Source organism: Erythrobacter sp., from assembly GCF_040217515.1.
In the GTDB taxonomy this organism is placed as follows: Bacteria; Pseudomonadota; Alphaproteobacteria; order Sphingomonadales; family Sphingomonadaceae; genus Erythrobacter.
The window spans coordinates 113,965-170,437 of sequence record NZ_JAVJPT010000012.1; the positions used below are offsets into that span (position 1 = coordinate 113,965).

Annotated in this window: 55 protein-coding genes and 1 tRNA gene (1 of these 56 cut by a window edge); 40 read left to right on the top strand and 16 right to left on the bottom strand. The window is 64.0% G+C overall.

All coding sequences use genetic code 11. From position 1 onward, the window contains the following. The 3 genes from prfB to RIB52_RS13695 all read left to right on the top strand — a co-directional run. Positions 1 to 616 carry the 3' portion of a peptide chain release factor 2 gene (prfB, locus tag RIB52_RS13685; protein WP_350176467.1) on the top strand. 512 nt of this gene lie to the left of the window's left edge, so the window shows 616 of its 1,128 coding nt (coding positions 513–1,128); its start codon lies off the left edge, out of view; the stop codon is at positions 614 to 616. Continuing rightward, on the top strand, positions 616 to 1,344 hold the full coding sequence (locus RIB52_RS13690; RefSeq protein ID WP_350176469.1) for a class I SAM-dependent methyltransferase: 729 nt from the start codon (positions 616 to 618) through the stop codon (positions 1,342 to 1,344). Before prfB ends, RIB52_RS13690 begins: the two co-directional genes overlap by 1 nt. Positions 1,345 to 1,463: 119 nt before the next feature. Next, the gene (locus tag RIB52_RS13695; RefSeq protein ID WP_350176471.1) at positions 1,464 to 2,867 is read left to right on the top strand and encodes an NAD(P)H-dependent flavin oxidoreductase; all 1,404 of its coding nucleotides are present in this window, start codon (positions 1,464 to 1,466) and stop codon (positions 2,865 to 2,867) included. Between the two features lie 4 nt (positions 2,868 to 2,871). Here RIB52_RS13695 and RIB52_RS13700 read toward each other — a convergent pair whose 3' ends face one another. Then, a complete protein-coding gene (locus RIB52_RS13700) occupies positions 2,872 to 3,882 on the bottom strand; it encodes a 2-hydroxyacid dehydrogenase (protein WP_350176473.1) in 1,011 nt (336 codons plus the stop codon). 107 nt (positions 3,883 to 3,989) lie between these two features. On the opposite strand from RIB52_RS13700, the gene RIB52_RS13705 reads away from it, so the two are divergent. Further along, positions 3,990 to 4,484 (top strand): SH3 domain-containing protein, encoded by a 495-nt coding sequence (locus RIB52_RS13705; protein WP_350176475.1) that lies wholly within the window; start codon positions 3,990 to 3,992, stop codon positions 4,482 to 4,484. Between the two features lie 194 nt (positions 4,485 to 4,678). Here the strand turns inward: RIB52_RS13705 and RIB52_RS13710 are convergent, their stop codons facing one another. Continuing rightward, positions 4,679 to 5,875 carry a thiolase family protein gene (locus RIB52_RS13710; protein ID WP_350176477.1) on the bottom strand — a complete coding sequence of 399 codons (1,197 nt, stop codon included), beginning with the start codon at positions 5,873 to 5,875 and terminating at the stop codon, positions 4,679 to 4,681. Positions 5,876 to 6,061: 186 nt separating this feature from the next. On the opposite strand from RIB52_RS13710, the gene RIB52_RS13715 reads away from it, so the two are divergent. From RIB52_RS13715 to RIB52_RS13830, 24 genes are all read left to right on the top strand, one after another. Further along, positions 6,062 to 7,492, top strand: a complete 1,431-nt coding sequence (locus RIB52_RS13715; RefSeq protein ID WP_350176479.1) for a coniferyl aldehyde dehydrogenase — start codon at positions 6,062 to 6,064, stop codon at positions 7,490 to 7,492. A gap of 155 nt (positions 7,493 to 7,647) precedes the next feature. Next, complete coding sequence (locus RIB52_RS13720) at positions 7,648 to 8,022, top strand: NADH-quinone oxidoreductase subunit A (protein ID WP_350176579.1); 375 nt, start codon at positions 7,648 to 7,650, stop codon at positions 8,020 to 8,022. Beyond that, positions 8,019 to 8,624 (top strand): NuoB/complex I 20 kDa subunit family protein, encoded by a 606-nt coding sequence (locus tag RIB52_RS13725; protein ID WP_350176481.1) that lies wholly within the window; start codon positions 8,019 to 8,021, stop codon positions 8,622 to 8,624. The genes RIB52_RS13720 and RIB52_RS13725 overlap by 4 nt, the downstream gene beginning before the upstream one ends. A gap of 10 nt (positions 8,625 to 8,634) precedes the next feature. After that, entirely contained in the window at positions 8,635 to 9,507 is an 873-nt protein-coding gene (locus RIB52_RS13730) for an NADH-quinone oxidoreductase subunit C (RefSeq protein ID WP_350176483.1), read from the top strand. Next, positions 9,504 to 10,715 (top strand): NADH-quinone oxidoreductase subunit D, encoded by a 1,212-nt coding sequence (locus tag RIB52_RS13735; protein WP_350176485.1) that lies wholly within the window; start codon positions 9,504 to 9,506, stop codon positions 10,713 to 10,715. Before RIB52_RS13730 ends, RIB52_RS13735 begins: the two co-directional genes overlap by 4 nt. Before the next feature lie 117 nt (positions 10,716 to 10,832). Continuing rightward, complete coding sequence (nuoE, locus tag RIB52_RS13740) at positions 10,833 to 11,501, top strand: NADH-quinone oxidoreductase subunit NuoE (RefSeq protein WP_350176487.1); 669 nt, start codon at positions 10,833 to 10,835, stop codon at positions 11,499 to 11,501. Then, entirely contained in the window at positions 11,501 to 11,689 is a 189-nt protein-coding gene (locus tag RIB52_RS13745; protein ID WP_350176489.1) for a hypothetical protein, read from the top strand. Before nuoE ends, RIB52_RS13745 begins: the two co-directional genes overlap by 1 nt. After that, complete coding sequence (locus tag RIB52_RS13750; protein ID WP_350176491.1) at positions 11,689 to 11,856, top strand: hypothetical protein; 168 nt, start codon at positions 11,689 to 11,691, stop codon at positions 11,854 to 11,856. Before RIB52_RS13745 ends, RIB52_RS13750 begins: the two co-directional genes overlap by 1 nt. Further along, positions 11,853 to 12,062 (top strand): hypothetical protein, encoded by a 210-nt coding sequence (locus RIB52_RS13755; RefSeq protein WP_350176493.1) that lies wholly within the window; start codon positions 11,853 to 11,855, stop codon positions 12,060 to 12,062. Before RIB52_RS13750 ends, RIB52_RS13755 begins: the two co-directional genes overlap by 4 nt. Before the next feature lie 23 nt (positions 12,063 to 12,085). Then, positions 12,086 to 13,378: an NADH-quinone oxidoreductase subunit NuoF gene (nuoF, locus tag RIB52_RS13760; protein ID WP_350176495.1), complete on the top strand. Its 1,293-nt coding sequence runs from the start codon at positions 12,086 to 12,088 to the stop codon at positions 13,376 to 13,378. Continuing rightward, positions 13,375 to 13,686, top strand: a complete 312-nt coding sequence (locus tag RIB52_RS13765) for a hypothetical protein (protein ID WP_350176497.1) — start codon at positions 13,375 to 13,377, stop codon at positions 13,684 to 13,686. The genes nuoF and RIB52_RS13765 overlap by 4 nt, the downstream gene beginning before the upstream one ends. Continuing rightward, positions 13,686 to 15,719 carry an NADH-quinone oxidoreductase subunit NuoG gene (gene nuoG / locus RIB52_RS13770; protein ID WP_350176499.1) on the top strand — a complete coding sequence of 678 codons (2,034 nt, stop codon included), beginning with the start codon at positions 13,686 to 13,688 and terminating at the stop codon, positions 15,717 to 15,719. The genes RIB52_RS13765 and nuoG overlap by 1 nt, the downstream gene beginning before the upstream one ends. Beyond that, on the top strand, positions 15,716 to 15,907 hold the full coding sequence (locus tag RIB52_RS13775) for a hypothetical protein (RefSeq protein WP_350176501.1): 192 nt from the start codon (positions 15,716 to 15,718) through the stop codon (positions 15,905 to 15,907). Before nuoG ends, RIB52_RS13775 begins: the two co-directional genes overlap by 4 nt. After that, positions 15,904 to 17,046, top strand: coding sequence for an NADH-quinone oxidoreductase subunit NuoH (gene nuoH / locus RIB52_RS13780; RefSeq protein WP_350176503.1), 1,143 nt, complete (start codon positions 15,904 to 15,906; stop codon positions 17,044 to 17,046). Before RIB52_RS13775 ends, nuoH begins: the two co-directional genes overlap by 4 nt. Then, positions 17,043 to 17,531: an NADH-quinone oxidoreductase subunit NuoI gene (nuoI, locus tag RIB52_RS13785; protein ID WP_350176505.1), complete on the top strand. Its 489-nt coding sequence runs from the start codon at positions 17,043 to 17,045 to the stop codon at positions 17,529 to 17,531. Before nuoH ends, nuoI begins: the two co-directional genes overlap by 4 nt. 145 nt (positions 17,532 to 17,676) lie before the next feature. After that, entirely contained in the window at positions 17,677 to 18,300 is a 624-nt protein-coding gene (locus tag RIB52_RS13790; RefSeq protein WP_350176507.1) for an NADH-quinone oxidoreductase subunit J, read from the top strand. After that, a complete protein-coding gene (nuoK, locus tag RIB52_RS13795) occupies positions 18,297 to 18,614 on the top strand; it encodes an NADH-quinone oxidoreductase subunit NuoK (RefSeq protein ID WP_350176509.1) in 318 nt (105 codons plus the stop codon). The genes RIB52_RS13790 and nuoK overlap by 4 nt, the downstream gene beginning before the upstream one ends. 6 nt (positions 18,615 to 18,620) lie before the next feature. After that, positions 18,621 to 20,699 (top strand): NADH-quinone oxidoreductase subunit L, encoded by a 2,079-nt coding sequence (gene nuoL, locus RIB52_RS13800; protein WP_350176511.1) that lies wholly within the window; start codon positions 18,621 to 18,623, stop codon positions 20,697 to 20,699. A 14-nt stretch (positions 20,700 to 20,713) separates the two neighbouring features. Continuing rightward, on the top strand, positions 20,714 to 22,264 hold the full coding sequence (locus tag RIB52_RS13805; RefSeq protein ID WP_350176513.1) for an NADH-quinone oxidoreductase subunit M: 1,551 nt from the start codon (positions 20,714 to 20,716) through the stop codon (positions 22,262 to 22,264). Next, the gene (gene nuoN / locus RIB52_RS13810) at positions 22,264 to 23,742 is read left to right on the top strand and encodes an NADH-quinone oxidoreductase subunit NuoN (RefSeq protein WP_350176515.1); all 1,479 of its coding nucleotides are present in this window, start codon (positions 22,264 to 22,266) and stop codon (positions 23,740 to 23,742) included. Before RIB52_RS13805 ends, nuoN begins: the two co-directional genes overlap by 1 nt. Then, a complete protein-coding gene (locus RIB52_RS13815) occupies positions 23,739 to 24,479 on the top strand; it encodes a biotin--[acetyl-CoA-carboxylase] ligase (protein ID WP_350176517.1) in 741 nt (246 codons plus the stop codon). The genes nuoN and RIB52_RS13815 overlap by 4 nt, the downstream gene beginning before the upstream one ends. A gap of 4 nt (positions 24,480 to 24,483) precedes the next feature. Continuing rightward, positions 24,484 to 25,275: a type III pantothenate kinase gene (locus RIB52_RS13820; protein WP_350176581.1), complete on the top strand. Its 792-nt coding sequence runs from the start codon at positions 24,484 to 24,486 to the stop codon at positions 25,273 to 25,275. A 14-nt stretch (positions 25,276 to 25,289) separates the two neighbouring features. Then, positions 25,290 to 26,939 (top strand): ribonuclease J, encoded by a 1,650-nt coding sequence (locus RIB52_RS13825; protein WP_350176519.1) that lies wholly within the window; start codon positions 25,290 to 25,292, stop codon positions 26,937 to 26,939. A gap of 4 nt (positions 26,940 to 26,943) precedes the next feature. Further along, complete coding sequence (locus tag RIB52_RS13830) at positions 26,944 to 27,228, top strand: DUF1467 family protein (RefSeq protein WP_350176521.1); 285 nt, start codon at positions 26,944 to 26,946, stop codon at positions 27,226 to 27,228. Here the strand turns inward: RIB52_RS13830 and RIB52_RS13835 are convergent. Continuing rightward, positions 27,225 to 29,795: a coiled-coil domain-containing protein gene (locus tag RIB52_RS13835; protein WP_502879549.1), complete on the bottom strand. Its 2,571-nt coding sequence runs from the start codon at positions 29,793 to 29,795 to the stop codon at positions 27,225 to 27,227. The genes RIB52_RS13830 and RIB52_RS13835 overlap by 4 nt on opposite strands. Positions 29,796 to 29,864: 69 nt before the next feature. Here RIB52_RS13835 and RIB52_RS13840 point away from each other — a divergent pair, with 69 nt between their 5' ends. From RIB52_RS13840 to RIB52_RS13855, 4 genes are all read left to right on the top strand, one after another. After that, the gene (locus RIB52_RS13840; RefSeq protein WP_350176525.1) at positions 29,865 to 30,176 is read left to right on the top strand and encodes an Hpt domain-containing protein; all 312 of its coding nucleotides are present in this window, start codon (positions 29,865 to 29,867) and stop codon (positions 30,174 to 30,176) included. A 95-nt stretch (positions 30,177 to 30,271) separates the two neighbouring features. After that, positions 30,272 to 31,507 (top strand): hypothetical protein, encoded by a 1,236-nt coding sequence (locus RIB52_RS13845; RefSeq protein WP_350176527.1) that lies wholly within the window; start codon positions 30,272 to 30,274, stop codon positions 31,505 to 31,507. Between the two features lie 10 nt (positions 31,508 to 31,517). After that, positions 31,518 to 32,501, top strand: coding sequence for a hypothetical protein (locus RIB52_RS13850; protein WP_350176529.1), 984 nt, complete (start codon positions 31,518 to 31,520; stop codon positions 32,499 to 32,501). Next, on the top strand, positions 32,498 to 33,907 hold the full coding sequence (locus RIB52_RS13855) for a sensor histidine kinase (protein WP_350176531.1): 1,410 nt from the start codon (positions 32,498 to 32,500) through the stop codon (positions 33,905 to 33,907). The genes RIB52_RS13850 and RIB52_RS13855 overlap by 4 nt, the downstream gene beginning before the upstream one ends. Before the next feature lie 229 nt (positions 33,908 to 34,136). On the opposite strand, the gene RIB52_RS13860 is transcribed toward RIB52_RS13855, so the two are convergent. Then, the gene (locus RIB52_RS13860; protein WP_350176533.1) at positions 34,137 to 35,423 is read right to left on the bottom strand and encodes a citrate synthase; all 1,287 of its coding nucleotides are present in this window, start codon (positions 35,421 to 35,423) and stop codon (positions 34,137 to 34,139) included. Positions 35,424 to 35,478: 55 nt separating this feature from the next. Beyond that, a complete protein-coding gene (gene gltX, locus RIB52_RS13865; RefSeq protein ID WP_350176535.1) occupies positions 35,479 to 36,894 on the bottom strand; it encodes a glutamate--tRNA ligase in 1,416 nt (471 codons plus the stop codon). A 190-nt stretch (positions 36,895 to 37,084) separates the two neighbouring features. Here gltX and RIB52_RS13870 point away from each other — a divergent pair, with 190 nt between their 5' ends. Then, positions 37,085 to 39,253, top strand: coding sequence for a ComEC/Rec2 family competence protein (locus tag RIB52_RS13870; protein WP_350176537.1), 2,169 nt, complete (start codon positions 37,085 to 37,087; stop codon positions 39,251 to 39,253). Between the two features lie 286 nt (positions 39,254 to 39,539). Here the strand turns inward: RIB52_RS13870 and lexA are convergent, their stop codons facing one another. The 10 genes from lexA to RIB52_RS13920 all read right to left on the bottom strand — a co-directional run bounded on the left by lexA (position 39,540) and on the right by RIB52_RS13920 (position 50,096). Further along, the gene (lexA, locus tag RIB52_RS13875) at positions 39,540 to 40,238 is read right to left on the bottom strand and encodes a transcriptional repressor LexA (protein WP_350176539.1); all 699 of its coding nucleotides are present in this window, start codon (positions 40,236 to 40,238) and stop codon (positions 39,540 to 39,542) included. A 185-nt stretch (positions 40,239 to 40,423) separates the two neighbouring features. Next, positions 40,424 to 41,620 (bottom strand): molybdopterin molybdotransferase MoeA, encoded by a 1,197-nt coding sequence (locus RIB52_RS13880; protein ID WP_350176541.1) that lies wholly within the window; start codon positions 41,618 to 41,620, stop codon positions 40,424 to 40,426. Further along, positions 41,617 to 42,099 (bottom strand): cyclic pyranopterin monophosphate synthase MoaC, encoded by a 483-nt coding sequence (moaC, locus tag RIB52_RS13885; protein WP_350176543.1) that lies wholly within the window; start codon positions 42,097 to 42,099, stop codon positions 41,617 to 41,619. Before moaC ends, RIB52_RS13880 begins: the two co-directional genes overlap by 4 nt. 81 nt (positions 42,100 to 42,180) lie before the next feature. Further along, entirely contained in the window at positions 42,181 to 42,969 is a 789-nt protein-coding gene (trpC, locus tag RIB52_RS13890; RefSeq protein ID WP_350176545.1) for an indole-3-glycerol phosphate synthase TrpC, read from the bottom strand. A 103-nt stretch (positions 42,970 to 43,072) separates the two neighbouring features. Beyond that, a complete protein-coding gene (trpD, locus tag RIB52_RS13895; RefSeq protein WP_350176547.1) occupies positions 43,073 to 44,065 on the bottom strand; it encodes an anthranilate phosphoribosyltransferase in 993 nt (330 codons plus the stop codon). Further along, a complete protein-coding gene (locus RIB52_RS13900) occupies positions 44,062 to 44,685 on the bottom strand; it encodes an anthranilate synthase component II (RefSeq protein WP_350176549.1) in 624 nt (207 codons plus the stop codon). Before RIB52_RS13900 ends, trpD begins: the two co-directional genes overlap by 4 nt. After that, positions 44,682 to 45,647 carry a prolyl aminopeptidase gene (gene pip, locus RIB52_RS13905; RefSeq protein WP_350176551.1) on the bottom strand — a complete coding sequence of 322 codons (966 nt, stop codon included), beginning with the start codon at positions 45,645 to 45,647 and terminating at the stop codon, positions 44,682 to 44,684. The genes RIB52_RS13900 and pip overlap by 4 nt, the downstream gene beginning before the upstream one ends. Beyond that, a complete protein-coding gene (locus RIB52_RS13910) occupies positions 45,644 to 46,492 on the bottom strand; it encodes a phosphodiester glycosidase family protein (protein WP_350176553.1) in 849 nt (282 codons plus the stop codon). Before RIB52_RS13910 ends, pip begins: the two co-directional genes overlap by 4 nt. Further along, on the bottom strand, positions 46,489 to 48,027 hold the full coding sequence (trpE, locus tag RIB52_RS13915) for an anthranilate synthase component I (protein WP_502879550.1): 1,539 nt from the start codon (positions 48,025 to 48,027) through the stop codon (positions 46,489 to 46,491). Before trpE ends, RIB52_RS13910 begins: the two co-directional genes overlap by 4 nt. 29 nt (positions 48,028 to 48,056) lie before the next feature. Continuing rightward, entirely contained in the window at positions 48,057 to 50,096 is a 2,040-nt protein-coding gene (locus tag RIB52_RS13920; RefSeq protein WP_350176555.1) for a peptidylprolyl isomerase, read from the bottom strand. A 108-nt stretch (positions 50,097 to 50,204) separates the two neighbouring features. Between RIB52_RS13920 and tpiA the strand changes: the two genes are divergently transcribed. The 3 genes from tpiA to pyrG all read left to right on the top strand — a co-directional run bounded on the left by tpiA (position 50,205) and on the right by pyrG (position 53,255). Next, the gene (gene tpiA, locus RIB52_RS13925; protein WP_350176557.1) at positions 50,205 to 50,990 is read left to right on the top strand and encodes a triose-phosphate isomerase; all 786 of its coding nucleotides are present in this window, start codon (positions 50,205 to 50,207) and stop codon (positions 50,988 to 50,990) included. A 126-nt stretch (positions 50,991 to 51,116) separates the two neighbouring features. Continuing rightward, positions 51,117 to 51,512 carry a preprotein translocase subunit SecG gene (secG, locus tag RIB52_RS13930; protein ID WP_350176559.1) on the top strand — a complete coding sequence of 132 codons (396 nt, stop codon included), beginning with the start codon at positions 51,117 to 51,119 and terminating at the stop codon, positions 51,510 to 51,512. A 105-nt stretch (positions 51,513 to 51,617) separates the two neighbouring features. Then, positions 51,618 to 53,255 (top strand): CTP synthase, encoded by a 1,638-nt coding sequence (pyrG, locus tag RIB52_RS13935; RefSeq protein WP_350176561.1) that lies wholly within the window; start codon positions 51,618 to 51,620, stop codon positions 53,253 to 53,255. Between the two features lie 462 nt (positions 53,256 to 53,717). Here the strand turns inward: pyrG and RIB52_RS13940 are convergent, their stop codons facing one another. After that, entirely contained in the window at positions 53,718 to 54,209 is a 492-nt protein-coding gene (locus tag RIB52_RS13940) for an Hsp20 family protein (RefSeq protein ID WP_350176563.1), read from the bottom strand. A 214-nt stretch (positions 54,210 to 54,423) separates the two neighbouring features. Here RIB52_RS13940 and grxC point away from each other — a divergent pair, with 214 nt between their 5' ends. From grxC to RIB52_RS13960, 4 genes are all read left to right on the top strand, one after another. Continuing rightward, a complete protein-coding gene (gene grxC / locus RIB52_RS13945) occupies positions 54,424 to 54,699 on the top strand; it encodes a glutaredoxin 3 (RefSeq protein ID WP_350176565.1) in 276 nt (91 codons plus the stop codon). 20 nt (positions 54,700 to 54,719) lie between these two features. Further along, the gene (locus tag RIB52_RS13950; protein WP_502879551.1) at positions 54,720 to 55,526 is read left to right on the top strand and encodes a nitrilase-related carbon-nitrogen hydrolase; all 807 of its coding nucleotides are present in this window, start codon (positions 54,720 to 54,722) and stop codon (positions 55,524 to 55,526) included. Beyond that, on the top strand, positions 55,523 to 56,020 hold the full coding sequence (locus tag RIB52_RS13955) for a DUF1178 family protein (RefSeq protein WP_350176569.1): 498 nt from the start codon (positions 55,523 to 55,525) through the stop codon (positions 56,018 to 56,020). Before RIB52_RS13950 ends, RIB52_RS13955 begins: the two co-directional genes overlap by 4 nt. A 61-nt stretch (positions 56,021 to 56,081) precedes the next feature. After that, a tRNA-Arg gene (locus tag RIB52_RS13960) sits at positions 56,082 to 56,158 on the top strand. Positions 56,159 to 56,473 lie beyond the last annotated feature (315 nt).

Below are 56,473 nucleotides of genomic sequence, written 5' to 3' on the forward strand. Positions count from 1 at the left end.
TGCGGGCATCAAGTCGGCGACGCTGCTCCTCAAGGGTGAGAACGCCTACGGCTATGCCAAGACCGAAAGCGGCGTTCACCGGCTCGTCCGCATCAGCCCCTATGACAGTTCCGCGCGCCGCCACACGAGCTTTTCCAGCGTCTGGGTCTATCCCGTCATCGACGACGACATCGACATCGAGATCAACCCCGCCGACCTCAAGATCGATACCTACCGCGCGAGCGGGGCCGGCGGCCAGCACGTCAACACGACCGATTCCGCCGTGCGCATCACCCACCAGCCGACCGGCATCGTGGTGGCGAGCCAGAACGATCGCAGCCAGCACAAGAATCGCGCGACCGCGATGAACATGCTGAAAGCGCGCCTGTTCGAGCGCGAAATGGCCGAGCGCGAGGCGGCGGCCTCGGGCGAATACCAGGAAAAGAGCGAGATCGGGTGGGGCCACCAGATCCGCTCCTATGTCCTCCAGCCGTATCAGATGGTGAAGGATCTGCGCACGGGCGTGACCTCGACCTCGCCGGACAACGTGCTCGACGGGGAGATCGATCCGTTCATCTCCGCTGCGCTTGCCCAGCGGGTGACAGGCGAGACGGTCGAAATCGAGGACGTCGAATAATGTCCCGCCCCCTTGGCGTCGCGGGCGTTGCCGCGCTCGTCACGGGCCTGCTGCTGGCTTCCTGCGACGGCCTTTTCCCAACGTCCGACAGGCCTGCGACCGCGCTCGATTTTCCCGAGCCCGATCGGCCCGTTGCGCGCGTTGTTTCCAACCAATTCGCCGACGAGGATGCCCGCGACGAGCGTGACGAGGCGCGGATCGTGATGGACCTCGCCGATATCCAGCCCGGGATGACCGTTGCTGATATCGGTGCCGGCGAGGGGTATTATACCGTCCGCCTCGCCGATCGGGTGGGCGTCGAAGGCCGGGTTCTCGCGCAGGACATCGACTGGGAAGCGCTCGAACGGCTTGGCCAGCGGGTCGAGCGCGAGCGGCTCGAGAATATCTCGATCAAGCCGGGCCGCGTGGACGACCCGCAATTGCCCGCCGACAGTTTCGATCGAATCCTGCTCGTGCACATGTATCACGAGGTCGGGGAACCCTATGCCTTCCTGTGGCGGATGTGGCCGGCGCTGACGGCCGGGGGCGAGATCGTGGTGGTCGAAACCGATCGCTCCGTCGCGCGTCACGGCATGCCCCATGCGCTGCTGTTCTGCGAGTTCGAAGCGGTCGGCTACAGCCTGATCGAGTATATCGAGCGACCCGATATCAAGGGCTATTTCGCCCGCTTCGGCAAGGGCGAGGCCCGCGTCGAGCCCGAGGCGATCGAACCGTGCAGCGCCGCCTGATCGGCGGCGCGAACGTGGTCGGGAGCGGCGGATAGGCCATTGCCGCAGCCTCTCGGCTTCCTTATGTGACACGCTGATTGCAGCGCAGGCCAAGACGTCTTGCGAAAGGGAGTTACTAATTGTTCAAGGGATTGAGCCCCATCGTTTATGGTGGCCGGGAAGTGTGGCCGCTGATCGAGGGCGGCAAGGGCGTGTCGGCAACCAATCACGCCAGTTCGGGCGCGTGGGCGGCTGCGGGCGGAATCGGGACGGTCAGCGCGGTCAATGCGGACAGCTATGACGAGACGGGTAACGTCATCCCGCAGGTCTACCCTCAGGCCACGCGCCAGGAGCGCCACGAACAGCTGATCCGCTACGCCATTGACGGCGCGACCGCACAGGTCCGACGCGCGCATGAGATCGCCGGGGGTAAGGGCGCGATCAACATCAACATCCTGTGGGAAATGGGCGGGGCACAGGCCGTCCTCGAAGGCGTGCTCGAACGCACGCGGGGGCTTGTCACGGGGGTCACCTGCGGGGCGGGGATGCCCTACAAGCTCGCCGAGATCGCCGCGCGCTTCAACGTCAGCTACCTCCCCATCGTCAGCTCAGCGCGCGCCTTTCGCGCGCTTTGGAAGCGGTCCTATCACAAGGTATCCGAGCTGATGGCCGCGGTGGTCTATGAGGACCCCTGGCTTGCGGGCGGGCATAACGGCCTGTCCAATGCCGAGAACCCGCGCGAGCCGCAGGATCCCTATCCGCGCGTGCGCGACCTGCGCGCGACCATGCGCAAGGAAGGCGTGTCGGAAGACGTGCCGATCGTGATGGCCGGTGGGGTCTGGTACCTGCGCGAATGGAACGACTGGATCGACAATCCCGAACTCGGAAAAATCGCCTTCCAGTTCGGAACGCGCCCTTTGCTGACGCAGGAAAGCCCGATCCCGCAGGTCTGGAAGGACATGCTTCGCTCGGTCGAGAAGGGCGACGTGCTGCTGCACAAGTTCTCGCCCACCGGGTTCTATTCGAGCGCGGTCAAGACGCCGTTCCTGTATGACCTGATGCACCGTTCCGAACGCCAGATTCCCTTCGTCAAGCGCGGCGAGATGGAAGGCACCGTCCAGCTTGGCGACACCGGCAAGGCGCGCAGTTTCTGGGTCAGCCCCGAGGACAAGCGCAAGGCCGAGATGTGGATGCGCGAGGGCCAGACCGAACCGCTCAAGACGCCCGACAACACGATCGTCTTCGTCACTCCCGACAAGCGCGACGAGATCCGCAAGGACCAGCAGGACTGCATGGGGTGCCTGTCGCACTGCCAGTTTTCGAGCTGGAAGGACCACGAGGATTTCACCACCGGCCGCCTCGCCGACCCGCGCAGCTTCTGCATCCAGAAGACCCTGCAGGAAATCGCGCACGGCGACGATCCGGCCGACAACCTCGCCTTTGCCGGGCACTCGGCTTACCGGTTCAAGACCGACCCGTTCTATTCGAACGGCTACACGCCGACGGTCGGCGAACTGGTCGAGCGGATTTTGACGGGGGATTGAGGGGCTAGATCAGCGCCGTCAGCACCTGGTCGGGCGGTCTGTGTCCATCGGCCCAGAAGCGGATGTTCGCGATCACCTTCTCGCCCGAGGCCTCGCGTCCCTCCGCCGTCGCGCTGCCGATATGGGGGAGGGTCATGACGTTGGGATGGTCGAGCAGGCGCCTGTCCACATTCGGTTCGTCCGGATAGACGTCGAGCCCGGCCCCTGCCAGTCGGCCTTCGTGTAGCGCCTCGATCAGCGCTTCGTGGTCGATCAATTCGCCGCGTGCGGTGTTGATGATGCTTGCGCCCTGTTTCATCATTCCGATCCGGCGCGCGTCGATCATCGCGCGCGTTTCGGCGGTCAGGGGGCAATGCAGCGTCAGGATGTCGGCCTCCGCCACAAGCGCGTCGAGTTCGCCGACGAACCGCGCCCCGAACATCCGCTCGGCCGCTTCGGGAAGGGGCTTTCTCGCATAATAGGCGATGTCGAGCCCGAAGGCTTTCGCCCGGTGCGAGACCGCCTGGCCGATCCGGCCCATGCCGACAATGCCCAGCACCTTGCCCCCGATCTTGCGCCCGAGCAGGCCCGAAGGCGCCCAGCCGGTCCATTCGCCGCGGCGCACCAGCTGCGTTCCCTCGCGGATGCGGCGCGGAACGCCGAGGATCATCGCCATGGCGATGTCGGCAGTGTCGTCGGTGAAGACGCCGGGCGTGTTGGTGACGATGATCCGCCGCTTCGCCGCCGCATCGAGGTCTATGTGCTCGGTGCCTGCGCCGAAATTGGCAATCAGGCCAAGCCGGTCGCCGCAACCTTCGATCATATCGGCATCGATCCTGTCGGTCACGGTCGGGACCAGCACGTCGCAATCGTTCATCGCGGCCAGAAGTTCGTCTCGGGTCAGCGGCGTATCGTTTTCGTTGAGCACGGTATCGTAAAGCTCTCGCATCCGCGCCTCGACTGCCGGCATGAGCTGGCGCGTGACCACGACGCGGGGCTTGCCCGAGGGAAATTGCGGTGCGCTCGATGCTGCCATGAGGCGTTGCGCTAATGGGTGAGGGGCTTGGCGGTCAAGCGGTTCCGGTTGGGGTGTGGTCAAAGCGCGTGCTTGCAGCCTGTGCAGCCCGCGTTATCTGTCAGCGCATGAGCGCCCTTCGTCTTGCTGCCGTGATCCTGCTCGCGATCGTCGTCGCCGGCTCGCTCGTGGCGGAGCCGGTTCGCGCGCAGGAAAGGGCGGTGCCTTATTGGGCGAGCCTGCGTTTCGACGAAGTGCGTATGCGTGTCGGGCCGAGCCGCCAATATCGCATCGACTGGGTCTACCAGCGCAAGGGCCTGCCCGTGCAGGTCGTGCGGGTGCGCGAAGGCTGGTGGCTCGTTCGCGATGCGGAGGGAACGCAGGGCTGGATTGCAGCCAGCCAGCTCACCCGCAATCGCGGCGCAATCGTGATCGGCAGCGAGCCCGCAGCCATGCGCGCCGGGCCCGAGGCCCCCGCGCCGCTGCGCTGGCGGGCGGAGCCGGGGGTCGTCGGCAAGTTGTTGCGTTGCCGCGAGCAATGGTGCGAGATCGATGTCGGCGGCCGCACCGGATGGGTCCGTGCCGAGCGTCTTTGGGGCGATGAGGATCTCGCTGACGGCTGAGGGGCTGGGGCCTGGCCCATCCTCGCAGGTCTAGGCCCCGGCTAGAATGTTCATCCCGGTGCCGCTCGCGCTCGCCCCGCGGCCAGCGCCCAACTCGGCCGGCATCGGCGCCGGTTCGACCGGATCGGGCTCCTGCGGCGGCTCGTCGCACGCGGCGAGCGCAAGGGCGGGAAGAACGAGCAGCGCGACCCGCATCACACCAGCTCGACCGCGACTGCGGTCGCCTCGCCGCCGCCGATGCATAGCGAGGCTACGCCGCGGGTCTTGCCGTGCTTCTTCAGGGCATTGAGCAGCGTGACGATGATTCGCGCGCCGCTCGCCCCGATCGGGTGACCGAGCGCCGTGCCGCCGCCATTCACGTTGATCCTGTCATGCGGGATATCGAGATCGCGCATCGCGAACATGGCGACGCAGGCGAAGGCCTCATTGACTTCGAACAGGTCTACGTCCTCGACACTCCAGCCTGCGCGCTCGAGCACTTTCTTGATCGCGGGGATAGGGGCGGTGGTGAATTTCGCCGGTTCGTGCGCGTGCGCGCCGGTAGCGACGATCCGCGCGACCGGTGTGAGCCCCTTTTCCTTCGCCACGCTCTCGCGCGCCAGCACCAGAGCAGCCGCTCCGTCCGAGATCGAACTGGAAGTCGCTGCGGTGATCGTGCCGTCCTTGGCGAAGGCTGGGCGCAGCGAGGGAATCTTGTCCGGGCGACCCTTGCCGGGCTGCTCGTCGGTTTCGACCACCACGTCGCCCTTGCGGGTCGAGACCGTCACGGGGACCACTTCGTCGGCGAAGGCCCCGCTTTCGATCGCCCGGTTCGCGCGGGCGAGCGATTCGATCGAATAGGCGTCCATTTCCTCACGCGTCATCTGATACTCGTCGGCGGTTTGCTGCGCGAAGGTCCCCATGGCGCGACCTTCCTCGTAGGCATCCTCGAGCCCGTCGAGGAACATGTGGTCATAAGTCGTGTCATGCCCGAGCCGCGCTCCAGAGCGGTGCTTTTTCAGGAGGTAGGGCGCATTGGTCATACTTTCCATGCCGCCCGCGACGACCAGGTCGATCGTCCCGCTGGCAAGCGCCTCGGTCCCCATGATGACCGTCTGCATGCCGCTGCCGCAGACCTTGTTGACGGTCGTCGCCTCGACCGAAAGCGGAAGGCCCGCCTTGACCATCGCCTGCCGCGCGGGCGCCTGGCCGAGCCCGGCGGGCAGCACGCAGCCCATGTAGGCGCGGTCGAAATCATCGCCGCTCGCGCCGGACCGTTCGACCGCAGCCTTTACCGCGACCGCGCCGAGATCGGTCGCCGACACGTCCGCCAGCGCGCCCTGCATTCCGCCCATCGGGGTGCGGGCATAGGAAAGGATGACGATCGGGTCTTCGGCCGAAAATTGGGGCATTACGTAGGCGTCCTTCTGGTTCGGTTGCGTGACGGGCGCGAGGTCTAGTGTCGCACCCGCCGAATGGCAATCGCGCGCAGGAGCCGCTTTTCTGTTACCTTGTCATCGCCCGCGCTTTCGGCAAGTGTCGGCATCGGTGGCAATCCGCAACGGATGCCGACAGGATACGGGGATCAGGAGAGAGAAATGGCAGACGACCGGCGCGAAGAACTCGAGGAACTGCTGAAGCACCAGCGCGACGCCTTCACCGCCTCGCGGCCCGAAGCGATGAGCCTGCGCAAGGATCGGATCAGGCGCGCGATGGCGCTGCTCAAGGAGAACGACGAGGAATTGTGCCGCGCGATGGGCGCCGATTTCGGCAATCGCGCGATCGAACAGTCGATGATCACCGATATCGCAGGCACGGTCGGGCTCGGCAAGGATGCGCTCAAGCACATGGACAGCTGGGCCAAGACCGACAAGCGCAAGGTCCAGTTCCCGCTGAACCTGCTCGGCGCCAAGGCCGAGGTGCGCTACGAACCCAAGGGCGTGATCGGCATCCTTTCGCCTTGGAACTTTCCGGTGAACCTCGCCTTCGCCCCACTGATGCAGGTACTCGCCGCGGGCAACCGGGCGATGATCAAGCCATCCGAATTCACCGAACGCACGAGCGAGCTGATGGCCGATCTGACCGCCAGATATTTCGCGCGCGATGAAGTCGCCGTGGTCACGGGCGGGCCGGAGGTCGCCGCGGCCTTTTCCTCGCTGCCTTTCGACCATCTCGTTTTCACCGGCTCGACCGCGACCGGTCGGCTCGTCATGCAGTCGGCGGCGAAGAATCTCGTGCCCGTGACGCTCGAACTGGGCGGCAAGTCGCCCGTCATCATGGGGCGAAGCGCCGATTTCGCGAAAGCGGGCGAGCGGATCGCATTGGGCAAGATGATGAATGCCGGCCAGATCTGCCTCGCGCCCGATTACATGTATGTCCCCGAAGACAAGGAAGACGAGGCGGTCGCGGGCGTTTCGAACGGCGTGTCCGCGATGTATCCCACCCTGCTCGAGAATGACGACTATTGTTCGATCGTCTCCGATCGTCATTTCGACCGGCTCAAGGGCCTGGTCGAGGATGCGCGCGACAAGGGAGCCGAAATTATCGAGGTCAATCCGGGCGGAGAGGATTTCGGCTCTTCCAACCAGCGCAAGATGCCGCTCACCATCCTCAGGAACGTGAGTGACGACATGGCCGCGATGCAGGAGGAGATTTTCGGGCCGGTCCTTCCGGTCAAGACCTATCGTGCCGTCGACGAGGCGGTCGATTACGTCAACGAGAACGATCGCCCGCTGGGCCTTTATTATTTCGGTGAGGACGAGGCGGAACAGGAACGCGTGCTGAGCCGCACGATCTCCGGCGGGGTCACGACGAACGATGTCATCTTCCATGTCTCGATGGAGGACCTGCCTTTTGGCGGAGTCGGGCCGTCGGGGATCGGAAGTTATCACGCGATCGAGGGTTTCCGCGAATTCAGCCATGCGCGCAGCGTCTATCACCAGCCCAAGATCGACATCGCCAAGCTTGCCGGGTTCAAGCCGCCCTACAGCAAGGCGACGCTCAAGGCGGCGGCGAACATGATGAAATAACACGCGCGCGATGCAATGATGCGTGCCGGACGGCTGTCGCATCATGTGTTCGGTTTCGTGCAAGTGCGATGCGCCGATTTGCCCGAGTCGCGCCCTTGCGCGGGGGTCGCGACAAGCCTAGGTGGCACGTGGGATAAGCAAGCTTGGACATCGCCGTGATCGACCTCAGCCAGTATCTGCCGATACTGATATTCATCTTCGTGGCCCTCGGGCTTTCGGTTCTCTTCGTGTTCCTGCCTATGGGTGTTTCGCGCCTGACAGGCGTGCACAACCCGGATGCAGAGAAATTGTCCGAATATGAGTGCGGCTTCCCCGCGTTCGAGGATGCGCGCAGCCAGTTCGACGTGCGCTTCTATCTCGTCGCGATCAGCTTTATCATTTTCGACCTCGAAGCCGCGTTCCTGTTCCCCTGGGCGGTGAGCCTCGGCGAGACGGGTTGGGTCGGCTGGATCGGCATGATGACCTTCCTTTTCATCCTCGCCGTCGGCCTCGCCTACGAATGGAAGAAAGGAGCTCTGGACTGGGAATGAGCAAGCCTTCCGAGAGCACGCCAGAAACGACAATCGTCACCCCGCCGCGCAGCCTTCCGGATACCTCCGGCCTGGCCACCGCGAAGGGCGGCGAGGTGCGCCAGCCCGACCAAGACTATTTCAACGCGCTCCAGGCCGAGGTCAACGACAAGGGCTTCCTCGTCACCTCGACCGAGGACGTGTTCCAGTGGGCCCGCACCGGCTCGCTGTGGTGGATGACCTTCGGCCTCGCGTGCTGCGCGGTCGAGATGATCCATGTGAACATGCCGCGCTATGACATGGAGCGTTTCGGAGCCGCCCCGCGCGCCTCGCCTCGCCAGAGCGACCTGATGATCGTCGCAGGCACGCTGTGCAACAAAATGGCTCCTGCGCTGCGCAAGGTCTATGACCAGATGTCCGACCCGCGTTATGTTATTTCGATGGGGTCCTGCGCCAACGGCGGCGGTTATTACCATTACAGCTATTCGGTGGTGCGCGGATGCGACCGGATCGTGCCGGTCGACATCTACGTCCCCGGCTGCCCGCCGACCGCCGAGGCGCTGCTCTATGGCGTGATGCAGTTGCAGCGTAAGATCCGCCGCTCCGGTACGGTGGAGCGATAAGGTAAGCGTCATGACCGTCCTTCATTCCGCTCCGAAGATCGCCTCGCACGAAGGCGTGATCGACGCGATTTCCGAGACGATCAGCGTCTGGTTGCTCGACGCGCACGAGGCGCATGGCGAGCTCATCTTCACGGTCCGCCGCGAGGATATCGAGCGCGTCCTGCGCGTGCTGCGTGACGATCACGCTTACCAGCAGCTGATGGAGATCGCTGGCGCGGACTATCCGCAGCGGCCCGAGCGGTTCGAAGTCGTCTACATGCTGCTTTCTCTGACGAAGAACCACCGCATTATGGTCAAGTGCTCGACCGATGAGGCGACCCCGGTCCCCACGGTCACCACGCTGTGGCCGAATGCGGGCTGGCTCGAACGCGAGGTGTTCGACATGTTCGGCGTGACCTTCGCCGGCAACCCGGACCTTCGCCGCATCCTCACTGACTACGGCTTCGAGGGGCATCCCTTCCGCAAGGATTTCCCGATGACCGGCTATACCGAGCTACGTTACTCGGAGGACGAGAAGCGGGTGGTCTACGAACCCGTGGACCTTGCACAGGATATGCGAACCTTCGACTTCCTCTCCCCGTGGGAAGGTGCCGAATACCAGCTTCCCGGCGACGAGAAGGCGCAGCAGCCGCCGCTCGGCGACGAGAAGAAGCCGCCGGTGAGCGACCCGAAGGTGACTGAAAAGCCAGCCGATACCGGAGCAGGACCCAAAGCCGATGAAAAGGCCGCCGAAGGCACGGGCGCGAACCCGCCCAAGATGAAGAACGGCGGCGCAAAGCCGGGTGCGCCCGAGCCTACCGAGGATAGCCCCGACCGCGCGCCTCCCAAGAGCAATGTCCCCGAGACAAAGGGCGCGACCAAGCCCGAAGGCGGTGACGAATGAGCATCGAGATCGAAAAGTCGCCGACAACCGAAGGCGACGTCATCACCAATTACACGATCAATTTCGGCCCCCAGCACCCGGCCGCGCACGGCGTCTTGCGCATGGTCATGGAGCTGGACGGCGAGGTGATCGAGCGGATCGACCCGCATATCGGCCTGCTCCATCGCGGCACCGAAAAGCTGATCGAGCACAAGACCTATCTCCAGGCGCTGCCCTATTTCGACCGGCTCGATTACTGCTCGCCGCTGTGCATGGAGCATTCCTACGTCCTCGCGATCGAGAAGCTGCTCAATCTCGAAGTGCCCGAGCGCGCCCAGTACCTGCGCGTCCTGTTCGCCGAATTGACCCGCATCTCCAACCACATGCTCAACATGGGCGCGCACGTGCTCGACGTGGGCGCGTTCACGCCGAACCTGTGGATCATGGACCTGCGCGAAGACTGCATGAACTTCTTCGAGCGGGCGAGCGGAGCGCGCATGCACAGCGCCTATTTCCGCCCCGGCGGCGTCCATCAGGACGTGCCGGAAAAGCTGCTGGTCGATATCGGCGACTGGCTCGACAACCGTTTCTTCCAGCTGTTCGACGATGCGATGAGCCTCGTGCTCGACAACCGCATCTTCAAGCAGCGCAATGTCGATATCGCCGTCGTCGGCCGTGAGGACGCTGTGGCGTGGGGCTTTTCCGGCCCGATGATCCGCGCGGCGGGGATTCCGTGGGACCTGCGCAAGTCGCAGCCCTACGATGTCTATGACCGGATGGATTTCGAAATCCCGGTCGGCACGAATTCGGACTGCTACGACCGCTTCATGGTGCGGGTCAAAGAGGTGCGCGAGAGCGCGAAGATCATCAAGCAGTGCCTCGCGCAGATGCCCGGTGGGCCGATCGCGGCGGAAAACAGCAAGGTTGTCCCGCCCAAGCGCGGCGAAATGAAGCAGTCGATGGAAAGCCTCATCCACCACTTCAAGCTCTACACCGAAGGCTTCCACGTGCCCGCGGGCGAGGTCTATGTCGCGACCGAAAGCCCCAAGGGCGAATTCGGCGTCTATCTCGTCAGCGACGGCACGAACAAGCCGTACCGCTGCAAGATCCGCCCGACCGCCTTCAGCCACCTGCAGGCGATGGACTTCATGTCCAAGGGCCACATGCTGCCCGACGCAACCGCCATCCTGGGCGCGATCGACGTGGTGTTCGGGGAGTGCGACCGGTGATCTTTTTTTGCGCTACCGTCTTCCCGGACTTGATCCGGGATCCCGCTTTTTCCTCGCTGCACACGAAGGCAGCAGGACCCCGGATCAAGTCCGGGGCGACGACCTGGAGGGATCGCCGTGGCTGACCGCACGCCCGCACCCGACACGCCCGAACTGCGCGAACGCTGGGGTTCGTTCGAATGGACGCCCGCGAACCGCAAGACCGCCGACTGGCACATCGCCAAGTATCCCGAAGGTCGCCAGAAATCGGCGGTCATGCCGCTGCTCGACCTCGCCCAGCGGCAGGTCGGGGAGGAGACCGAGACACAGGGCTGGCTGCCGCTGCCGGTGATCGAATATGTCGCGGACTATCTCGACATGCCGGTGATCCGCGTGCTCGAGGTCGCGACCTTCTATTTCATGTACAACCTGAAGCCCGTCGGCAAATACCACGTGCAGGTCTGCGGCACGACGCCCTGCATGCTGCGCGGCAGCGACGACATCATTGCCGCCTGCAAAAGCCGAGGCATGGTGAAGGGCGGGGTGTCCGAGGATGGGCTCTGGACCCTTACCGAAGTCGAATGCATGGGCAATTGCGCGACCGCGCCGATGGTCCAGATCAACGACGACAATTACGAGGACCTGACCCCCGAACGCCTCGACGCCGTGCTCGACGCGCTCGCCGCGGGCGAGCAGCCTAAGACGGGCACGCAGGAGCCGGGCCGCCACACTTGCGAACCGGTCGGCGGGCCGACCGTGCTCAAGGAAATGGTCAGCGAAAACCACGATTACCGAGGTGATTGGTGATGGGCGACAAGACCAATACCAATCCCGCATTCGGCATCGTTTTCCTGATGATGGGCATCAGCATGACGATCACGTTTGGCCTGCTGTTCGGTCCGGCCTTCATCGGCATTGGCCTGCCGTTCGCGGTGCTCGGTTTCATCTTCATGGGGAAATCCGACGATCGGCAGGAAGGGCAGCAGGACAAGTGATGACCCGGAGAACCGATCTTGGCGTTGGCATAATCGGCCTCATGTTCCTCGCGCTTGCCGTGTTCGAATTTCTGAGCGGCGATGACTGGGTCGTGTGGGTCGTTCTCGGTTTCCTGTTCGGCGGCTTCGGCGCGATCCGCACCCTCCTTGGAGGGCCGAAATCATGAACGGTGGCACTCTCGCATTCGCGCTCGGCGGGATCATCTGCTTCTTCATCGGCGCCTACCTGTCGGCGACCGACGAATTGTACCTCGGCATTGTCTTCATGGGCGTAGGGCTGTTCTTCCAGGTAACCTCGCTCGCGCGGATCAAGGCCGAGAAGAAACGGGCCGCGCAGGCGGCCAGTGAAAGGGATGGCGGCAATGCTCGCTGACGCAATGGAATGGGACGCTCGCGATGCTCGCTGACAAGGATCGCATCTTCACCAATGTCTACGGTTTTCAGGACCCGGGCCTGAAGGCGGCGCAGGCGCGCGGCGACTGGGACGACACCAGAGCGTTGCTCGCGCGCGGGCAGGATTCGATCATCGAGGAGATCAAGGCATCGGGCCTGCGCGGGCGGGGCGGGGCCGGTTTCCCGACGGGCCTCAAGTGGTCCTTTATGCCCAAAGAGAGCAAGGACGGCCGGCCGAGCTTCCTCGTCATCAATGCCGACGAATCCGAGCCCGGCAGCTGCAAGGACCGCGAAATCCTCCGCCACGAGCCGCACAAGCTGGTCGAAGGCGCGCTCGTCGCCGGTTACGCCATGCGCGCGCGGGCGGCCTACATCTATATTCGCGGCGAATATATTCGCGAGGCCGAGGTGCTGCAGGCCGCGATCGACGAAGCCTATGATGCCGGGCTGATCGGCAAGAACGCCAGCGGGTCGGGCTATGATTTCGACGTCTTCCTGCACCGCGGCGCGGGCGCATACATCTGCGGCGAAGAGACCGCGATGATCGAGAGCCTCGAAGGCAAGAAGGGCCAGCCGCGCCTTAAGCCGCCGTTCCCGGCGGGCGCGGGCCTCTACGGCTGCCCGACGACGGTGAACAATGTCGAGAGCATCGCGGTCGTCCCGACGATCCTGCGGCGCGGCGCGTCGTGGTTCAGCTCCTTCGGGCGCGAGAACAATGCCGGGACCAAGCTCTTCCAGATCTCCGGCCATGTCGAGCGCCCTTGCGTGGTCGAGGAAGCGATGAGCATTCCCTTCCGCGAGCTGATCGAAACGCATTGCGGCGGCATTCGCGGCGGGTGGGACAACCTGCTTGCCGTGATTCCGGGCGGCTCCTCGGTTCCGCTGGTTCCGGCCGAGCAGATCATGGACGCGCCGATGGATTTCGACGGGCTCAAGCAGCTTGGCTCGGGCCTCGGCACGGCGGCGGTGATCGTCATGGACAAGTCGACCGACATCGTGCGTGCGATCAGCCGGATCAGCTATTTCTACAAGCACGAGAGCTGCGGTCAGTGCACCCCCTGCCGCGAAGGGACGGGCTGGATGTGGCGCGTGATGGAGCGCCTGCGCACGGGCGATGCGGCGATCGAGGAAATCGACATGCTGCACGACGTGACCAAGCAGGTCGAAGGCCACACGATCTGCGCGCTGGGCGATGCGGCGGCGTGGCCGATCCAGGGCCTTATCCGACACTTCCGCCCCGAACTCGAGCGCCGGATTGCCGAACACAACGCGCAGTTCGCTGAGGCGGCGGAATGATGCGCGGGCTTTGGCTCCTTCCCCTCGGCCTTCTTGCAGCGCCCGTTTCGCTGCATGCCGGTGCCGCTGCTGTCGATCGCGAGAGCGATGAATATCGCTTTGTCGCCTGCGTGGACGAAAAGGATCGCTCGCTGCTTTACGCAATGCGTGATGCGGACGGTCCGGAGGGTTTTCAGGCAGCCGCGAAAGAAGCCTTCGGCCTGTGCGAAATGGCCCCCACCGAAAGTTTCAGCATGAAGCGCCTGTTCGACGCGATTGCGAGTTTCATCGGCAAACCCGATTACGACGATGCCGGGAGCACGACATAATGCCCAAGGTCACAGTTGACGGTCAGGAAATCGAAGTCCCGGCGGGCGCCACCGTCCTCCAGGCCTGCGAGCTTGCGGGCAAGGAAATCCCCCGGTTCTGTTATCACGAGCGGCTTTCCATCGCCGGAAACTGTCGCATGTGCCTTGTCGAGGTCAAGCCGGGGCCGCCCAAGCCGCAGGCCTCCTGCGCGCTGCCGGCTGCCGAGAACCAGGAGATCCGCACCGACACGCCGATGGTCAAGAAGGCGCGCGAAGGGGTGATGGAGTTCCTGCTCATCAACCACCCGCTCGACTGCCCGATCTGCGACCAGGGCGGCGAGTGCGACCTGCAGGACCAGGCCATGGCTTATGGCCGGGGCGGTTCGCGCTACACGCGCGAGAACAAGCGGGCCGTGACCGAGAAATACATGGGGCCATTGATCAAGACGATCATGACCCGCTGCATCCACTGCACCCGCTGCGTGCGCTTCTCCGAGGAGATCGCGGGCGTCGACGAGATCGGCGCGCTCTATCGCGGCGAGGACATGCAGATCACGACCTATCTCGAAAAGGCCGCCGCGCACGAATTGTCGGCGAACGTGATCGACCTGTGCCCGGTCGGCGCGCTGACGAGCCGCCCTTATGCTTTCGAAGCGCGGCCGTGGGAGCTGAAGCGCACGCTCAGCATCGACGTGTCGGACGCGGTGGGCGCGAATATCTCGCTCCACTCCAAGGGCCGCGAGGTGATGCGCGCGCTTCCCCGCGTGAACGACGACGTCAATGAGGAATGGCTGTCCGACAAGGGCCGATATATGGTCGATGGCCTCGTCAAGCGCCGGCTCGACCGGGTGTGGATGAGGAAGGGCGGCAAGCTCCAGCCGGCGAACTGGGGTGAGGCGTTCGAGGCGATTTCCGGGCATCTCGGCAGCGACAAGGCGAGCATCGCGGCGGTCGCGGGCGACATGGTCGACTGCGAGACGATGTTCGCGGCGAAGTCTCTGCTCAAGGCCTGCGGGTCCGACCTGGTCGAAGCGCGTCAGACCGGGATGACCTATGACGTGTCGAACCTCGCTGCAGTCAACTTCAACACGAGCTTTGCGGGCATCGAGACCGCCGACTGCATCCTGATCGTCGGCAGCCACATTCGCTGGGAAGCGGCGCTGGTCCATCCGCGCCTGCGCAAGGCGGTGAAGGCGGGGGCCAAGGTCTTCTGCGTCGGGCCGGAATGGGACACGACTTTCGAGGCGGAATGGCTCGGCAGCGACCTCAAGGTTCTGAACCGCGTGCCCAAGGCGCTGGGCGATGCGATGAAGGCGGCGAAGCGCCCGGCGGTGATCCTGGGCGGCGCGGCGCTCGCCAAGGGTGCGCTCGCCCCGGCATTGAAGCTGGTGGACAAGTTCAAGCTGGTGCGCGTGCTCGAGGACGGGACCGCCTGGAATGGTTTCAACGTGCTGCACATGGCGGCGGCGCGGATGGGCTCGCTGATGCTCGGCTTTGCGCAGGAGGGCGGCATGGCCGACCTTGCGGCGGCCAGCCCCAAGGTGCTGCTCAGCCTCGGTGCGGACGAGATGGATTACGAGCCCTTCGCGGACAGCCTCAAGGTCTATATCGGCCACCACGGCGACAAGGGCGCGCATGCCGCCGATATCATCCTGCCCGCGGCGAGCTATGCCGAAAAGGACGGGACCTACGTCAACACAGAGGGCCGCGTGCAGTTCGCCGAGAAGGCCGTCTTCGCGCCGGGTGACGCGCGCGAGGACTGGACAATCCTGCGCGCGCTGGCCGATGCGCTGGGCGTTTCGGTCGGCTTCGACAGCTTCGGCGACTTGCAGATGGCGATGATGCGCGAAGTCCCGGCGCTCGGCGAGGAAGGGCTTGCAGATTACGGCGAGCTTCCGAAAGCCGACAGCGGCGCCAAGGCCGAGGGCGTGATCGATGCCTATCCGATCAAGGATTTCTACCTCACCAACCCCATCGCCCGTGCGAGCGCGGTGATGCAGCGTTGCTCGGCCGAACTGCTCCACGCCGAAGAGGTCAAGGAGGCAGCGGAATGAGCGACGGCTTCACCCGTTTCGTGGCGCGCTACACGCCGCATTTTCTCATTGCCTTCTTCGTTGCGGCAGTTGTTGCGACAGTCGCGGCGAAGGGCCCTGTGATCGATAACGTCTTCTACGGCAGCTGGCTTCTGATCGCTGCTGCCGTCCTTACCCGCTTCGATATGCTCATGGAGGAACGTCGGTGACCGATTTCTTCCAGTCCCTCGGCCTTCCTTACGGATGGGCCTGGACCATTGGCACGCTGACCGCGATCGTGGTCATCTCGCTTGCGATCATGCTGTCCGTTGCGATCGTTATCCTGATCGACCGCAAGGTCCTTGGCGCGATCATGATGCGCAAGGGGCCCAACGTCGTCGGACCGTTCGGCCTGCTCCAGACAATCGCCGACGGGCTTAAAGTGTTCCTGCAGGAAACCATCATTCCGAGCGCCGCGAACAAGGGCATCTTCCTGCTCGCGCCGATCGTCACGTTCACCGTCGCGCTGGCGGCGTGGGCGGTGGTGCCCTTTTGGGAAGGCGGTGTGGTCGCCGACATCAATGTCGGCCTGCTCTACATCCTCGCGATCAGCTCGCTGGGCGTATACGGCGTGGTGATGAGCGGGTGGGCGTCGAATTCCAAATACCCGTTCTTCTCGGCCATGCGCGCGGCGGCGCAGATGATCTCCTATGAAGTCTCGATCGGTTTCATCCTCGTATGCGTCGTGCTGTTCGCAGGGACCTTCAACATGAGCGGGATCGTGATGGAGCAAAAGGGCTTCGGGCTCGGCATCATCAACGGCTTTGTGGTGCACCCGCTGCTGTTCCCGATGTGGGTGGTGTTCTTCATATCCTCGCTTGCGGAAACGGCGCGCGCCCCGTTCGACCTGACAGAGGCGGAGAGCGAGCTTGTCGCGGGATATCAGACCGAATATTCGAGCATGGCCTTCGCGCTATTCTGGCTCGGTGAATATGCGAACATCCTGCTGATGTGCGCGCTCAACACCCTGCTGTTCTGGGGCGGGTGGCTGCCTCCGTTCGACTGGGCACCGCTTTACGCGGTCCCTGGCATTGTCTGGTTCCTGCTCAAGACGTTCGCGTTCTTCTTCATGTTCAGCTGGGTCTGGGGCACCGTGCCGCGCTATCGCTATGACCAGCTGATGCGGCTCGGCTGGAAGATCTTCCTGCCGATGAGCCTGCTCTTTGTCGCGCTGATCAGCGGGTATCTTATGGCGACGGGGCATTTCGAAAGCAGGGCGATCCTGAGCGAGGAAGCTCCTGCCGCTGCTCCTGCCGAACTTGTCACCAACCACCCCGCGCAGCCCAATGCTGTGAGAGGCCAGTCATGACCACCGCAACCCAGTACATAAAGAGCTTCACCCTCTGGGAGTTCCTCAAGGCCCACGCCTTGACCCTGAAGTACTTCTTCAAGCCCAAGGTGACGATCAATTACCCCTTCGAGAAGTCACCGCTTTCCCCGCGCTTTCGCGGTGAGCATGCGCTGCGGCGTTATCCCAATGGCGAGGAACGCTGCATCGCGTGCAAGCTGTGCGAGGCGGTGTGCCCCGCGCAAGCGATCACGATCGAAAGCGAACCGCGCGAGGACGGCAGTAGGCGGACGACGCGCTACGACATCGACATGACCAAGTGCATCTATTGCGGTTTCTGCCAGGAAGCCTGCCCGGTCGATGCCATCGTCGAGGGGCCGAACTTCGAATATTCGACCGAAACCCGCGAGGAGCTGCTCTACGACAAGGCCAAGCTGCTTGCGAATGGTGACAAATGGGAAAGGGCCATCGCGGCCAATCTTGAAGCGGACGCACCCTACCGCTAGGGGCATCGCGAAATTCACGAGGAGGCTTTCTCCGAGTCTCCGCTCGCCCCTGTCCCTCGCGGGTCGGGGGTCACTGACAAGGGATCCTATCGCCACTTTTCCGTGCCGTGCATGATGTGCGGGGTAGGGGGCGGCCACAAGCAACATGATACAGGTCCTAGCCTTCTATCTCTTCGCTGCCGTGGTGATCGCGAGCGCGGTGTTCGTCATCCTCTCGCGCAACCCGGTCCACTCGGTGCTTTGGCTGATCCTCGCTTTCTTCAACGCGGCTGGCCTGATGGTGCTGGTGGGCGCCGAGTTTATCGCGATGCTGCTGGTCATTGTATATGTCGGAGCGGTCGCGGTTTTGTTCCTGTTCGTGGTGATGATGCTCGACATCGATTTCGCCTCGATGCGGGCCGGGTTCATCCGCAACCTTCCTCTCGGTGTGGCGGTGGCAGTGATCCTGCTTGCGGAATTGCTGCTGGTGGTCGGGGCCTATGGCGCGGGTGGCATCGATATCGGCACGGCCGACGGCAGCCGCGCGACACCGCTCGGCTTGTCCAATATCGAGGCGCTCGGCGCGCTTCTTTATACCGAATACATCCTGCTCTTTGAAATTGCCGGGATCATCCTCCTCGTCGCGATGATCGGGGCGATCGTTCTCACCTTCCAGCCGCCCAAGCCGGGCGCGCGCGGCCGCCAGGATGTCGGCAAGCAGATCGCGCGCCGGCCGGAAGAGGCTACCATCATGAAGGACCCGGAATACGGGAAAGGGGTCGAGTTATGATCAGTGCTGGGATCGGCATCGAACATTACCTCACCGTGGGCGCGATCCTGTTCGTGCTCGGCGTGCTGGGGATCTTCCTCAATCGCAAGAACGTGATCGTGATCCTGATGGCGATCGAGCTGATCCTGTTGGCGGTGAACATCAACCTCGTCGCGTTCAGCGCCTTCATGGGCGATCTCGTCGGGCAGGTCTTCGCCATGCTGGTGCTGACCGTGGCCGCGGCCGAGGCGGCGATCGGGCTGGCGATCCTCTTCATCTACTTCCGCGGCCACGGCACGATCGCGGTCGACGACGTGAACCGGATGAAGGGATAAACGCCGGTGCAGTCCATTCACATCATCGTATTCCTGCCGCTGCTCGCCGCCATCGTCGCTGGTCTCGGCAATCGCGGGCTCGGCGATTTCGCGGCCAAGACAGTGACGACGGGCGCGCTGTTCGTGTCCGCTGCGCTGTCATGGCCGATCTTCCTCGGTTTCCTCGATGGGAGCGAAGTGGAGCGCGTCGTGCCTGTGCTCAAGTGGGTGCAGTCGGGCGACATGAGCTTCGACTGGGCCTTGCGGGTCGATGCGCTGACCGCGGTCATGCTGGTCGTCATCAATTCGGTTTCGGCGCTCGTGCACCTCTACAGCTGGGGCTACATGGAGGAGGACGACAGTCAGCCGCGCTTCTTCGCCTACCTCTCGCTTTTCACCTTCGCCATGCTGATGCTGGTGACCGCCGACAACCTCGTTCAGATGTTCTTCGGATGGGAAGGGGTGGGGCTGGCGAGCTACCTGCTCATCGGGTTCTATTTTCGCAAGCCCAGCGCGGGCGCGGCGGCGATCAAGGCCTTCCTGGTCAACCGCGTGGGCGACCTCGGCTTCATGCTCGGCATTTTCGGGACGTTCCTCGTCTTCAACACGACCTCGATCCCGGAAATCCTCGCCGCGGCGCCGGCCATGAGCGGGTCGACCATCGGCTTTCTCGGCTTCCGCTTCTACACAATGGATATCCTGTGCATCCTCCTGTTCATCGGTGCCATGGGCAAGTCCGCGCAGCTTGGCCTGCACACCTGGCTGCCCGACGCAATGGAAGGGCCAACGCCTGTCTCTGCCCTGATCCACGCCGCAACCATGGTAACCGCGGGCGTGTTCATGCTCTGCCGATTGTCGCCGATGTTTGAAACCGCGCCCACTGCGCTCGCCATCGTGACGGTCGTCGGAGCTGCGACCTGCTTCTTCGCCGCGACAATCGGGACGACCCAGTGGGATATCAAGCGAGTGATCGCCTATTCGACCTGCTCGCAGCTCGGTTACATGTTCTTCGCTGCCGGAGTGGGGGCCTATGGCGTGGCCATGTTCCACCTGTTCACCCACGCCTTCTTCAAGGCGCTGCTTTTCCTGGGCGCTGGCTCGGTCATTCACGCGATGCACCACGAACAGGACATGCGCTATTATGGTGGGCTGCGTAAGGCTATCCCCGTGACGTTCTGGGCGATGATGGCGGGTACGCTCGCAATCACCGGGGTGGGGGTGCTCTACGTCTTCGGCTTTGCGGGCTTTTATTCGAAGGACGCGATCCTCGAAGCGGCCTGGGCGCGCGGCACGGGCACGGCGCACTTCGCCTTCTGGGCGGGCGCGATCGCGGCGTTGCTGACGAGCTTCTATTCCTGGCGCCTGATGTTCCTCACCTTCTGGGGCAAGCCCCGCTGGGCCGAGAGCGAGCACATCCAGCATGCCGTCCACCACGGCGAGCATTCGTCCGACCACGCCCACCCCGCGCCGCACGAGGATGCCGAGCAGAAGGGCCCGCATGACGTACCCTCCACCGACGAGCATGACGGCACGGCCGGTTACCGCCCGCACGAAAGCCCGCTTTCGATGCTGGTTCCGCTCGGCTTGCTGACCCTGGGCGCGGTGTTCGCGGGCTACCTGTTCAAGTATCCCTTCATCGACGGCTCTTCCGAAATGGTCGATCCGAACGGGTTCTGGGGCGGCTCGATCTATTTCAACGAGAACCTGATCCACGCGCTCCACGCCGTGCCGCTGTGGGTCAAGCTGACGGCGACCGCCGCAATGCTGGTCGGGCTGGGCGGAGCGATACTTGCCTATATCCTGAAGCCCGGCATCCCGGCGGCGTTCGTGGCGCGCTTCTCGGCGCTGCACGACTTCGTCTATCGCAAATGGTATTTCGACGAGCTCTATGACCGCATCTTCGTGAAGCCCGCCTTCTGGTTCGGGCGCCGGTTCTGGACAATCGGCGATATCGGCGGCATTGATCGCTTCGGCCCGAACGGCATCGCCTGGGCGGTGCAGCGCGGGTCGGTCGCGGCGAAGTCGATCCAGTCGGGCTATCTCTACACCTACGCACTCGTCATGCTGCTCGGCCTCGTCGCCGCCATGACCTACGTTCTTCTCTAGGGGCCGAAGCTGCAATGGAAGGCTTTCCCATCCTCACGACGATGATGCTCGTGCCCCTCGTGGGCGCGATCCTCTGCCTGTTCACCAGCGCCAGCGCAGCGCGCGGCATCGCGCTTGCGGTGACGATCGTGACGCTGGCGCTCGGTGCGGTGCTTTGGGCCAATTTCGAGGTCGGCGGCCCTCAATGGCAGTTCGTCGAGCGGGCGGAACTGTTCGCGGGGTTCAGCTACGCGCTCGGGATCGACGGGATCGCGCTGATGCTGATCATGCTGAGCGTCTTCCTGATGCCGATCTGCATTCTTGCCAGCTGGGACGCGATCCAGAAACGCGTGGGCGAGTACATGAGCGCGTTCCTGCTGATGGAAGTCCTGATGATCGGCGTGTTCGCTGCGCAGGACATTTTCCTGTTCTACATCTTCTTCGAGGCGAGTCTCATCCCGATGTATCTCATCATCGGCGTGTGGGGCGGGGACAATCGCATCTACGCGAGCTACAAGTTCTTCCTCTACACGCTGCTCGGCTCGGTCCTGATGCTGATCGCGATGTTCTGGATGGTGGCCGAGGCCGGCACGTCCGACATCCCGACCCTGATGGCCTATGATTTCCCGGTCGGCGCGCAGACCTGGCTGTGGCTCGCCTTCTTCGCCAGCTTCGCAGTGAAGGTGCCGATGTGGCCGTTCCACACCTGGCTGCCCGATGCACACGTGCAGGCACCGACGGCGGGTTCGGTGATCCTCGCCGGCGTGCTGCTGAAACTGGGCGGCTATGGCTTCATCCGCTTCAGCCTGCCGATGTTCCCCGAGGCTTCCTCCGACCTCGCCTGGTTCGTCTTCGCCCTCGCCATGGTCGCGGTGGTCTACACCTCGCTCGTCGCGCTGGTGCAGCACGATATGAAGAAGCTGATCGCCTATTCTAGCGTTGCGCACATGGCGATCGTGATGGTCGGCCTGTTCGCCTTCAACGTGCAGGGGCTCGAAGGGGCGATGGTGTTGATGCTGTCGCACGGCCTTGTCTCGGGCGCGCTCTTCCTGTGCGTCGGCGTGATCTACGACCGCCTGCACACCCGCGAAATCGATCGCTATGGCGGGCTTTCCATCAACATGCCTTACTACGCGATGTTCTTCCTGTTCTTCACCATGGCCTCGATCGGCCTGCCGGGCACGAGCGGCTTCGTCGGCGAGTTCCTTTCGCTCGCCGGGATCTATCAGATCTCGACCTGGGCCGCTCTCGTCTGCACCACCGGCATCATCCTTGGCGCTGCCTATATGCTTTACCTCTACCGCCGTGTCGCTTTCGGCATACAGAAGAACGAAGACGCCGCGCGCATGGGCGATCTTCGTCCGCGCGAATGGGCGATGATGGTCCCGGTCGTTGCGGTGGTGCTGTGGATGGGTGTTTACCCCGAGAGCTTTATCGCCCCGATGCGGGCAGATATCGCCGCGCTCGACGCGCGGATCGCTTCTGCCGCGCCGGAAAGCGACAGTCGGCTCGCGGCCGGACCTCCGCGCGCAGAGTCGGCCAATGCCATACTGCATGAAGCGCACGGCGAGGAGGGAGAGCACTGATGGACTTTCCCGCAAGCTTCGCGCTGATCGCGCCCGAACTGGTGCTCGTCGGGACCGGCCTCGCATTGCTGCTCGTCGCGGCATGGGCGGGGGACAAGGCCGCGCGTCCCATCGCCGTGCTCGCCGCTAGCGGCCTGTTCGCAGCTGGCTTCCTGCTCGTGCCCGGCCTGCACACCGGCATGGACGGGCCGGACACGCTCGCTTTCGGCGGGCTGCTCAAGATCGACAGCTTCGCGCTTTTCGCCAAGGCGCTGATCTACCTCGCGGCGATCGCCTGCCTTATGGTCGCGCCGCGGTTCTTCGACAGCGAGGCGGCGGGGCTCGACCGCGGTACGCGCGCCGAATATCCGGTGCTTGTCGTGTTCGCCGTGCTCGGCATGAGCATCATGGTGTCCGCCAATGATTTCATGTCGCTCTACCTAGGGCTGGAGCTGAACAGCCTGTCGGCCTATGTCCTAGCCGCCATTCTCAAGCGCAATGCGCATTCGGGCGAGGCGGGGCTCAAGTACTTTGTCCTCGGCGCGCTCGCCTCGGGCATCCTGCTTTATGGGATGAGCCTGCTTTACGGGTTCACCGGCGGCACGAGCTTCAACACGGTGCGAGCCGGTCTGCAGGGCGAGCTCGCCTACGGTCCTTTGTTCGGCCTGACTTTCGTGCTGGCGGGCCTGGCCTTCAAGATCTCCGCCGTGCCGTTCCACATGTGGACCCCCGACGTTTATGAAGGCGCACCGACACCGGTCACCGCCTTCTTCTCGACCGCGCCAAAAGTTGCTGCGATCGGACTGACCGCCCGGGTCGTGTTCGACGTTTTTGGCGGGCAAGTGCTCGCCTGGCAGCAGATCGTCATGTTCACCGCGCTCGCTTCGATCATCTTCGGCGCGCTGGGCGCGATCGGGCAGGAGAACCTGAAGCGCCTGCTCGCCTATTCCTCGATCAACAATGTCGGCTTCATCCTGCTGGGCCTCGCGGTTGCCAATGAAGCGGGGGCCTCGGCGATGCTTGTCTATCTGTTCATCTATGTCGCGATGAGCCTTGGCAGCTTCGTCGCGCTGCTGATGCTCAGGAGCGAGGAGGGCGGGCTTTACGAGACCTTCGGCGACATTCGCGGGCTGTCGGTGACGCAGCCCACCATCGCGTGGTGCCTTTTGATCTTCATGTTCAGCCTTGCGGGTATCCCGCCGCTGCTCGGATTCTACAGCAAGTTCGTCGTCTTCCAGGCGACGGTCGATGCGGGCCTTATCGCTTTCGGTGCAGTCGCAATCGCGGCGAGCGTTATCGGGGCGTTCTACTACATCAAGTTCGTCAAGGTGATGTTCTTCGACGAGCCCGTCGGCCTCGTCACCGGCAAGAGCGGGGGCGGGCACTGGGCGCTGCTGTTCCTGATGGCGGCGCTGCTGTCCCCCCTGGGCTACCTGCTCACCCCGTCGCTGACAGACCTTGCCGACAAGGCCGCAGCCTCGCTGTTCTTCGCGGTTTGAGCGACACGCCTGCCATTCGCATCCTGGAGGAAACGGGATCGACCAATGCCGATCTCGCCGCTTTGATCCGTCAGGGCAGGGCGCCGGCCGAGGGAGAATGGCTTGTCGCCCGCCGTCAAAGCGCCGGGCGCGGGCGGCAGGGCCGTCACTGGTTCGACGGCGCGGGCAATTTCATGGGGTCCGGCGTCGTCCTGCGAAGAGAGTGCGACCCCCCGCCCGCATCGTTGAGCTTCGTAGCCGCACTGGCGGTGCACGATGCAGCGCGCGAGCATGCGGGCGAGCGCGCCGGACTGGCGTTGAAATGGCCCAATGACGTGATGCTGGACGGAGGAAAGCTCTCCGGCATATTGCTCGAAATGGTCGGTTGCCACGTCGTCGTGGGTATAGGCGTGAATCTCGCACGCGCACCCGTCCTGCCAGATCGCAGGACCGCTGCGCTGGCCGAGCGGGGCGAAGTTCCCGATCTCGAAAGCTTTGCCCGCAGCCTCACGGCTGCCTTTACCGTGCGTCTTGGCGAATGGCGCGCCGAGGGGCTTTCGGTCACACTCCAGCGTTTCATAGCGCTTTCGATCCACACCCCCGGTTCGCCGCTGCGCGTGCATGACGGGGAGGGCGATCCGGTCGAGGGGCGTTTCGCCGGGCTTGAAACCAGTGACGGAGCTTTGCGTCTGCGCTTGGCGGATGGCTCGGAACGTGTCATTCGCGCGGGCGATATTGAACAGGAAGAGGGTGCATAACAGGATGCTGCTCGCCGCCGATGTCGGAAACACCAATGTCGTCTTTGCGCTGTTCGAGGGTGAAGGAGCTGCGAGCAAGGTGCGCAATCGCTGGAGGATCGCAACCGATCCACGCCGGACGGGCGACGAATACGCGGTCTGGCTGCTCCAGCTTCTCAAGATCGAGGGCATTGATCGTGACGATATCACCCAGATTATCTTCGCGTCGGTGGTGCCACGGGCTGATCACAACCTGACGGTGCTCGCGCAGAAATATTTCGGCATCACGCCGCTTTTCGCGGGGCAGGGGACGGCGCACTGGCGATTCGAGATCGATGTCGACCAGCCGAGTTCGCTTGGTGCGGACCGCGCGCTCAACATCCTTGCCGCGCATCATAAATATGGCGGCGATCTGATCGTCATCGATTTCGGAACTGCAACCAAGTTCGAGGCGATCGATTTCAAGGGGACCTACAAAGGCGGTTCGATCGCCCCAGGGATCAACCTTTCGCTCGACGCATTGGTCGGCAAGACGGCAAAGCTCCCGCGCATCGCGATCCGGGCGCCCGACTTCACCAGCGTCATCGGCCGCAACACCGAAGACCAGATGCTGATCGGCGTGTTCTGGGGCTATGTCGCCATGATGGAGGGGATCGTCGAGCGAATGCGCGCCGAGATCGGCCGCCCGGCACAGGTGGTCGCCACCGGCGGACTTGCGATACTTTTCGACGAGGCGACCGACATGTTCGACCATGTCGATGCCGATCTTACGATAGAGGGGCTGGGCATTCTCGCCCGCCAGGCAGCGCAAGGCTGAGGACAACACACCAGGTGGACAAGAATTACACGCCCCAGGACGAATTGCTTTTCCTTGCTCTCGGCGGGTCGGGCGAAATCGGCATGAACGTCAACCTCTACGGCTGCGAGGGCAAGTGGCTGATGGTCGATCTCGGCATGACCTTTTCGGGCGGCGAGTATCCCGGGATCGATCTCGTTTTCGCCGATCTCGAATTCATCGAGGACCGCCGCAAGGACCTTCTCGGGATCGTCCTCACCCATGCGCATGAGGATCATATCGGCGCCGTTCCCTATTTCGCGGGCGATCTCGGCGTGCCGCTCTACGCGACGCCGTTCACCGCGGACCTTGTTGCGCGCAAGCTCGAGGAAGCGGGGCTCCTTGGCGAGGTCGAACTCAACGTTATCGAGGACGATCACGGCCGGATCGAGCTCGGCCCGTTTGCCGTTACCTATCTCCCGCTCGCGCACTCGATCGCCGAAGGCAATGCGCTGCTGATCGACACTCCCCATGGCCGCGTCTTCCACACTGGCGACTGGAAGTTGGACGACGACCCGATCATCGGCGAGCCGACTACCGAGGCGGAATTGCGCTCCATCGGGGACCAGGGCGTGCTTGCGCTTGTTTGCGATTCTACCAATGTCTTCAACCCGAACCCTTCAGGCTCGGAGGGCGCCGTTCACCGAGCGCTTATGGAAGAGGTCGCGCGGCACAAGGGCAAGCGGGTCCTTGTGACGACGTTCGCCAGCAATGTCGCGCGGCTCCACACGCTGGGAGAAGTCGCGCGCGAAACCGGGCGGCGCGTCTGCGTCGCGGGCCGCTCGCTCGACCGGATCATCGAGGTCGCTCAGGACAACGGCTATCTCGAGGACTTTCCGGAAACTGTCGATTTCGACACTGCGATGGGCCTGCCGCGCGGCGAAGTGCTGATCCTCGCAACGGGCGGGCAGGGTGAGCCGCGCGCCGCGCTTTCCCGGATCGCGGAAGGCAACCACCCGCTCGAACTGGCCGGCGGCGACGTGGTTCTGTTTTCCTCCCGCCAGATCCCGGGCAACGAGATTGCGATCGGCAAGGTCCAGAACCAGCTCGCAGCGCGCGGCATCGAGATGGTGACTGACCGGCAGAGCCTGATCCATGTCTCCGGCCATCCGGGACGGCCCGAACTCGAAGCGCTCTATTCGTGGCTGCGCCCCGAAGTGCTCGTCCCCGTCCATGGCGAGATGAAGCACATGACCGAGCAGGCGCGGCTCGCGAAGGAATGCCAGATCCCCAGGGCCGTGGTGCAGTCGAACGGCGACATCGTCCGTCTCGCGCCCGGAGAGCCGGGCCGACTTGCGCAGGTGCGCAATGGTCGGCTCGTGCTCGACGGGGACATCATCGCGCCCTCTGACGGCGACGCGGTCGTGATGCGGCGTCGGATCGCGCATGAGGGTGTGCTGATCGTCGTGCTGGTGCCGGGTGAGACACCCCTGATCGAGGCAGTCGGCTTGCCGCTTGAAGAAGACATGCCGGATTTCGTCGCTGAGGCGCAGGAGGATATCCTGAAAGCTGTCGGCAAGCTCAAGGGCAGGGATGCGCGCGATCTTGCTGCCATCCACGAAGCGGCCCGTCTCGCCGCGCGCCGCGCCGCGCAGCGATGGTCTGGGAAGCGTCCACAGGTCCGTGTGCTCATGCCGGGGGCGTGACGGGATGGCATGGACCTCGATCCTCGCGATCTACTTCCTTGTCTGGATCGCCACAGCCTTTGTCATGCTGCCCTTCGGTGTGCGAACGGCGGAGGACGAAGGTGCGGAAAAAGTTCCGGGCCAGGCCGAGAGTGCGCCTGTCAACTTCCGCCCGGGCCGCCTTGCCTTGCGGGCGACAGTGCTCGCCGCGGTGCTGACCGGCATCTATGTGCTGAATTACGAGCAGGGTTGGATCACCGCCGAGGACATCGACATGATGCCCGAGCCGCCCGCCGAACTCCAGCGCTAGTCGCGAAAGCGTTCGATCGCCTGGGCAAGCACGACGTAGAGCTTGCCCGCGTCCGATCCCAGCACCGTCACGCCCAGCGCATTGCCGTCACGCGTGGAAAGCATGGCTCTCAGCATCGCTTCGAAATCGTGGATGTACCGGGCGACCGCCCCCTTGAAATCGTCGTCACGCTGGTAAAGCTCGGCGATTTCCTTCGCCTCGCTACTGTCGATCAGCCGCACCGCGCGGCGGGTGAAAATGCCGCGATCACCCTTGAGATAAGAGTCCCAGGCTGTGTCGGTCACTTCGGCCGATAGGGCCGATGCGATGTCGATCGAGGCCGAATTCAGACTGTCGGTAATCAGCGCCATCCGACGGGCGAAATCGTTGTTGACTTTCTCTTCGGCCTGTTCGCGAGCGCGGGCGACGCGCTGTTCGAGATTGCCGGTCAGTTCGTTCACCCGGGCGAGTTGATCACGCAATTGCACAGCCGCCTCGCGACCCACGCCGGAAGCATGAGCTGCCGCTTGCTCGATCCTCCCGATGGTCTCGGCGCTTTCGTTGCGCAGGGCTTTTTCAAGCGCTGCGACGGCGTCACCGCCCATCTCCCCGGCGAGCCGCGTCAAACGCTCGCGCGCGCCTTCGTCGAGCGTGCGGAAGGCGACTTCGGTCGCTTCGCGCAGTTCTTCGAGAGTTGTGCGAAGCCGATCCTGCGTTTCGCCGCCGAGCCGGTCGCTTTCCTCGGCGAGCCGTTCAAACCCCCCGCGCAGGCCGGCCAGTCGGGCGAGCGTGTCTTCCGAGCGCTCGTGCAATCGCTGCGCAAGGTTTTCGATCAACGCTTGGGTCGTTTCGATCTCGCCGTGCGTCCTGACAAGGTAATCCGACAATTCGCTGCCATGCCCCTTGGCCGTAAGCATCATCGTACCCACGGTCTGCGCACGCTGTTCGACCGATGCCAGGGTCCCGGTTGCGGTCTCGATCGCCTTGGGCAAGTCATCACGCGCATGCCGTGCTCCAGACTGGATGATCTCCAGAAGGCGGATACCGGCTTCTGTCAGCTCGGCTAGCTGGCTCTCGGTCTCCGCCAGTTCGCGTTGCCGTTCGCCGAGCTGCTGTCCCAACGTACCAAGACCGCTGCCAAGGCCTTCCTGCGCGCTTTCAGAGGCCTTCGCGACCTCTGCGACGAGGGTGCCGAGCCGCTCGAGGTGTTCTTCGAGATCGCGGCCATGGGCTACGAGTTTGCCGGTTTCCTCGACCTGCACCTCACGCCGCTGGGCGAGCGCTTCGTCGAGGTCGGCAAGCCGTTGGGCGAGGACTTCGCTCGCCTGCGATTCGCGCGTCTCGAATTCTTCCTGCCGGCGCCGGATATCCTCCATGAAGCGGCGGTCGCGCGTTTCTAGCCGGTCGTCGAAGCGCTCCGCTTCCTCGTATAGCTCCTTGAGACGCTGGCGAGCCGCTTCCATTGCCTTTCGATCGATCCCTTCGAGCGTCGCTACGGTTTCGGCGATTTCGTCGTGAAGTCGGCCTTTCGCTTCACGAAGCCGGGCGAGGGCGGCTTCCTCGCCGTCGCGCAATGTCGCTGCCGCGGCTTCGCTCTCCTCGCGCAGGGCGGTCACTCGTTCGCGCAGCGCCTCGAGCGCTGATGTTTCGGTCTGTTCGAGCGTCGAACGATATGTCTCCGCCTCTTGGCCGAGAGCGTTGAACCGGCCCGAGGCCAGTTGTTCGATCGCCGAGAGCTGTTCTTCGAAACCGGCAAGCGTTTCGCCGACTTTCTTCCCGAGTGCGGCAACTTGGGCCGCGCTGGCCGCGCCGAATTCATTCAGGCGCTCGAAACCTTCGACCAGTTCGTCGAGTTGCCCCTGCGCGGTACGGCCGGCATTGCCGATCTGGTTCGAAACGTCACGAGCCGAGTTTGCGATTACCGGAAGTCCGTCGCGCAGCCGGTTCATGTTGGCAAGCGCCGTCTCGCTCGCAGAGCCTATCGCATCGACCTGCGCGCCGTTATCGCCGATCAATTGCTGCAATTCGCCGGCATGGGCGGAAATCCGCTCGCTCGCTACGCGTCCGAGCGATTCGAGTTCGCGCGATTGCGCGGCAAGAAACTCGCGCGCGAGGCTGAGCTCGCGGTTGATCACTGCAAGACGTGTTTCGAGCTGGGCGCTTTCCCGGCTGAGCAGCGCGGCAGAGGCAGCGAAACGTTTCGCCTCCACGCGGGAATTGCGCATGGCGACGAGGTAACCGACACCGACAAGCAGGACGGGGATCGACCAGTCGACGATCCAGCCGATCCAGGAACCGGGAGGGGCCGATGTCGCAGCGGCCAATTCGTCGCGCAATGCCCAGCCATAGAAGCCGGTCCATGCCGCGATGGCGAACAGCGCAATAGCGGGAGCGGCCCAACCGAAGCGCGACACCTCGGGGTCCGCGGCTTCGATTTCGTCCTGACTGACGACGTCTGCCGAGTCCTCCTCGAAGGAGGGGGGCTCACCCTTGTCGCCGGGTCCATCCACGCTGGAAGCATTGCTCTGCGCTTGCTCCTGCGGCTGTGGCCCGCGGCCGATCGCCCTGATGTGGTGTCCGCCTTGCATGTTCAATCAATACCACAGTGCAGCGCTCGATAAACCCCGCATTAACTCCGTCGCGGATACATACTCGCTATGGCGAATGAGAGCGGTGCACTCGATGCGACGATCGCTGCGGCGGCGGGCGACGACCCGGCGCTGATGGGCGAATTGCGCAATGCTTTCCTCGACAGTGCCGTGCGCCAGCTTGACCTGCTGCGCCGTTCGCGCTGCGATGGGAACTGGAACGTCGCTGCAATGCGGCTTAAGGGTCTGGCTGCGAGCTTTCACGCCGAGGAATTGCTGGTCGCAGCCGAAAACGCGCTTGTTTCCGCCCCCGGCGAACCGGCCGCGATTCGCGAAATCGAGCGGGTGCTAGCCAGGTTTTCGGGTTGCGCGCACGCCTGACCCGCGCATAATCGGGACAAAGCGTGCCGCCGCCGCTTGAAGGGGAAGGCCGTAAAAGCGTAGCCAAGGGCCCTCAACGGTTCGGGGACAAGACCTTGCGCACGGCCCTTCTGGCGTCTCTCGATCACGACGATGATGGTTCCCTGCGCGCGGGGCTGCTTTTCGGCGGACGCAGCGTGCTTGCCTGGCAGGGCGAGACGATGCGCGCGCTTGGATGCGAAAGGGTGATCTGCCTGACCGAGCGCTTTGGCGAAGAGATCTTGTCGCTGCAGCGTGCAGTCGAAGGCGGTGGCGGGGAGTTCCACGCCCTGCGTTCCGGGCGACAACTGCCCGCTCTCGTAAGAGCCGACGACGAACTGATCGTGCTACTCGACGGGCTGGTCGTGGATCGCGCCGTCTTGCAGGCGGCGATTTCCAGCGAAGGTGTGCTCGCCAAGGGCGTTGCGACGCTGCCGGCTGGCCATCCACTGGCGCAGGCCCATCCCGAAGTCTTCGAACGGATCGATCGCGAACGCGCCTGGGCTGGCGCACTCGTCATGCACGCCGCGCCCGTTCAGCAATTTGCCGACCTTCCCGCAGACGGAGCGACGGTCCCGCTGCTGCTGCGCCTTGCACTGCAGTCCGGTACACCCTGCCGCGCACTTGCGCCCGAGGCGATCTCTGCGGGCGAATGGCTGCTTGCTGGCTCTGACGAAGCGCTGGCGGCGCGTGAACGGGTTCTGATCGACAGCGGGCTTGTCGACACACCCTGGACTGGGCCGGGACTTGCGCTGGCGCAGCAAATCGCCCGTCGGCTTGCGCCGCGCGGGCTTTCTGCGGGGCCATTCGTGGGCGCAGGAATGGCCTTGATCCTGCTCGTTACGGGCACGGTGCTTGCCGGGTTCGGTTTCGGCCCGGCGGGGCTCGTACTGGCCGCCATGGGTGCCTTTGCAGGGGTATGGTCGCTGGCGGCGGCGAGGATTGCGCGCGGACTCTTGGGGGAGACGGCGCGAGCGTTCCCCGCTGCGCGCTTTTCGGGCATATGCGACATCCTTGCGAGCGCTGCGCTCGGTCTTGCGGCGCTGTTTTCGAATGGGGATGCGACAGGGCCCGCAATCGGCGCTTTGGGTCCGTTGACGGTTGGGCTTACGCGGCTCGCAGCGCGTGCTGCGGGGCCGCTCGCGCGGGCCTTCTGGAAGGACCGGCCGATCCACCTTGCCGGCCTTGCGTTCGCGGCCGGGTTCGACCTGCTCGCCCCGGCGCTGGCGCTTTTCGGGCTTGCTGCGCTGGTGCAATCGCTGCTGCACTCCGGATCGGAACAAGCTAACGCCGACTTAACTATACCACGGTAACCGGGACAGTATGGCAGAGCCTGCGACCAACATTTCCGGTGAACTCACCAGCGTGGAGCGCCTCCTGAAAGAGGAACTCGCGCGCGGGGACCGCTCGCTGCGCGGGGTCGCCCCGGTGCTCGCGCACATGCTCGAAACTTCCGGCCATTCGCTCTTGAGCGATGCGATTGTCGCGCGGGTGCGCGGCATGCTCGAACACCTATCCCGACAATTGCTCGCCGCCGAGCGGGCGGAGGTGCTCGGTAGCACTGCACACGGCGAGGGCGATCCGCCCGAGGCGGTCGATACCCTTGCCGACCGGCTCGGGTCCGACCATGTGGTTCTCGGGCATGCCTATGTGCTCGCGATGGAGAGCCACCTTGCCGAACGGCTCGAGCGGCGCGCTTCGCTCGATCCGGTCCTAAGCCCGCTTTTGCAGGAGCTGATCGCATCCGACCAGCCCGCCATCGCTGAACTGGCCATGGCGACGCTCGCGGCCCAGTCGCGCTTCGTGCAGAGCCAGAGGCGGATGGACATGCCGCTTGCCGAGCTTCCCGCCGAATTGTTCCTGAGCGTTATGGCATGCTGGGAATCGGTCGCGCGCGGGCGCGGGCGCGGGGCTGTGCCGAAGGGCGCGGTCGAACGGCTCAAGCGTTCCTATGACGAGGGCGCGAGCCGGGTCGGCCTGCTTTCCCGGCTTGTCTCGGCGATGGGTAATGGCGCGCTCGCCGCGCTCGAACTCGAGCATGCAGGGCTCGCCCTGTTCGCCAGCGCCCTTGCCGCAGTGAGCCGCCAGCCGCGTGACAATGCCGTGATCGCCTGCCACGAAAGCCAGGCCGCGCGTCTGGCTCTCGCCTTTCGCGCTGCCGGGCTGGATGCGCAGGCGATCGAGCGGCAGTTCCTCCTGCTCGAACCCGGCATCCGCGTGCCCGAGGTGATCGGCCAGCTTGCGCCCGACCGTGCCCAGGCGATCCTCGCCCGCTCCGAAGCGCGTGTGGTCGATCTAGACCGATGATCGAGCGCGGCGACACCCTGCTTGCAGCCCGTGGGCTGACCGACGCGCAAGACCGGCTCGTGACCGCCGACGAACCGCTGGCGGAACTGCAACTGGCCTGTGGAGGCGATCTGCCCGGCGTGCTGGCAGTGCCCGAATTGCTCGTACTCGTTCGGCAGGCGCGTTCCATGGACCTGCGCATTGCCCGCGAATTCGCAGCCCATGACGGCGACGACAGGATCACCGGCTTCGCTCGGGTCCACCCGCGCGGCGGCGAGGACGGCGAGGGGTGCGAGCTGCTGGTCGAGAACTGGCAGCGCCAGCCGAATGCCCTTGCCGGGGCGAGCGAATTTGCCGAACAGCTCGATGCGATCGACCGCGCCAGCGCGGAGGCCAGCGGGCGGCTCGACGCAGCCCAGCGGGTCCAACTCGTCAGCGCCGCAGCACCCGATGCGCGAGAGCTCGAAGCGGCGATCTCACGCGAACCCGGGCGGACCTGGACCGATTATGTCACTTTACAGGATGTCGCCCACCGCCAGCCGCTTCATTGGCGCCTGCTCGATGGCTCCCATTGCACGCTGCCAGGCTCGCAGCGCCATTGGCGCGTGCGGCTGCTCCCGCTCGGCTCGGTCAGCACCGCGCCTGCCGGGTTCGAATGGCTGCTCGTGCCGGAAGAGCCGCTATCTGGAATACACAGCACGCAAGACAGCGAAGATGACGCTGCGGCCGGGCACAGCCGTCTTATTGGCAGCGCGCTCACGCCCGTCCTGCGCCAGCCCATTGCCCGCATCATCGCCAATGCCGAGACGATCCGTTCCCGGCTCGCGGGGCCGCTGCGCGAAGAATATACCGAATATGCAGGAACGATTGCGGCGGCCGGGCAACACCTGTCGGGCATGCTCGACGATCTTGCCGATCTCGAAGTGGTCGAAACGCCCGGCTTCAGCACCGCGCGCGAGAAGGTCGATCTCGCCGATGCGGCGCGCCGGGCAGCCGGGATATTGGGCGTCAGGGCACAGGCGCGCGGTATCACTCTCGACCTTCCCGAAGAGGACGAGGGCTGCCAGGCCAGGGCCGAGTTTCGCCGAGTGCTGCAAATCCTTCTCAACCTCATCGGAAACGCTATCGCCTATTCACCCGATAACAGCCGGGTGACGGTGCGAACTCACGAAAGCAGGAATGGCAGGGTCGCGATAAGCGTCGCCGACGAGGGCCCCGGCATCAGCGAAGAACAGGCCGCGCGGATTTTCGACAAGTTCGAAAGACTCGGGCGGGACAATGACGGCGGATCGGGCCTGGGCCTCTATATTTCGCAGCGACTTGCAAGGGCGATGGACGGTGAACTGACGGTGACAAGCCGAGAAAGCGTCGACGACGGATGCGGCGCGCTTTTCAGGCTCGACCTGCCGACCTTTCCTGCCCGATAGACCGCCTAGCGCCGCGCGATACGTGTGGGCGCCCAATTCAGCAATTCCCGATGCCCGCTGCAATAGCCCTGTCTAATAAGGCCAATTCGCGCTGTGCGAGCATGAAGCTGCCGGGCGGCCACACATACCGCTAGTGAGGCCCTGCGACATTCAGGGCCCACCGGAAACCCTCAGCGCCTGCGGGGCAAATGCAAGAAAGGACCGCCCCATATCGCTCTGGACGGTGACCTTATCGCTTGTCGAGAGGCACGTAATCGCGCTCGGTCGGCCCGGTGTAGAGCTGGCGCGGACGGCCGATAACCTGCGCGGGATCGGAGATCATCTCGTTCCACTGCGCGACCCAGCCGACCGTGCGGGCAAGTGCGAAGAGCGCGGTGAACATCGTGGTCGGGAAGCCGATCGCAGAAAGGATGATGCCCGAATAGAAATCCACGTTGGGGAACAGCTTCTTCTCGCGGAAATAATCGTCGCTGAGCGCGATTTCCTCGAGTCTTAAAGCGGTCTCGAACACCGGGTCCTTGACATTCAGGGCATCGAAGACTTCCCGCACGGTCTTCTGCATGACCGTGGCGCGCGGGTCGTAATTCTTGTAGACCCGGTGACCGAAGCCCATCAGTCGGAACGGGTCGTTCTTGTCCTTGGCGCGTTCGATGTAGTGTGGGATCTTATCGGGCGTGCCGATCTCGCGCAGCATGTTGAGCGCCGCCTCGTTCGCGCCGCCGTGGGCCGGGCCCCAAAGACAGGCGATGCCCGCCGCGGTGCAGGCGAAGGGGTTCGCGCCCGACGAACCTGCCAGCCGGACGGTCGAAGTAGAAGCGTTCTGTTCGTGGTCGGCATGGAGGATGAAGATCCGGTCCATCGCGCGTTCGACTTCGGGAATCACCTCATATTCCTCGGCCGGGACACCGAAGGTCATGCGCAGGAAATTGCCTGTGTAGGAAAGGGAATTGTCCGGTTGCATGAAAGGCTGGCCGATCGCGTACTTGTAGGCCATCGCCGCGATCGTCGGCATCTTCGCGATCAGTCGATGGCTCGAGATCTTGCGGTGCTCCGGATCGGAAATGTCCGTGCTGTCGTGGTAGAACGCTGAAAGCGCACCGACGACACCGCACATGATCGCCATGGGGTGGGCGTCGCGGCGGAAACCCTGATAGAACTGGCGCAGCTGCTCGTGCAGCATGGTATGGCGAGTGATCGTGTAGGTGAACTCGTCGAGCTCGCCGCCGCTCGGCAATTCTCCGTTGAGCAGTAGATAGGCGACTTCCATGAAGGACGAGTGCTCGGCCAGCTGGCCGATCGGATAGCCGCGATGCAGAAGGACGCCCTCGTTCCCGTCGATATAAGTCAGCGCGCTCTCGCAGCTTGCGGTGGACTTGTAGCCCGGGTCGAAGGTGAAATGCCCGGTCGAGCCGTAAAGCTTGCGGATGTCGACAACATCCGGCCCGGTGCTGCCGCTCAAGACGGGAAAATCGTGAGTTTCGCCGCCAAGCTCGAGTTTCGCGTGCTTGTCTGCCAAGATGTGTCTCCTGCTCTAACCTTTGCCCCCTTGTGGCTTCGCGTCGAGGCGGCGATCAGGCGGCCTGCGCGTCGAGCCGTGCGAGGGCTTCATCCCGTCCCAGAAGGACCAGAACATCGAAAATACCGGGCGAGGTCGTCGTCCCGGTGAGTGCGGCGCGCATCGGTTGCGCGAGCTTGCCGAGGCCCAATCCCAAGTCTTCGGCCAGCGCTTTCGTAGTGGCTTCGAGAGCCTCGCTTGTCCAGTGATTTTCCTGCGCCAGCGCCCGTGAAACCAATGCAAGGCGCGCACGTGCTTCATCGTCGAGCAGGCCCGCTGCCTTCTCCGTCATGTCGAGCGGCCGGGTGGCAAAGAGAAAGCCTGCGCCTTCAGCGATTTCGTCGAGGTTCCTCGCACGAACTTTGAGCACGGGCATGGCTTCTTCCAAGAGCGCCCTGTCCGCCCCTTCCGGCAGGCGTGGCAGGACAAGGTCGGTCAGAACCCTGTCGTCCGTTTCACGAATGTAATGGCCATTGAGATTCTGCAGCTTCTTGAGGTCGAAACGCGACGGGCTCTTGCCGACGCCCGACAGATCGAACAGCTCGACCGCCTCTTCGCGGCTGATCTCCTCGCGATCGCCGTAGCCCCAGCCGAGCCTCAACAGGTAATTGAACATGGCATCGGGAAGGATACCGAGCTCGTCGCGATAACTCGCCACCCCGACCGCGCCGTGCCGTTTCGACATCTTCGCCCCGTCGGCGCCATGGATGAGGGGGATGTGCGCGTAGGCGGGATCGTCCCAGCCGCCCTCGATCTGCTGCATGGCGCGATAGATCGGCAGCTGGCGAAATGCGTTGTTGAGATGATCGTCACCGCGGATGACGTGGGTGACGCCCATGTCGTGATCGTCAACGACCACTGCGAGCATATAGGTCGGGGTCCCGTCCGCACGCAGGATGATATAGTCGTCGAGTTCCTCGTTCTTGACCGATACGGTGCCCTGCACTTCGTCCTCGATGGTCAGGACGCCCGTGAGCGGGGTTTTGAGCCGTACGGTGTAGGGCGCGCCAGCCGGCGCTTCGGACGGGTCGCGGTCGCGCCAGCGCCCGTCATAGCGCATCGGCTGCTTTTGCGCGCGCTGTTCGGCCCGCATCGCCTCGAGTTCCTCGGGCGTCGCGAAGCATTTGTAGGCATGTCCCGCCTCGAGCAGCTGATGCGCGACTTCGGCATGGCGCTCGGCCCGCTGCGACTGGAATACCGGCTCCTCGTCGTAGTCGAGACCGAGCCAGGCGAGACCCTCGAGGATCTTGTCGATCGCCTCCTGTGTCGAACGCTTAGTATCGGTATCCTCGATCCTGAGCAGGGCCTTGCCGCCGTGATGGCGGGCATATAGCCAGTTGAACAGCGCGGTGCGCGCGCCGCCTATATGGAGAAAGCCTGTCGGCGAAGGGGCGAAGCGGGTAACGACTGGCGTGGTGCTTTCGCTTGCCATGGAGTGCGAATTCCTTTTCAATACGGCTACTTCCAAGAGGCCTTGACCCCGGGGGAGGTGGTCGATGGGCGACGCGCCGATCATACCGATGGGAGAGGGAGCCGCCGGCAGCGATGCCGCCGGGTCGGCCACCCGAGACACTCCTGCGCGCCCTTGGCAAAGGCGCTCGGGATTGTCCAGTGTCCGGCGTTTGTCCAGTGGCGGCGCGGCGTCGAACGGGTTCGCAAACGTCGCGCTCGCGAAGGCCGAGCGCTTCCTCGCCGAGGCGGGTTTCGACCGCGCACCCTGGCTGGCCGTGGCTTTCGCCTGCGGCATTCTCGCGTGGTTCGCCATGCCCTCGCCATGGCATTGGAGCGCTGCGATCGGTGGCGGCGTACTGGCCTTTCTCTCAGCGTTTGCGCTGTGGCCAACCGGCTCCGCTATCGCAGAGGAGCGCGGGCACCTGCGCCGGGCGATGATGGCGTTGGGCCTCGTCTTCGCTGCCGGGGTCGCGGTCATCTGGGTGCGTTCGGGGGTCGTCGGCGCCGAGGCTATGGACCGCCCGGTCATAGAGCGCGTGCAGGGCTATGTCCTCGAACGCGAGGACCAGCCTGCAGAACAGCGCACCCGATTGACGCTTGCGGTAAGGGACTCAGCCTCAGGCGAAAGCCGCAAGATCAGGGTCAATGTCCCGCTCGAGGCGCTTGCCGCGGGCGAGGCGAGAGCGGGCACGGGCTCGGTAGCCGAGGGGGCCGTCGTGCGCATGCGAGTGCGGCTTATGCCGCCTGCAAGTCCGATGTTGCCGGGAGCCTACGATTTCGCGCGCACGGCATGGTTCCGCGGATTGGCCGCTACCGGGAGCTTGATCGGCGAACTCGAGCTGGTCGAATCCGCGCCGCAGCGTGGCGGTATCGCCAGGGTCCAGCGGGCCCTGTCGCAGCATGTGCGCGATCGGGTGGACGGTTCTGCAGGGACCATCGCCGCAGCCTTTGCAAGCGGCGACAGGGGGGCAATCGACCGGGCGGACGAAGAGGCGATGCGCGATGCCGGCCTCACCCACCTGCTCTCGATCAGCGGGCTGCATGTAAGCGCGGTGATCGCGGCCGCCTATCTTGCGGCGCTCAAGCTGCTCGGTCTATTCCCGACCATCGCCTTGCGTGTGCGTCTGCCCGTGCTCGCCGCAGGCTGCGGCGCCCTTGCCGGGATCGGCTATACCCTGCTTACCGGTGCCGAGGTGCCGACCGTGCGCAGCTGCGTCGCGGCGCTGCTGGTACTCGTCGCGCTCGCGATGGGGCGCGATGCGCTCTCCTTGCGGATGGTTGCGGCGGCGGCGTTCGCGGTTATGCTGTTATGGCCGGAAAGCGTGGCCGGGCCAAGCTTCCAGATGAGCTTCTCTGCCGTACTCGCGATCGTCGCGCTGAGCGCATCGGCCCCGGTGCGGGCCTTTCTCGCTCCGCGCGAGGAGCCGTGGTGGGGGCATGCCGGGCGGCGCGTGATCATGCTGTTCGTGACCGGCCTCGTGATCGAGATCGCGCTGATGCCGATCGTGCTCTATCATTTCCATCGCGCGGGGCTGTACGGGGCTCTGGCCAATGTCGCCGCCATACCGCTCGTGACCTTTGTCTCAATGCCACTTATCGCCCTCGGACTGCTGCTCGACGTCGTTGCGCTCGGCGCGCCGGTCTGGTGGCTGGTGAAGGCCTCGCTGGACCTCCTTCTCGGCATAGCTCACGTCACGGCAGCGCAGCCCGGCGCGGTCAAGCTCATGCCGCAGATGGACGCCCTGACGATTTCGCTTTTCGCGGCCGGAGGGCTGTGGCTGGCTTTATGGACCGGCCGCGCGCGTCTGCTGGGTTTCGTGCCGGCGAGCCTTGCCACGCTCCTGCTGCTTGTGACCCCGATCCCCGACGTACTTATCGGCCGGGACGGACGACATGTCGGGATCACTATCGACCTGCCGGACGGGAACCGCCGCCTCCTGAGCCTGCGCGATACCCGCTCGTCTTACAGTCGAGACAACCTACTCGAACTTGCCAGCGTCACCGCCGATCCGATTCCGCTTGTCCAATGGCCGGGTGCACGGTGCTCTCGCGCCTTTTGCTCTCTCCGAATCGAGCGTGGTGGGAGGACATGGACCCTGCTGATGGCGCGCAACCGCCATATGATCGAGGAACGGCGCCTCGCTGCGGCCTGTGCGCGCGCCGACATTGTCGTCGCCGACCGATTCCTGCCGCGCTCCTGCCGTCCGCGCTGGCTCAAGGCCGATCGCAAGATGCTGCTGAGGACGGGAGGGCTGTCGATTGATCTCAGACGCGGTGAGATAACCAGCGTCGCCGAAAGCCAGGGCGAGCACGGTTGGTGGCGCGGTGAGCGAGACTGATTAGGCGTCGCGGCCATGGTTCGATGCCGTCAGTCACGATGCGCATCGAACGACTGGCCTGTGTCGACGCCTGCATTGGGCCGACTGAAGCAGTGAATTGAAGAGCGAACCTGTCCGGCAAGCGGATTACACCCGGTACCGGCCTCTGGCGGGTCAACTGGACGGCAAACCAGACAAGCCTGAAATCGGGACGGCACGGTCAAACTACGATGCGGCCGTCGCGCCCCGACAATGGCGCCTATTCGACTGGAAGGATTCGGCACAGGTTGAGCGTAGTCCGCCCTATTCAGTGATAGCGCCGGAGAAGCCCCGCTAACCTGCCTTGGACCTGAACCTCCTCGCTCCGGTAGACCTGCGGTTCGTATGCCGTATTGGCCGGATCGAGTCTTACTGTCCCACCATCCTTGTGGAGATATTTGAGCGTCGCTTCCTCGCCCCGGACCAGCGCCACAACGATCTCTCCGTCGCGGGCGGTGTCGGTGCGTTTCACGAGAGCGAAATCGCCATCGAAGATCCCCGCCTCGATCATCGAGTCCCCGGATACTTCGAGCGCGTAATGTTCGCCAGGGCCGAGCAGGGCGGCAGGCACGGGCAGCGAATTCTGACCTTCCAATGCCTCGATCGGGGCGCCGGCCGCGATCCTGCCGTGTAGCGGGATCTCGATGACGTCATTGGCGGGCTCGGGCGCATCGCGCAGGGTACGTGAAACAGAAGCAGCTGCGTCATTCGCCGCATCGAGCCCCGCGCTGCTGCGCGGAGCCGGGGCCGCGTCCTCGGGCTGGCGTATGACTTCCAGTGCGCGCGCCCGATTGGGAAGGCGACGGATGAAGCCGCGTTCTTCGAGCGCCGAGATCAGGCGGTGCACACCCGACTTGCTTTTGAGGTCGAGGGCTTCCTTCATCTCCTCGAAACTGGGCGAAACGCCGGTTTCTTCGAGCCTTTGCTGGATGAAGCGGATCAGTTCGTGCTGCTTTTGAGTCAGCATGGATATTCTCCCAAGGTCGCATCCCTGCGCGTGCGCGCCGGAATGCCGGAACGGCGCATCGCCGAGAGGCACCGGGAAGGGTGCGTAGTCGATGCTGGCATCCACCAAAAAGGTGAACGAATGCGGAACGAATAGGCAACCGTTTCAACCAAGTCAAGCGGGCGGAACCCGATAACGGGCGCGTTTCAGCCGTTTTGGAGCAAATGTACCGTTACCGGATGTCCTTTTTCGACAGGCCCGGCGTTTGCCGGCCGCTCGATCAAGCAGCTCGCTTGCGCGAGCGCCATCAGCCCGCTCGAATCCTGTGAGCCGGTACGCCTGACCGTGCCTGCGTCATGCGTGGCGCGCAGGAATTCGCGGCGAGGGCCTGTCGGCGGCAGGTCTTCGCCGGCCTGCATGATCAAACCCTGCGGCAATGGATCAGCCGCCCCCATTGCGGCCCGCACCAGCGGCAGCACAAATAGAAAGGCGGTCACGAAACTCGATACGGGATTGCCGGGCAGCCCGACGATGACCTGCGTGCCATCGACCGCTTGCCGTGTCGCTACCATGATCGGCTTTCCCGGCTTGACCGCGACCTTCCAGAAATCGATCCGCGCGCCCCAGTCCTTCAGCGCCTGCTGGACCAGGTCGTGATCGCCCACCGATGCCCCGCCCGATGTGACGAGGATCTGCTTGTCTTCCGCCAGTCGCAAGGCCTCCGCAAGTGAGACCGGATCATCACCAACCGGGCCGAGCCTGTCGACGGATCCGACATGGGGGTGCAGCATCGAGCTCAGCATGATTCCGTTGCTGGCGAATATCTGGTGCGGTCCGCAGGGTTGTCCGACCGGCACGAGTTCATCACCGCTGTCGAGAACGGCGACCGACGGCGGCTCCCGCCACTCCAGAGCGGCGTGTCCGGCGGCGGCGGCAAGCGCCAGGACGGAAGGAGCAATAGGTGTGCCCTTGGCGAGCAGCCTATCGCCTTTGCGGAAGTCAAAACCCGCCTTGCGCACGTGACGACCCGGCGCCGGACATTGGCTCGCCGATATCATCTCGCCCTCCTTATCCGCGTCCTCCTGGATGAGGACCCGGTCGCTGCCTTCGGGCATGTGCGCACCGGTCGATATGCGCACGCATTCGCCCGTCCCGAGTGCTTTATCGAAAGGGTGCCCGGCGCGGCTTTCGCCGATCCGTTTCCACGGTCCCGGCCCGGCCCCGAGGGCATATCCGTCCATCGCGGACAGGTCGGCGGCGGGCTGGGAGCGCTTCGCCTCCACATCGCGGGCGAGATATCGTGGGCGTGAGACAGGCCCTATATCCTCAGAATATGAAGGTGTCTCAGGGGCGAGGGCGAGCAGACGGACCTGCGCTTCCTCGAGCGTCAGAGTACCGCTCATGCGCCAAGATCCGATGCGCGCCAGTCGCCGCTTTTGCCGCCGCGCTTTTCGATCAGGCGAATCTCGCCGATCACCATTGCCTTGTCGATGCTCTTGGCCATGTCGTAGATCGTCAGCAGCGCCGTGGAGACGGCCACCATGGCCTCCATTTCGACCCCGGTCCTGCCGGTCAGCGAAGCTTGGGCGGTGACGGTGATAGCATCGTTCTCGAGCGCGAAATCGACATGCACCGCTTCGAGCGCGAGTGGATGGCACAACGGGATCAGTTCGCCCGTGCGCTTGGCCGCCATGATCCCCGCGATCCGGGCGGCGGCGAGCACATCACCCTTGGGCGTATCCCCTTCGCGTATCGCATCGAGCGCTTTACGGGACATGGCGATCCGGCCCGAGGCCACAGCGACGCGTTTGCTCGCCTGCTTGCCGCCGACATCGACCATCCGTGCCGCGCCGTTTTCGTCAAGGTGTGTCAGTCCGCCCATGCTCTCGCTTCCCTTCGACCCGAGACCCTCTGGTTGCCACGCTCCGAGCGTCGCGGCACCGGCTGCACCTTACCGGGATGGTCAGCTTCGGAGCAATTTTCGCGTCGCATCGGCTATGTCGTCTGCACGCATGAGGCTTTCCCCGACGAGAAAGCAGCGTACGCCTGCCGCTGCCAGCCTTTCGCAATCGGCATGAGTATAGATTCCACTTTCCCCCACGATCAGCGCCCCCTCAGGAGCAAGCGGGGCGAGACGTTCCGTAACGGTAAGCGAGGTCTCGAAAGTCCTGAGGTCGCGGTTGTTCACCCCGATCAGGCGGGACTTGAGACGCGTCGCGGCGCGTTCGAGTTCGGCCTCGTCGTGGACTTCGACCAAGACGTCCATGCCGAGATCAAGGGCCGCGTCCTCGATCTCGGCCATCTGGGTGTCGTCAAGGGCCGCGACGATCACGAGCACCGCATCGGCCTGAATCGCGCGCGCTTCGATGCATTGCCAGGGATCGACCATGAAATCCTTGCGCAGCACGGGAAGCGAGGATGCGCTTCGGGAGGCGACGAGATAATCCTCATGACCTTGGAAATAAGGCGCATCGGTGAGAACCGAAAGGCAGGCCGCGCCTCCGCTTTCGTAGTCGCGGGCATGGTCGCCGGGGCGGAAGTCCTCGCGAATAAGGCCCTTGGAAGGGCTTGCCCGCTTGATCTCTGCGATCAGGCCAAAGCCCTCGCTGCTTGCCGCACGTAGTGCAGCTTCGAAGCCGCGGGGCGCGGCGGCGCGTGCGGCTGCGGCCTCCAGCTCCGACAGCGCGATCGCGTGTCGGCGGGCGGCTACGATTTCGCGCTTTGCGGCGCAGATTTCTTCGAGCTTGTTCATCGGTCCCCGGGCTGTTCGCACCCGCCTTAGCCGTTCGCGGCGAGCCAAGTCGATAGGACTTTGCACGCGCATGTCTCGCCCGCAATCGAAGCGGCATCGCAGGTCATGCGGCCAGCGAGATCCAGCGTTCGAGAAGGCGGTGCGCCGCGCCCGAATCGATCGCTTCGGCCGCTGTTTCGATCCGGTCGGTCCAGCCGGTCCCGCGCATCGCCACGCGCAGGGCTCCGGCGGCATTGAACAGGACCGCGTCCCGATAAGGGCCTGGCGCACCCATCAGCAGCGCTTTGAGCGCCGCTGCATTGTGCTTGGCATCGTCGCCGCGGATCGCCTCTATCGGGGCGCGCGGCAAGCCTGCTTCCTCGGGGCTTGCGCGCTGCATCTCGAATGTGTCGCCCGTAACAACAGCGACTTCGTTCCCCCCCGCAAGGCTCAGTTCGTCGAGGCCCTCGTCGCCCGAGACGATGAGCGAGCGCCCGGTTCCGAGCATCGCCATCGCGCCCGCGTAGATCGGCACATAGGCCGGGCGCGCAATGCCGATAAGCTGGCTGTGAACTCGCGCCGGATTCGACAGCGGGCCCATCAGGTTGAAGATTGTGCGCCGACCGATCTTCCTGCGGATGGGCTGGATGCGCCCCATGGCGGGATGGTGATTCTGCGCAAACAGGAAGCATATGCCGATTTCGGCCAAGGTCTTTTCCGCCGTTCGCCCGGCCGCTTCCATGTTCAGCCCAAGCGCTTCTAGAGTGTCCGCCGCTCCCGCCTTGGACGAAGCCGCGCGATTGCCGTGTTTCGCCACTGGCACGCCGCAGGCGGCGACCACGAGGCTGACGGCGGTAGAGACATTGAGCGTGTGATGCCCATCGCCACCCGTGCCGCAGACATCGATTGCATCCCCGGGCGCCTCGATCGGGATCAGCCGCGCGCGCAGCGCCCGGGCCGCGCCCGCGATTTCGGAGGAGCTTTCGCCGCGCTCGGTAAGGTCGACGAGAAAGCGTTCGATCTCTTCTTCGGTCGGCTTTCCGTCAAGGATCATGCCGAAGGCGGCTTCGGCTTCGGTTTCGCAAAGGGGATCGGAAATGTCGGGCAGGCTGGTCATGCACGGACCCTTTCCGGCACGACAGCCTCGATCCCGCATTTGCGCGCGAAATTGGCAAGCAGGGCGTGGCCGTGTTCGGTCGCAATGCTTTCGGGGTGAAACTGGACACCGTGGATTGGAAGCTCGCCATGGCGGAAGCCCATGACGCTGGCGTGATCGCTGCCGGGCGTTTCGGCGTGGGCGTTGGGAATCAGCACGTCGGGTGCACCGACCACTTCGAGGCTGTGATAACGAGTCGCAGTGAAGGGGGAACTCAGGCCTGCGAAAACGCCCGTGCCGTCATGCGTAACGGGGCTGGTCTTGCCGTGCATCAGGCCGCCTCGCACCACTCGCCCGCCGAAATACTGCCCGATAGCCTGGTGACCGAGACATACGCCGAGCAGTGGCGCATTGGCATCCGCGCAGGCCGCGACGAGATCGAGGCTCACTCCTGCCTCGTTGGGGGTGCAGGGTCCGGGCGAGATCAGAAAGCCCTTTGCTTCGGTAGCCAGCGCCTCCGATGCGGAGATCGCATCATTGCGTTCCACCCGCACCTCGGCCCCCAGTTCCATAAGATAATGGACGAGATTGAAAGTGAAGCTGTCGTAATTGTCGATGACGAGGATGTCGGGCGAATTCATGTCTGCATACCTGCAAGCTTGTTGGTCGCGCGCACAAGGCCGTCGATGATGCCCGGCTCGCTCGAGGAATGGCCCGCATCGTGCACGATCCAAAGTTCGGCCTCGGGCCACGCCTTCTTGACTTGCCAGGCGCTGGTCGGCGGTGTGCAGATGTCGTGGCGGCCCTGAACGATGATGCCGGGGATATGACGAATCCTGTGCATGTCGCGTAAGAGCTGGCCCTCTTTCAGGAAAAAGTCCTCAAGAAAGAACCGCGCGCAGATCCGGGCGAAGGGAACGGCCTTGGCCGGATCGGCGAATTCATCGATCAGTGCCTCATTGGGCAGCAGGGTCGCGACCGTGCCTTCCCACAGGGACCATTCGCGCGCGGCGGCAAAGCGGGTTTCCTCGTCGTCGCTGGTAAGCCGGTCATGGTAAGCTTTCACGAGGTCGCACCGTTCGGCCTCGGGGATGAGCCCGCTGAAACGGTCCCACTGCTCGGCCATGATCTCGCTCGCCCCGTAGGAATAGAGCCAGCGTTTTTCCTTCTGGCGCGCGAGGAAGACGCCGCGCAGCACGATCTCGCTTACGCGGTCCGGATGCGCCTGAGCATAGGCGAGGGCGAGCGTCGCGCCCCAGCTGCCGCCGAAGACCTGCCATTTTTCGTGCCCGCACATTGCGCGCAGGCGCTCGATATCGGCGACGATGCGTTGTGTGTCGTTGTTCTCTATTTCGGCGAAAGGCAGCGACTTCCCACAGCCGCGCTGGTCGAACAGCAGCACATCATAGAGCGAGGGATTCCATTGGCAGCGATGTGACGGACTCATCCCGCCTCCCGGACCGCCATGGAGGAATACGGCCGGCTTTGCGCCGGGCGTGCCGACTCGCTCGTAATAAAGCGTGTGGCCTTCGCCCACGTCGAGCATCCCGGTTTCGTAAGGCTCGATCTCCGGATAGAGCGTCCGGTCATAGGCGAGTGTCACGGCTTGTTCTCCACGACGAGAATCGGCCCCGCGCGTCCCTCGTCGAGCCGCCCGGTCGCAGGGTCCCAGAGCGCCGAATTGCCCGAAGCGAGCAGCAGCGCCTCCTTAGTTCCGATCTCGTCGCGATAGAAGCGCGCGATCTTGCCGAAGCTTACGGGTTCGTCCGAGATGACGAAATGCGCATGGCCTTCCGCATCGATGCCCACGCCGTTGCGCAAAGTGCGCGAAGCGCCATCATCCTCGAAATCCGGGTGGAGCTCGCCGCCCGTCACCAGCATCGGGCCCGATTGCGTCCCGAATTGCGGGCGGTCGCGCACGGTCGCAAAGAACCTGCCGGTCGATAGCACGCGCCAATCTTCGCCGCTGCCGAAAAAGACGCCGTTCGGTTTCATGTAGAAATTGCCGTCGCCTTCTCCGCGATCCAGTTCGGAGAGGCGTTCGCCCTCTTCGACGTAATAGCCGAGCGCGCGCAGGTCATCGCCGAAAGCCCCGCCAGTGACGGCGAAGGCGATGGTCTTCGAAGCGGTTGCGTCTGCCAAGGCGGCGAGCGAGCCGAAGGGCTGTCCGCCCCCGGGTGCAAGCACGGTGCGGATCGTGTGCGTCTCGGGATCGGCGATGCAATGCGTAAGCTGCGTGCCTTCGAACGCGACCGCAATGCACACCGAGGCACGCTGGGGTTCCGTAGACGCTTCGGGTAAAGCTTCCGCGTCCACGACTTCCTCCGCTTGATCCGGCCCCGACTCGTCGAGCTCGGTGCGCACGACAGGCTCTCCGGCAGGCTTTTGCTCGCAGGCCGCTATGGCAAGAACGGCTGGCAAGGCGAAGATCGTAGCGCGGCGCTTCACTGGCCGTATCCCGGTTCGCCGGCGATGCGTACCGCTTCGCGTGCAGCAGCGAACAGAGCGCCGGCCTTTGCCCGGCATTCGGCGAGTTCGGCATCGGGGTGCGAATCCGCGACGATCCCGGCACCTGCCTGCACGTGCATGACACCGTCCTTTAGCACCGCAGTTCTAAGGACTATGCACGAATCCACTGACCCGTCGGGCGCAAAATAGCCGACGCCCCCGGCATAGGCTCCACGCGTTTCGGGCTCCAGTTCGGCGATGATCTCGCAAGCGCGGATCTTGGGCGCGCCAGACACCGTCCCTGCGGGAAAGCCCGCGAAGAGCGCGTCGAGTGCGTCGCGCCCCTCGGCCAATTCGCCCACGACGTTGCTCACGATATGCATAACGTGGCTGTAGCGCTCGATGGTGAAGCTGTCAGTGACGGCGACGCTGCCGCGCGAGGCCACCCGGCCCACATCGTTCCGGCCGAGATCGAGCAGCATCAGGTGCTCGGCGCATTCTTTCGGATCGGCGAGCAGTTCGGACTCGTTTGCGAGATCTTCGGCGCGCGTCTCGCCGCGCGGGCGCGTTCCCGCGATCGGCCGGATCGTCACCTCGCGCCTGCCCGCCTGTTCCGCGCGCACCCGAACGAGGATCTCCGGACTGGAGCCGACGATGGCAAAACCCGGCAGGTCGAGAAAAAAGAGAAAAGGCGAGGGATTTACCCTCCTTAGCGCTCGGTAGAGCGCGAGCGGGGGAAGCTCGAAATCGCAGGTGAAGCGCTGTGCGAGAACGACCTGAAATATATCGCCTGCAAGAATATAGTCTTTCGCGTTGCCGACCATTGCCTTGTAGTCCTCCCCGGATAAGACAGGGAGCGGTTCCGGTGCGGGCGTGTTAGGGCCGACACGCGGCTCGGGCGGGCGCGGGTGAGAGAGCGCGGCGAGCGCACTGTCGATCCGTTCACCCGCGTTGGTAATGGCGGCTTCGGGATCGTCCGCCTGCCAGATCGGTGCGACGCAAAACAGGCTGTCGGTCAGTCCGTCGAAAACGCAAATGAGCGTCGGGCGAACGAACAGCATGTCCGGCAAATCGAGCGGGCTGTCTGGCGCGCGAGGCAGTTTCTCGACCAGTCCGATCGTCTCATAGCCGAAATAGCCCACGAGACATGCAAGGGCAGGGGGCAGGGCCTCGGGTACGTCGATGCGGCAGGCGCTTGCAAGCTCTCGCAACCGGTCAAGGGGATTGCCGGACAGTTCTGCGAACGCGTCCCGATCACTTTGCCAGTCGCGATTGATCTCCGCCCTTCTGCAGCGGGCGCGGAACACCAGATCGGGATCGAGGCCGAGCAGGCTGTAGCGTCCGCGAACCTCGCCCCCTTCGACAGATTCGAGCAGGAAGTCGCCGCGCCCCGGTTCGATGAGCCGCCTTGCCGCGCCCACGGGCGTGTCGCAATCCGCGACCACCATGCGCCAGACCAGCGCGGGTTTACCCGCACGAAGCGCGCGCTCCGCCTCCTCGGCACCATGTACCGCTCGGCCCAGCACTTTCTCCATACCTGTCACGCGCGACCTCTCACGACCGGTCAAATCTCGCCGACGAGCCGCCTGCGGACATCTTCGATCGCTTCGTCATTCCGCTCGATCCCGATTTGCTCGCCGATGGCCTTCGTCAGCTGGCGGCGATATTCGTCGGCAAGCGTCGATGCGAATTGCTGGCGAGTCTGGGCGATGAGGGGATCGTCCGGTTCGATGTCGCCCGTCTCGACCTCATCGAGATCGACAAGATACCAGCCGATGTCCTGTGGCGCCTCCAGCAGCTTGGTTGAGCCCTGTGCCATCGAGAACAGCAACACCAACGGCGGAGCAATTTCGCGCCCGCGCTGGGCGAGCAGTTCGCGCCGGGAAAGGTCGACGGGCTGGACCTGGAAGCGCGGCTCGTCCTCGTCTCTGAGGGCATCGGCGAAGTCGGCGCCCCCGCGCGATTTTTCGAGGACACGGCGAGCTGCCTCGCGCGCTTTTATGCTGCCTTCGGCGCGGCGCCAGGCGGCGGTTACCTCTTCACGGATCTCGTCCAGCGGCGGTGCCGCAGAGGGGATCACTTCGCTTACGTCGAAGACAATGAAACGATCGACGGAGCCAAGCGAGGCGAGCTGTGGTTCGCTCTCCTCCATTTCGAAAGCGGTTTCGAGCACCGGGGCGATCTCTGGGGACACTTGCGCACCGGGTTCACCGAAGACGCGGCCATCGGCAAGAAGGGCGGGGCTGGTGCGCATTTCCAGATCGAATGCCTCTGCCACTTCGGTCAGCGAGGTTCCGTCGTAAAGTTCGTCCTCGATCCGGGCCGACAGGTCGACGAGAGCGGCGGCGCGCTTTTCCTCGAGGATCTGCTGCGCGATCTCTTCGTTCGCCTCGGCAAGAGAGCGGGCGGGCACCTGTTCGACCTCGTCAATTCGCGCGACATACCAGCCGAGCGTTCCGCGCGCAGGCTCCGCTATTGCGCCCTTTTCGGCAGCGAAGACCGCCTCTGCAAAAGCGAAGCTGGTCGCGTTGGCCAACGCATCGCGATCGCGCAGGTCGCTCGAGGAAACCTGGAAACCCGCCTGCTGCGCAGCCGCTTCGAGCGAGAGTCCCCCACGGATGCGATCCACGAGCGATTTTGCCGCTTCCTCGGTCGGCACGACGAACGAGCTCACCGCCCGGCGCTCACGCGCTTCGTAGGCGGCCCGGTTGGTCTCGTAACGCTGCTCGATTTCCGCATTGGTCGGCTCGATGTCGGCAAGAACCGAATCCGGCCCGAAAGTGGCAAATCGGATTACGCGCCGTTCCGGCCGTCGGAAACGGGCCCGGCTCTCCTCGTAGAACGCCTCCACTTCGCCGTCGCCCGGTTCCCCCTCGGGCGCGTAGAGCGCGCTCGGGATCAGGGCGATTGCGCCGCGGCGGCGTTCGAGCACGAGCGAGGCATATTGCCGCGCGGCGCGCTCGGGCAATTGAGGTGCGGCGAGGGCTGGGCGCAGCAGCATTTGTTGGAGCAATCCGTCCTTGAGATCGCCGCGCAGCATCTCGTCGCTGAGGCCCTGGCTGCGGAGCGCCTGCTGGTAGACCTCCTCGTCGAATTCGCCTGCGACATTGCGGAAGGCCGGGATTTGCAAGATTTCGCTGTTCACGAGATTTCGTCCGGCACGCAGGCCGAGATCTTCCGCATAATTGCCGACAGCATACTGATTAAGCAGTTGGCGCATGACCTCTTCAAGCAGGCCCTGCTCGACGAACTCCTCCATGCCGATTGTCGGATCCTGCTCGCGCACTTGGGAGAGCGCCGATTGCGCGGTACTTTCGAGTTCGCTCGCCGGGACGCGTTCATCGCCAACCACCGCAATCCGGTCCCCGCCCGCGACCCCGCCGAACGTAGAGCCCGTAATATCGGCCGCGGCGAAGGCGAGCGCGACCAGTATAAGGAACCCGATGAAGATCGGCAGGCCGAATTTCGACTGGAAGAAACGGCGGATCGAGGAAATCATGTCTGGAACGGTCCCGGTAGAGGAGGAGCGCGCGGTCCCTTGCAGCGTGCCCGACTGGTAATTCGCCTTTATCGGGCCTGCGACCTCGCGGCAACAGGTCAGCACGGCTTTTGACTAGTGCGCCATTGTCGGCTAGCGGGCTCTCCCCCGTGCGCCTAAGGCGAAGCGTGAAACGTCTCTCACAATCCGAATTGAACTTGGCAGGATGAACGAATGCCCCAGCGTCCCTACATCGTTGGAAACTGGAAAATGCACGGTACAAGGGCGATGCTTTCCGAAGCACGCGCCATTGACCGCGCCGCCCAGCGTCACATGAAAGTGGAGGTCGCGATCGCGCCGCCTTACACCTTGATCCATCCGGTTCACCGGGAGGCGGAACAGATCGGTGTCGGCGCGCAGGACTGTCATCACGCCGATGGCGGTGCGCATACCGGGGATATTTCCGCAGCCATGGTGGCGGATGCGGGCGCGAAGTTCGTGATCCTCGGACATTCGGAGCGCCGTCAGAACCATGGCGAAAGCGACGCGATCGTCCATGCGAAAGCGCAAGCTGCGCTCTCTGCAGGCCTGCGCGTCATCCTGTGCTGCGGTGAAAGCGACAAGACCCGCGAATCCGGTCGTGCAGTCTCTTTCGTCAAGAAGCAGCTCAAGGCCTCGATCCCGGTGGATCATGAAGCTCTTGCCAATGGATCGGCGAGCATGTCGGGCCGTATCACCATCGCCTATGAGCCGATCTGGGCGATCGGTACCGGGAACACGGCAACGGCCGAGGATATCGCCGAAATGCACGGCGAAATCCGAGCGCTGCTCGTGGAAATGTTCGGCGAGGAGCAGGGCGGGGAAGTGCGGATCCTCTACGGCGGCTCGGTCAAGCCCGACAATGCTGCGGACATTCTCTCCACGCCCGAGGTGGGCGGGGCGCTTGTCGGCGGGGCGAGCCTTACCGCAGACAGCTTCATGGGCATCGCGCTCGCTGCCGCCGAAGCTGCGGAGAGTTGACGGGCCCGGGTGCCATGATCGCCTGAATGCTTGCCCGGGGGCCTCGCCGTCCCTAAATCCCGCCCAGTAGTTGTCTCGCGGCGCTTAGGCGGCCGCCAACTTCAAGATACGGATCGAGAATTTTCAATGTCGCTCTTCCTCTTCCTCACGGTCGTCCAGGCCATTGTCGCCGCCGCGCTCGTCGGCGTCGTTCTCATGCAGCGCAGCGAAGGTGGCGGACTCGGCATCGGTGGGAGCCCGGGCGGGGCGCTGGGTGCGCGCGGGGCTGCCGATTTTCTCTCCCGTGCGACGAAATGGCTCGCGATTCTCTTCGTGGCCCTATCGATTGCCCTCGCAGCCGTTGCGGTCGAAACGCAGAGCGTGAGCGATGTGAGTTCGACTCTCGAACGCGGCGCTCCGGCAAGCCGTGCCGACGACCTGCTTGGTCCGGGCTCGGATGGGCCGGATGATGCCCCTCTGGCTGACCCGGTTTCGCCTGGCGCGCCTGCACCGGTCGAGGACGACGCGCCTCTCGCTGAATAAGCTTGGGCGCGGGCAAGTCCCGGCGCTCAATCTGTGGATCGTCCCGCGCGCCGCGGGCCAATTCGCTTGCCCCGAATCACACCAGACGACTAAGGCCACAATCCCATGGCGCGGTTCATTTTCATCACCGGCGGCGTGGTTTCATCGCTTGGCAAGGGTCTCATGGCGGCAAGCCTTGCCGCGCTGCTGCAGGCGCGCGGCTACAAGGTCCGCATCCGCAAGTTCGACCCCTATCTCAACGTCGATCCGGGCACCATGAGCCCCTACCAGCACGGCGAGGTCTACGTCACCGATGACGGGGCGGAGACCGATCTGGATCTCGGCCACTACGAACGTTTCACCGGCGTTTCCGCGCGCCAGAGTGACAACATCACGAGCGGGCGGGTCTATCGCGATATCATCGCCCGCGAGAGGCGCGGCGACTATCTCGGCGCGACGGTGCAGGTAATTCCGCACGTCACCGATGCGATCAAGGAATTCGCGCTCGCCGACCAGGACGGCCACGATTTCATCTTGTGCGAAATCGGGGGCACGGTGGGCGATATCGAGTCGCTACCCTTCATGGAGGCGATTCGCCAGCTCCGGAACGAACTGGAGCCGCTCCAGACGCTGTCGGTCCATGTAACGCTCGTGCCCTATATCGCGGCGGCGGGGGAGTTGAAGACCAAGCCGACCCAGCATTCGGTCCGCGAGCTCGCCAGCCTCGGGATCAAGCCCGATCTCCTGCTATGCCGCGCAGAGCATCCCATCCCCGATGCCGAACGGCAGAAGATCGCCAATTTCTGCAATGTCAGGCGCGAATCGGTGATTCCGGCGCTCGATGCGCCTTCGATTTATTCGGTCCCGCTGAAATATCACGAAGAAGGCCTCGATGCGGAAGTCCTGCGCGGGTTTGGCATTACCGACGCGCCGCCCCCCGACCTATCGCCGTGGAATGATGTCACCGACCGCTATTTCCATCCCGAAGGCGAAGTCACGATCGGGGTGGTGGGCAAGTATGTCGGCCTGCCCGACGCGTATAAAAGCCTCAACGAAGCCCTGGTGCATGGTGGCTTGGCCAACCGGGTGAAGGTCAATATCCGTTGGATCGACGCGGAAATCTTCGAGGGGGAGGACGAAAGCGAGATCGTCAGTCGGCTGGAGCCGCTGCACGGCATCCTTGTCCCCGGTGGTTTCGGCGAGCGCGGGAGCGAGGGCAAGATCGCTTCGGTCCGTTTCGCGCGCGAGCGTAAGGTCCCTTTCTTCGGCATTTGTCTCGGCATGCAGATGGCCTGCATCGAAAGCGCGCGCGCCGCGGGATTTGCCGAGGCCTCATCGACCGAGTTCGGCGAGACCAGCGAGCCGGTGGTCGGAATCATCACCGAGTGGATGAGCGAGGAAGGGCTGCAGAGCCGGGAAGAAGGGGGCGATCTCGGCGGCACGATGCGCCTCGGTGCCTACGAAGCGAAACTTTCTGCGAACAGCCATACTTCCGCTATGTATGGCGGCGCTACCAGCATATCGGAGCGTCACCGTCACCGCTATGAGGTTAATAGCGGCTATATCGAACCTCTGGAAAAGCAGGGACTGGTCTTTGCCGGCATGTCGCCCGACGGGTTGCTGCCGGAGATTGTCGAGCGCCCAGACCACCCGTGGTTCGTTGGCGTGCAGTTCCATCCGGAACTCAAGTCGAAGCCCTTCGACCCTCATCCGCTTTTCGCCGGGTTCATTGCCGCCGCGCTTGAACAGTCGCGACTCGTCTGATCGCTGGCTTACTCCGCCTAACGCATGATCCGATTTTTTTGCGCGGATCATGCGATTTGCCATGGCCGATGCCCGGCTGAGGCGCGTGAATTGAAACGAAGTGTGCCGTATTGGACCAATGAGGCGGCAGAGCGTGTCGTGTTTTTACAAGTTTATGAAATTAAACTTGCAAAGTGGAGGTTTTTAGCCCTACTCGGCCTTGGAACCTACAGGTTTTCATAAGGGGTAAACCGAAGGGTTTGCATCTCACGGGGGCAAGACCGGCCGTCTTGCCTTACGAGTTAGCGGCAGGGAGGTGCTATGCGCCTTGACGGACCCTGCTGCGACAGGCTCGCGCCGGGCTTGTCCGTCTTCTGCGACCCGGACGGACAATACCTGGCCGAGGCGGCTGATGGTCGCGGGGGCGGATCGATATCGATCCGCCCCCAATCATTTTCCGTTCGATAGAAGTGAAGTGCGCTGTCAGGCTGCGTCGGCATCCTTACGGTCCGCGGCGCGCTCGCGCGCATCGGGAACCGCGGTAAGCGTCGCCCCGCCATTCACGGCGATCTTCTTGGGCTTCATGGCCTCGGGCACTTCACGCACGAGATCGATGGTCAAAAGACCGTCGGCGAGATCGGCGCTGCGCACGCGCACGTAATCGGCCAGCTCGAACCGACGCTCGAACCCGCGATTGGCGATCCCCACATGAATGAATTCGGAGCCGTCATCCTCGCCCTCGTGCTTCTTGCCCTGGACGACCAGAAGGTTTTGGTGGGCAGTGATGTCGATATCTTGGGGGCGGAAGCCCGCGACGGCGAGCGTGATACGGTATTCATCCTCGCCACGCTTTGCGATGTTGAACGGGGGGTAGTTGTCGCCTGAATTCTGGCGGGCCTGCTGCTCGAGCAGATCGAACAGGCGATCGAAGCCCACGGTCGAACGGCGATAGGGGGTGAAATCAAGACGTGACATTGTTTGCAAATCCTCTTTCCTGAGCAATTTGAACATCCAAGGGGCCTGCCTTGTACAGCGCCCCTGCTTGTTGCTGCGACCGGACGTTTCCCGAGACTGGCGAAACGCTGCAGCACTCGTTACCTAGGTTGCGATCGAAAGCTTTCAAGTGTCCTTGCAGCCAGGGCAATCGGGCACTGCGAAAGCGCTGAAATCAAAGCAGCGAAAGGTATGCATGAGCACCCCCACGATCGACATCTACACCAAGTTCGCCTGCCCCTTCTGCGTGCGGGCAAAGCAGCTTTTCGACGCCAAGGGCGCGAATTACACTGAACACGACATCACCATGGGCGGGCCCAAGCGCGAGGAAATGATGGAGCGCGCACCAATGGCGCGGACTGTGCCGCAGATCTTCATCGGCGAGGTCCATGTCGGGGGCTTCGATGACCTCGCAGCCCTCGAACGGGCGGGCAAGCTCGATCCGCTGCTTGAAGGGCATAACCAAGGGTGACGCGCATCGCGCTGTTGCAAATGCAGTCGGGGACGGACCCCGAGGCCAATTTCGCTGCTATCGCGGCTGGTGCGTGGGAAGCCGCGGGGGAGGGGGCCGAAACGCTTTTCACTCCCGAAATGGCGCTTTTGCTCGACCGCGACCGGAAACGCGCCGCACGCACGGTCGCGTCGCCTTCTTACGGCGACTATCCCGCACGATTTGCAGGGCTAGCCCGCGAGGCGAAAATCGACATCGCGCTCGGTTCGATGCCGACGGTTCGGCCTTCGGGCAAGTTCGTCAATCGCGCTGCCTATTTCGCTGCGGACGGCTGCGCGCCTGTGACCTATGACAAGCTTCACCTGTTCGATGTCGAGCTCGCCACCGGAGAAAGCTGGCGCGAGAGCAATGCCTATGAAGCGGGCGAAAGGCTCGGCTTGGTCGAGAACAGCCCCGTCGGTCGGCTCGGTCTGACGATCTGCTACGATATCCGTTTTCCGGCTCTTTTCGAGGTGCTTGGCCGGATGCGGTGCGATGCCATCGCCATTCCGGCGGCCTTCACCGTGCCAACCGGGAACGCGCACTGGCATGTCCTTCAGCGCGCCCGTGCGATCGAGGCGAGCGCTTTCGTGTTCGCTGCCGCGCAGGTCGGCCGGCACGAGGACGGGCGCGAGACTTATGGGCACAGCCTGGTCGTCGATCCGTGGGGCGAAGTGCTGCTTGACATGGGTAATGAGAGGCCGGGGCTCGGACTGTGCGAAATCGACCGAGCCCGCATCGATGAGGTGCGCGGACAGGTCCCCTCTCTTGCCAACCGACGCGAAATCCCCAATCTGTCAGCATCATGATCGTATTCGACCTGCATTGCGAGGCGGGCCACCGGTTCGAAGGGTGGTTCGGTTCATCGACCGATTTCGACAGCCAGTGCCAGCGCGGTCTCGTCACGTGTCCCGAATGCGGGTCTGGCGACATTGCCAAGGCCCCGATGGCGCCAGCGGTCCCGGCGAAAGGCAATTCCGCCTGTGCACAGCTGCGTGAGCAGCCAGCGCGCAATATCGAAGCGCCGAGTGATGGCGGACAGACGGTTTCGAACCGCGAGATGTCGGCCGAAGTCCAGGCTGCGATGAAACATCTTGCCACGGTACAGGCCAAGGTGCTCGAGAAGAGCCGCTGGGTCGGCGACGCCTTCACCGAGCAGTCCCGGGCCATGCATTACGGCGAGCGCGATGCAGCCCCGATTTACGGCAGTGCCAGCCTTGGCGAAGCGAAGGAGCTGATCGACGAGGGCGTGCCCGTCACCCCGCTCCCCTTCCCCGTGGCTCCGCCAGACGAGGTCAACTGAACTACTCCGGTTCGGCAGGGGATTGCCGACGGGGCAGGCGATGCTATGGGGTCGCTGGCTGGTCCCCGTAGCTCAGTCGGATAGAGCGTCGGATTCCTAATCCGAAGGCCACAGGTTCGAATCCTGTCGGGGACACCAGAGTTTTGTGGGACGTCACAAAAGCTTGGACAAAATCCAAGAAGTTTGGACAAGCGTTGCGCTGCCCGATAGAGTTCAGCAGTCAGATGTCATTGTAGAATTCGAGTTGACAGCTCTGCGCCCCATCCAAGACGTAGCCGTTCGATGTCGCAGCTGCTGAAAGCGGATGTTAGGGCGTTTTCCCCACGTTCTGACTCGGAGGGGATTCCTTTGCGGGCGCGGTTCTGATTCAAGCTCCTTGCTGGGGTCAGGAGGCCAGCATGGATGGCACGAACGCTTTCACAGGACCTTCGGGATCGGGTTGTCGCTGCGATC

Bases quoted from the DNA above. Each gene is read 5' to 3' on its own strand.
- RIB52_RS13805 (WP_350176513.1), top strand. From the start codon at position 20,714: ATGGAAGGCTTTCCCATCCTCACGACGATGATGCTCGTGCCCCTCGTG.
- RIB52_RS13820 (WP_350176581.1), top strand. From the start codon at position 24,484: ATGCTGCTCGCCGCCGATGTCGGAAACACCAATGTCGTCTTTGCGCTG.
- secG (WP_350176559.1), top strand. From the start codon at position 51,117: ATGTCGCTCTTCCTCTTCCTCACGGTCGTCCAGGCCATTGTCGCCGCC.
- RIB52_RS13700 (WP_350176473.1), bottom strand. From the start codon at position 3,882: ATGGCAGCATCGAGCGCACCGCAATTTCCCTCGGGCAAGCCCCGCGTC.
- RIB52_RS13705 (WP_350176475.1), top strand. From the start codon at position 3,990: ATGAGCGCCCTTCGTCTTGCTGCCGTGATCCTGCTCGCGATCGTCGTC.
- RIB52_RS13840 (WP_350176525.1), top strand. From the start codon at position 29,865: ATGGCGAATGAGAGCGGTGCACTCGATGCGACGATCGCTGCGGCGGCG.
- RIB52_RS13730 (WP_350176483.1), top strand. From the start codon at position 8,635: ATGACCGTCCTTCATTCCGCTCCGAAGATCGCCTCGCACGAAGGCGTG.
- grxC (WP_350176565.1), top strand. From the start codon at position 54,424: ATGAGCACCCCCACGATCGACATCTACACCAAGTTCGCCTGCCCCTTC.
- tpiA (WP_350176557.1), top strand. From the start codon at position 50,205: ATGCCCCAGCGTCCCTACATCGTTGGAAACTGGAAAATGCACGGTACA.
- gltX (WP_350176535.1), bottom strand. From the start codon at position 36,894: ATGGCAAGCGAAAGCACCACGCCAGTCGTTACCCGCTTCGCCCCTTCG.
- trpD (WP_350176547.1), bottom strand. From the start codon at position 44,065: ATGACCAGCCTGCCCGACATTTCCGATCCCCTTTGCGAAACCGAAGCC.
- trpE (WP_502879550.1), bottom strand. From the start codon at position 48,027: ATGGAGAAAGTGCTGGGCCGAGCGGTACATGGTGCCGAGGAGGCGGAG.
- RIB52_RS13850 (WP_350176529.1), top strand. From the start codon at position 31,518: ATGGCAGAGCCTGCGACCAACATTTCCGGTGAACTCACCAGCGTGGAG.
- lexA (WP_350176539.1), bottom strand. From the start codon at position 40,238: ATGCTGACTCAAAAGCAGCACGAACTGATCCGCTTCATCCAGCAAAGG.
- RIB52_RS13710 (WP_350176477.1), bottom strand. From the start codon at position 5,875: ATGCCCCAATTTTCGGCCGAAGACCCGATCGTCATCCTTTCCTATGCC.
- nuoK (WP_350176509.1), top strand. From the start codon at position 18,297: ATGATCAGTGCTGGGATCGGCATCGAACATTACCTCACCGTGGGCGCG.
- RIB52_RS13790 (WP_350176507.1), top strand. From the start codon at position 17,677: ATGATACAGGTCCTAGCCTTCTATCTCTTCGCTGCCGTGGTGATCGCG.
- RIB52_RS13855 (WP_350176531.1), top strand. From the start codon at position 32,498: ATGATCGAGCGCGGCGACACCCTGCTTGCAGCCCGTGGGCTGACCGAC.
- RIB52_RS13955 (WP_350176569.1), top strand. From the start codon at position 55,523: ATGATCGTATTCGACCTGCATTGCGAGGCGGGCCACCGGTTCGAAGGG.
- nuoG (WP_350176499.1), top strand. From the start codon at position 13,686: ATGCCCAAGGTCACAGTTGACGGTCAGGAAATCGAAGTCCCGGCGGGC.
- trpC (WP_350176545.1), bottom strand. From the start codon at position 42,969: ATGAACAAGCTCGAAGAAATCTGCGCCGCAAAGCGCGAAATCGTAGCC.
- RIB52_RS13690 (WP_350176469.1), top strand. From the start codon at position 616: ATGTCCCGCCCCCTTGGCGTCGCGGGCGTTGCCGCGCTCGTCACGGGC.
- RIB52_RS13750 (WP_350176491.1), top strand. From the start codon at position 11,689: ATGACCCGGAGAACCGATCTTGGCGTTGGCATAATCGGCCTCATGTTC.
- RIB52_RS13940 (WP_350176563.1), bottom strand. From the start codon at position 54,209: ATGTCACGTCTTGATTTCACCCCCTATCGCCGTTCGACCGTGGGCTTC.
- RIB52_RS13755 (WP_350176493.1), top strand. From the start codon at position 11,853: ATGAACGGTGGCACTCTCGCATTCGCGCTCGGCGGGATCATCTGCTTC.
- RIB52_RS13830 (WP_350176521.1), top strand. From the start codon at position 26,944: ATGGCATGGACCTCGATCCTCGCGATCTACTTCCTTGTCTGGATCGCC.
- RIB52_RS13900 (WP_350176549.1), bottom strand. From the start codon at position 44,685: ATGAATTCGCCCGACATCCTCGTCATCGACAATTACGACAGCTTCACT.
- nuoF (WP_350176495.1), top strand. From the start codon at position 12,086: ATGCTCGCTGACAAGGATCGCATCTTCACCAATGTCTACGGTTTTCAG.
- pyrG (WP_350176561.1), top strand. From the start codon at position 51,618: ATGGCGCGGTTCATTTTCATCACCGGCGGCGTGGTTTCATCGCTTGGC.
- RIB52_RS13835 (WP_502879549.1), bottom strand. From the start codon at position 29,795: ATGCAAGGCGGACACCACATCAGGGCGATCGGCCGCGGGCCACAGCCG.
- RIB52_RS13880 (WP_350176541.1), bottom strand. From the start codon at position 41,620: ATGAGCGGTACTCTGACGCTCGAGGAAGCGCAGGTCCGTCTGCTCGCC.
- RIB52_RS13725 (WP_350176481.1), top strand. From the start codon at position 8,019: ATGAGCAAGCCTTCCGAGAGCACGCCAGAAACGACAATCGTCACCCCG.
- RIB52_RS13735 (WP_350176485.1), top strand. From the start codon at position 9,504: ATGAGCATCGAGATCGAAAAGTCGCCGACAACCGAAGGCGACGTCATC.
- moaC (WP_350176543.1), bottom strand. From the start codon at position 42,099: ATGGGCGGACTGACACACCTTGACGAAAACGGCGCGGCACGGATGGTC.
- RIB52_RS13765 (WP_350176497.1), top strand. From the start codon at position 13,375: ATGATGCGCGGGCTTTGGCTCCTTCCCCTCGGCCTTCTTGCAGCGCCC.
- nuoI (WP_350176505.1), top strand. From the start codon at position 17,043: ATGACCACCGCAACCCAGTACATAAAGAGCTTCACCCTCTGGGAGTTC.
- RIB52_RS13715 (WP_350176479.1), top strand. From the start codon at position 6,062: ATGGCAGACGACCGGCGCGAAGAACTCGAGGAACTGCTGAAGCACCAG.
- nuoN (WP_350176515.1), top strand. From the start codon at position 22,264: ATGGACTTTCCCGCAAGCTTCGCGCTGATCGCGCCCGAACTGGTGCTC.
- RIB52_RS13745 (WP_350176489.1), top strand. From the start codon at position 11,501: ATGGGCGACAAGACCAATACCAATCCCGCATTCGGCATCGTTTTCCTG.
- RIB52_RS13950 (WP_502879551.1), top strand. From the start codon at position 54,720: ATGCAGTCGGGGACGGACCCCGAGGCCAATTTCGCTGCTATCGCGGCT.
- RIB52_RS13775 (WP_350176501.1), top strand. From the start codon at position 15,716: ATGAGCGACGGCTTCACCCGTTTCGTGGCGCGCTACACGCCGCATTTT.